The following is a 57,671-nucleotide window of genomic DNA, read 5'->3' as shown; positions in this document are numbered from 1 at the left end:
AGCGAATGGCCCCGTTGCCGTTCAACCGGAGCGGATCTCGAACCGCTCGGGCGAAATGATCAGATCATTGACGTGACCAGGCAACACGTGACCCACAGCGACCGACCGGGACGCCTTCGATGTTAATTTAACAAGCCGGACGGCGGACTCCACCGCGATGCGGATATGCACCGTGACCATTTTCGACCCGCACCGCAGCCGTTATTGCCAGATATAGGCACCCGTTGCGACAGGTACACCCGTTTGCCCTATCGACGAGCCTTCGACCGCCGCCGAAACAGCCGGGCACTCGCCGCCTGACGGCTCTCGACGGGACCGGCATCTCCTGCGGACTACGGGTTGTGGACGGGCGGGTCGTGCGACCCACCCGTCCACGGCCAGGTGGATCAACCGGTGCGCACGACATCGTCTTTGTAGTCACCGCAACGGACATAGGGAAGCGGTGGCTTCTTCCACATCATGAAGCTGCACGTCCGCCACCGGAGCGGATGCGCGGTATCGCCCAGCGGTGCGAGGGAGGTGATCGTCGTCCCGCCGCACTTGCCGTTGACACGTCCCGATTTCGATGCCCACTGGTACTCGACATACCAGGTGGGCGGACACTTCGACACGGTGATCACGAAGGAATTCGGACCGCTCGCGGGGTCTTGGTCGCCAGGGTTGTACCGGACCTGGACGAGCGGGATGTTCCGGTCGGACGTGGTCGCTCCGGCGCCGGCCGGGGCGACGAGCAGCGCCGCGAGACCGACGAGTGCCGCGAGGACTCGCGTTAATCGACTTGGTGACACCTGATTCTCCTCGGGGAGTCGGATTGCCGATGTCCGAATGCCCGGTTCGCGACGCCGTCACACCCGGCGCGGGCCGGCCCGGCTCAGCGGCCCGCAGCGGCACCCGTGCCACCGCGAACCGCTCGTTGCGCGGAGCCGAGCCCGATCGCCGAAACCGTGAACTGCTCACAATCCGTCGGTGACCCGGTGATGTGGCGTTCGACGGACCGCGGGCCGCTATGGTCTTCCCGCAGCACGATGATCGTCGACGGAGGGAGACCTGTCGTGGGGAGGACCTGGTTACTCACCGCCGGCGCGCTGGTCTGCGCGCTGCTGGGCGGCTGCGGTGCGAGCGACCGGCCGGGGTTGGACCAGGACGGCGACCTCGGGTCGATCGGGACCGCCACCGGTGAAGCCGGTGCACGAGAGGCCGCGCGCGCCTACCTGGACGCTTGGTCCTCGGGCAACAGCACGGTCGCGTGCGGCCTGCTCACGGCCGCCAAGGCCCGCGAGTTCGGCGCGAAGCTCGGTGACGGCACCTGTCCGGCCGCGTTCGCCGGCATCCGGGACCGGATGAGCGAGTCGGCGCGGAAGAGCTACGCCGACGTGCAGATCGCCGAGGTGAAGGTGAACGACCGCGCCGACGGCGGGCAGTCGGCCGTGGTGAGGTTGTCGCAGAAGCTCGACGGCCCGCTCAACGGCGACGACGACTTCTCCTGGCGGTACGAGAGCGGCCGGTGGCTGACGAAGGAAGACCCCGAAGGCTGACCCGCCCGCGACGCTGCACACGCCCGCCGTGTGGACCGCACCACCAGGTGCCCGTCAGTCGCCGGAAGCACAGGCCATGCCGGTCAAGGGAGCCACATGGTTCGTGCCCGATCGGAGGTTCCGATCGGGCACGAACCACCTGCGGTCCGCTACGACGAGCCGGCGCCTGTCCGCACCGGGCAAGAGGTCTCGGACAGCCGGGCGCTGCCCGTCATCCGCACGCGGCGCGACGGCCGGACAGCGCCCGGTCCGCCGGTCACGGCTCGAACGGCTCCAGTTCGTTGTCCGGGCCGAGGGTCTCGACCGCGCGGCGGGCGGTGACCAGCAGCGTCGGCATCTCCTCGTAGGAGTTGACGACGCTGATGTAGCTCGGCTCCTCGGTGGCCAGCTTCATGACGCCCAGCTCACGGCCGTTGATGAACACCGAACGCCGTACCCAGCCCGGGGTGGTCTGGCAACGCTCGGCGATGCGGATCACCTTCTCCTGGTACTGCTCGGTGTGCACGGCCGGCTTGCACAGTCGCGCGTCGGCACCCGTGGTCGCGGTCGCGGTGGCGGGTACCGCGACCGCGGCGGCGAAGGTCAGCGCGACCGCGGTGATCGTCTTGTACACGAGATCTCCTTCCGACAGGGGGACGGATGAGACCAGCTTCCAGCACCGCGCGGGAGGTGTGAAGATCATTCGACCACGTTCGAAAGGCTCCGCCGGTACCTGACGCGCTGACCTGCGCGCTCCCGGTCCACGAGACCGGCCTTCGACAGCCTGCCCAGGTGGTAGGACACGGTGGACGGGCTCAAGTGGTGCCGGCGCGCCAGATCCGTGGTCGTGCGCGGCACGTCGAGGTCGCCGAGCAGCGCGGCGCGGGTGTGCCCCAGGACGTCGCCGAGCGCCGGCGCGGACGCGGGCACGGCCATCGCCGGGTAGACGACGTGCACGGTGCGCACGCCCAGCGGGTCGACGCCCACGCCCGCGTGCCACGCGTAGGTCGAGGGCATCAGCACCAGACCGCGGGACTCGTGGATCGTGCCCTCGTTGCGAGACCTGATGCGCAGCCGCTGGTCCGCCCAGAGGATGTCCGGGTGCAGCCGCCGCAGCACCGTGCCCAGCCCGTCCCGGCCCGCGGCGCGCGAGCGGCGTTCGATGTCGGCGTCCAACCGGCGCTGGACGCCCGGCCACCGCCGGGCGAACCCGTGCCGCCAGTACTGCGCCAGCTCGTCGGCCACCGCAGCCGCGAAGAAGTCCTCACCCCGGTGCAGTGCGTCGAGCACCGGACGCGCCCGCGCCTCGGCACGCGGCCCCGCCCGGCGGATCCGCTCCACCCAGCCCGCCATCTCGGCGGCCACCCGCTCGGCCGGCGTGGACGCGACCGCGTGCAGCTCGCCGTGCAGGTCCGGGTCGTAGGCGGCGGGCTCCGGGTTGAGGAAGTCCGGCACGTAGCCGTGGTACTGGCTCATGAAGCACGCCATCAGCACCAGTCGCCGCCGCGCCATCGTGTCCTGCGCCGAGGCCAGCCAGCCCTCGCGGTGACGCGCGGGCCCGCGGCCTTGGTTGAGCACCGTGCCGATTTCCATCAACGGCGACAACGCGAACCGCACCGACGCCAGCGCGTCACCGCCCAGCTCCACCGTGATCACCGCGATTTCCCGTCCCGTCGTCGCGCACCAGAGATCCCGTTCCGACCGTAGTGAGTGACGGGGCGACCGGTAGGCGACCACTCGGACGAAGAAGCGGCGACGCCGGTGCGCCGAGCCCACCGCGCGGTGGACCGGACGCGGCGCCGCGGGCACGTCCGGGCGGATCCGACTCGGGTCGTGGGTCCGGGTGTGGCGCAGCCGGCTGTCGGGGCGGTGATGTGGAGGGCGGCCCGGTGGCGCACCGCGAGTTCGTCCGGGCGGATGGCCACCGCCCGGTGTTGCCCGATGGAGCGATGACCTCGCGGACGGGACGGCCGCGAGGTCATCGTGGTCAGCGGCGGTCGCCCTCGGCCGAGGGCGCTGCCGTCACTGGTAGGTGTAGACGCTGCTGTGGTTCAGCATGTCGCGCGGTGTCGTGGGCCACGGGTTCATCGCCTCGTCGATGTCCACCACGTCCACCGTCCCCGCGGCGGGCACGTAGGTGCCGCCGGGGTTGCGGGCCTGCCACTGCGACCACAGGCGGTCGACGTTGCAGTGGTGCAGCCAGAACACGGGGTCGTTGGGCGAGCCGAAGCCGGCCATCGTGCCGTTGATCCAGTTGTGCACCCTGTTGTGCAGGTTCGGGCCGCGGAAGCCCTCCAGGTAGTTCCGGAAGCTGTTGGTCGACGTGCTGTTCCACGGCGAGGTGTCGTAGGTCGTGAGCCCCAGCACCGACGTCACCTCGGCGGCCGTGGGCAGCCGCAGCCCGCCGGCGCCGATGTTGCGGCGCAGGAAGTTGGCCGAGTCGCTGCGCACGGTCAGCGTCCAGTTGCCGGTCGAGAAGGCGAACGGGCCGACGTTGACCCGCCAGTTGGTCGTGGAGGTGCCGTTGGGGCCCATGAAGTCGTTCGCCCACAACGAGGAGGTGCTGCCCGCGGTCGTCCAGTCCCAGTACGGGAGGGTGACCGACGGGTCGACGCTCTGCAGCGCCGTCTCGAACTCGATCAGGTACTTGCGGTGCCACGGCAGGAACGACGGCGACCGGTGCCCGATGCGCGTCGAGAAGTCGCTGTCCCCGTTGCCGCGGTCGATGTGCAGGCGCACGAACGGGTCGTAGCGGCCACTTGCCTTCAGCGCCAGCACGGCGTTGACGAAGCTCGACCGCTCGGCGGCGGTCAGGTTTGCCTGGTTCTTGCGGATGAGCGCCATGATGTCCCCCTCTTCGCTGACCGACTCAGTGGCCGTGGTGGGTCGGTGGCGATTCCGGCCGGAGGTCGCCGAGCGTCTCCACGGCGCGCCGAGCGGCGGAGCGGAGCGAATCGAAGGACTCGTAGTGGTTCACCGATGTCGTGTACGTGCCGTCGCCGTTGCTCATGATGTGCAGCGCGTCGCCGTCCACGGTCACCTCGCTTTGCGGGTTCGCCCCGCGGGCGACGGCCCACCCCTTGATCCGCCGCCCCTTGTACAACTCGTCGAACTCCTCCAGCACCACCGCCTGCGCGTTGCCGCCGAGCCCGATCAGACCCGCTCCCGCGGCCGCGATGACGCCGGCGCCGACCAGGCCGCCGACCAGGAATCTTCTCCGGCCGACCACCTTGTCGTCCCCGTCCTCGTGGACGTGCATGTTTGTGCCACCTGTCTGCGTAGTGAACGCGACGCGAACAATCCCCAGGGCGGGCTTCTCCCCGCCCTCGGAAGCGCCGCTGTTCCCGACATTATCAGTGGACTTTTCTGTGAAAGAGCCGCCAAATAGACGATCTAATTCGAGTAAATTGTTAAACAAGTGGCCGTGATCACCTTGTCGGTGTCCGACGGTTCCGGTAGAAGCACGCCGCCCGCATTCACCGAGTGCGAAAACCTGCCCGATGGAACAGTTTCCGCTGGTGGAGCCGCTGTCCGAGCCGGTGATCAGGTTCCGCGCGCCGACCTTCGCGACGACGTTCCGGTATACTGCCCGCACCGTTCGGCCCGGCGGGCGCCGGTGGGTTCGGAATCGCGCACATCCCGCCGGAGGGACTGTCCGAGTTCCGTGAAAAGGTCATCGGCCGCCCACTGCCCGGTAATAAGAACGAGCTGACGACGAATCCGGGTACCGGAACGTCCCGATTCCGAATACCGGAGTCCGTCGGCGCGGCGTCCGCACTACGGCCGTGCTGCCGCCAGGTCCACCAGGCCGGCGCGGTCGAGCACGTCGAGTCGCTGGTCGCCCTGCGCACCGGAGCGCGCGACCAGGCCACGCCGCTCCAGGACGCCCATCGCCTTCCTGAGCCGCTCGGTCACCAGCGAACCCTTGCCCTTGGCCGCGAAGTCCGCCTTCTCCTCGGGCGTCAGGGTCGGCGCGACCTTCTTCTTCCACACGTCCAGCAGATCGGCGCGTGCGACCGACGTCGCGTCACCGGCCAGGTCCAGGATGATCGCGGCCAGCGTGCGCCCGTGGTCGTCCTGCTGCGCCGTGTGCTGCTCGACCAGCGCCTCCAACGACGTGCGACTGGTCGCGCCGGTCGTGCCCGGCACGTCGAGCGTCGTCAGCCGCGCCCACAGCGCCCGGTCGGCCTCGGTGGGCTCGGCCCCTTCACCGAGCACGGCGGCGCGGTGGGTGTCGATCGCCGCGCCCAGGGCGATCACCAGGCTCATCAGCTCGTCGCGGACGTCGTCGCCGCGCAGTCGGCGCACCTGGGAGGCGATCAGCCGGTGCTGCTCCCGCACCAGCGCCTCGAAGTGCGCGGTCTTCTTGGTCCGCTCGCCCTCCTCGGCGAGGTCGCGGTCGTGATCGGCCCGGGAGATCTCCCCCGCCGACAACCGCGCCCGCGCGGTGTCGCGCTCGGCCTTCCGGTGCGCGCGGTCCACCGCGATCCGGTCCAGCATCCCCAGCAGCACCCGGTCGGTCTGCTCGACGTAGGCCTCGGAAGCCAGCTGCCGCCACACCTCGGGGTCACGGCTGCGCAGCGCGTTGTTGACGAACCGGTCGGCGGCATGGTCGTCATCGGGCTCGTAGGGCAGTGCCACGGTGTGTCAGTCCTTCGTCGTGCGGTCATGGGTCCGGCAGGCCATCGGGCTCCACCCTGTCGATCACGGTCACGATCAGTCGGTGGCATCCGGTAGTGCGGGGCACATGAACTGGAGTCGCCGTGCGAGCCGATCCCCCTATTGTCCCAGCCCGACGTCCAGCGCTTCGCACCAGTCCGAGACCGGGGCCTTCGGGCTGATCTGGGCGAGGGCAAACCGCTGGCGAGCGGTTTCACGTCCGCACCGGCCTGACCGCCGGCCGCGAACGGCTCGCTGAGCACGGCGGTCGAGGGCCGGCCGCAGTCCGCTTGGCCCGGCCACAAGGCCCTGAGCTGCCGCACGTTCGACGAAGGACCGGCGGCCTACACGCAACGGTCGAAGGTGCCACGCCACCAGGCCGCCCCACGGCGCGCGGAACAGCCGTCGCCCCGGCGACCCGTCGAATGAGATCCGGCCTGGCACACCGCACCGTGGCCGTCAGGGCACAAGCCCGCGCCCGACCTGATCGTCAGCCGACGGCTTGCCCGAGTCGCCGGGGGACTTGTCCGCCTCGGCCAGGCGGGCGTGGAGGCGTTCGCGGATCTGGTCCGGGGTGTAGGCGCGACGACGGCGTTCGGCGCGTGCGACCACCGCCCCGGTCGCGGCGACACCGACGAACGCGGCCAGGCCGGCGAGCTTCCACCAACGCATGTGCCTAGGCTACTGCCCGTGGCGGGTATTTCCTTGGACGAGGCCCTCGACGCGACACGCACCGGCGACGTGTGGGTGTTCCGCGGTCGCAGTGCCGCCGACCGGGCGATACAGGCGTTGACCAACAGCCCGGTCAACCACGTCGGCATGTCGGTGGTGATCGACGACCTGCCGCCGCTGATGTGGCACGCCGAGCTGGGCCGGTCGCTGCCCGACCTGTGGTCCGGCCGGCAGCAGCGCGGCGCGCAGTTGCACGACCTGCGGGAAGCCGTGCTGACCTGGGCGCGGAAGTACGGGCAGCGCGCCTGGCTGCGTCAACTCGACCACCCGGTCACCCCCGAGGCGGAGGACGCCGTCCTGCGCACGATCGCGCGGATGGACGGCACACCGTTCCCCTCCTCGGCCCGGCTGGCGTCGCGCTGGCTGCGCGGTCGCATCCCGTTGCGCAAGCGGGCGGAGGCGGCGCTGGAGACCGCGTACTGCGCCGAGGTCGTGGCGGTGACCTACCAGGCGATGGGGCTGCTGCCGTCCGACCGGAACCCGAACTGGTACGACCCCGGCCGCTTCTGGAGCGGCGACGACCTCGAACTGCTCGCGGGTGCCCGACTCGGCGACGAGATCGCGGTCGAGATCCCGGCGAGCTGACGAGGCCGGTGCGGCGCGGTCGACTCGCGGCCGGGCGAGGTGCGGCCCGGTCTCGTGCCGATGGCCCCGTCCGCTCCCCGGTCTGAGCGTGCGAACCTGGAGATTCCAGGTCACCGCTTGAGCGTCTCCCCGACGCCCCGCTATACAGGGCGCCGGGGAGGGGTCATGGCCGTGGAGTTCGACGTGCTCGGGGATCTCGTCGTGCGCGTCGGGGGCCGGGTGGTGGACCTCGGGCACGCGCGGCGGCAGTGCGTTCTGGCGGCGTTGCTCGTGGACGCGAACCGGGCGGTGTCGCTCGACCAGCCGGCCGACCGGGTCTGGGGCGAGGCGGTGCCGGAACGCGCCGGCACCACGTTGTGGAGCTACCTGTCCAGGCTGCGGCGGCTGGTGGGGCCGGTCATCGCACGCGGGCCGCTCGGCTACCGGATCGTGGTCGAACCGGGGTACCTGGACCTGCACCGGTACCGGGACGCGGTCGCGGCGGGCGAGCACGCCGAGGCGCTCGCGCTCTGGCGCGGTGCGCCGTTCGCGGGCCTGCACACCGAGTGGCTCGACCGGACGCGCGCTGGAGTCGCTGCTGCGCGGGCTCGGCGTGGCCGCCGACCGGATCCCGCGGAGCCTGACCGATCGGACCGCGTTGTTCCGCAGCGTGGTGGACGGGCAGCGGGTGCTGCTGCTGCTCGACAACGTCAAGGACAGCGAGCAGGTCCGGCCGTTGCTGCCGGGCAACGACTCCCTCGTGCTGATCACCAGCCGATCCCGGCTGCGCGGCCTGTCGGTTCGCGAGGGCGCCCGCCTCCTGACGGTGGACCTGCTGACGCCCGCCGAAGCACTCGTCCTGCTCGGCAACGTGATCGGCGCCGCGCGTAGAGGACGAGCGGGAGGCCGCGACGGAGTTGGTCGAGTTCTGTGCGCGGCTGCCGCCGGCCGTCCGACTCGCCGCCGAACAGGCCGCCCTGCACCCGGCGCGGTCGCTGCGCGCGTTGGTGGACTCGCTGCGCCGCCAACCGAGCCGGCTGGCGGCGCTGTCGCTGGACGACGACGCGGACACCGATCTCCGCGCGCTCTTCAGGTGGTCCTACGAGGCGCTGAAACCCGACGCGGCCCGGATGTTCGCGCTGCTCGGACTTTTCCCCGGCAACGCCATCAGCATCCCGACCGCAGCCGCGCTCGCCGGCGTGGACGAGACGCGGGCCAGGACGGCATTGGGCCGGCTGGTCACGGCCGGCATGGTCGGCACGCGCGACGACGACCGCTACGAGCCGCACGACCTGCTCCGCGAGTTCGCGCGGGACATCGCGCGCACCCCCGAAGAGGAACGGGCGGCACGCTCGCGCCTGGTCGGCTGGTACACCCACACCGCGGTCAACGGCCACCGCGCCCTGACCGGCTCGCCGCACAACCTGCCCGTCGACCCGCTGCCGTTGGGCGTGACCGCACCGGAGTTCGCCGACCACCGGGCGGCGATGGCCTGGTACGACAGCGAACGGGACACGCTGCTGGAGCTGGTGTTGCGGGCCGACGAGCACGGCGGGAAGCGCAGCGGCATCGTGATCGCGCAGCTGTGCTGGGCTTACTTCCACGTGCGCGGCGACTACGCGCACCTGACAGCGGCGTACGAGGCCGGCCTCGGCTACGCGGTCGAACTGGGCGACGAGTACTTGGAAGCCAAGTGCTGCAACGGGTTGATGCTGCCGTACGGCGAGCTTAAGCGGACCGAGGACGACCTCACCGCCGGCCTGCGGGCGTTGCGCATCTTCGAGAAGCTGGGTGACCGCCACGAGCAGCGGCCGCCTTGGAGATCGCCGAGGACATCGAGGCGACCGCGCGCGAGGTGACCGTGCGGATCCACCTCGGCCACCAGCTGGTCACCGCGGGAGAACCCCGTGAAGCCGCCGAAGTCTGGCGCCGTGCGCACGCGCTGGCCGTCCGCCTCCAGGACCCGGCCACCCACGAGATCGAGGCACTCCTCGAAGCCGCGCCTGCCGGCAACCGTTGAGCCGGTTGACTTCGACTACGCCCGTGCTGCGCCGCCTCGCCCCGGGCGCGCCGCCGGCCGCCCGTCTCCGATGGCTCGCGGTCAGGCAATCCCCTGCTACGAAGGGAAAACGGCACCAGCCGCGTAGGCATGTTCGGCTTCACGTTACCCGAGGCCCAACGCCTGTCGATCCACCCGCCCCTACGGCCACAGCCACCAACGAGCACGCCTGGTCGTGAACGTGCCGAACGGCATTGGCGCTAGCCTTGGCGCATGGCGAAACCCGCGCAGGTGGCACGCGGCTCGGTGAAAGAGAAGGAGCGGGCGCTCGCACCCGACTTCGCCCGCGGCCTGATGCTGCTGCTGATCGTGTTATCCAACACCGTCTTCTACCTCTGGGCGGCGCCGCAAGGACCGTCGGGATGGCATCCGCTGGAGGACTCGACGGTGGACCGCGCCGTCCAGTTCCTCATGATCGTAACCCTCGACCTGCGCGTCTACCCGTTGTTCGCTTTCCTGTTCGGCTACGGGATGATGCAGCTCTACCTGCGCCAGACCACGGCGGGCACCTCGGGGCGCGCGGCGCTGGTACTGCTGAGCAAGCGCAGTGTCGGCCTGCTCCTCTTCGGTTTCGCGCACGCCGCGCTGCTGCTCGCCGGTGACATCCTCGGCTCCTACGCGCTGGCCGGCGTGGCGCTCGGCTGGCTGTTCCTCCGCCGCACCGACCGCGTTCTCGCGGTGTGGAGCGCAATCGCGGTGGCCGTGCTGATCGCGACCACGGTCGCGCCCGCGCTGCTCGCGATCGCCGGCGGCAACCTCGGCTCGGACGAGTTCACCCCCGACCAGTCCGCCACCGCCGCGTACGCCTCCGGCCAACCGGACTTCATGGCCTCGATGTGGACCCGGCTCGGCACCTGGTCGGTCATCACGTTCGTCGGCGGACCGCTGTCCTTCGCGGGCCACGCGGCGATGCTGCTCGGTTTCGTGGCGGCGCGCCGCCGCGTGCTCGAAGAGCCGCACAACCACCTGCGCCTGCTGCGGTGGACCGCCGTGCTCGGGGTGACCATCGGCTGGCTCGGCGGGCTGCCGGCGGCGCTGGCCAACCTCGGGTACCTCGACCTGCCCGCGGAGGCGCTCTCGGACAGCGGCGTGCTGAACCAGCTCCAGGTCGGCACCGGGCTCGCCGCCGGGCTCGGCTACGTCGCGATCTTCGGCTTGCTGGCGAACCGGATGTCCGACCGCACCAAGCGGAACCCCGCGGTGGTCGCGGTGACCGCGGTCGGGAAGCGGTCGTTGTCCTGCTACCTCGCGCACTCGGTGCTGTTCTCGCCGGTGCTGGCGGCCTGGGGCCTGGGCCTCGGCGAGAAGTTGACCAGCGCGACGATGGCGTTGTTCGCGACCGCCGTCTGGCTGATCACCGTGTTCGGCGCCTATGCGCTGGAGCGCACCGGCCGCCGCGGACCGGCGGAAGTCGTCCTGCGGAACATCATGTACGGCAAGCGGAAACGCGACAAGGAAACCCGGCAGCGCTGAGCCGACCGGCGAGAACACGTGACATCCGGCTCGCGGCCGTGGATGGTCGATGCCGTCATGTCACAACCCAGCAGTCCACACCGCACGGAAACCTGGGGGATTCCAAAATGGGCCAGAAGACGAGGCGAGCCAGTCGAATACTGGCGGTCGCCGGTCTGATATCGAGCATGGTCGTGGCGGCTCCGGCCACCGCCGGTGCGATCCGCGTCGCGGTCCACCCGGTGAGCGGGCTGAACAGCCCGGTGAACCTGGTGGTCGACCGCTGGGGCGTACCGCACATCTACGCGCAGTCCTCATCGGACGCGTTCCTGGCACAGGGGTTCAACGCGGCCCGCGATCGCATGTTCCAGATCGACCTGTGGCTGCGCAAGGGACTGGGCCGGCTGGCCGAGGTCTTCGGCCCCCAGTACGTCGAGCAGGACAGGGCGTCGCGACTGTTCCTCTACCGCGGCGACATGCAGCGCGAGTGGGCGAGCTACGGCCCCGAGGCGAAGGACGCCGCGACCAGGTTCGCCGCCGGCGTCAACGCCTACGTCGACTGGCTGGAGCACAACCCGAACGCGCTGCCGGAAGAGTTCAAGCAGCTGAAGTACAAGCCGAAGCGCTGGACTCCGGAGGACGTGGTCCGGATCCGCCTGCACGCGCTGAGCTACAACCTCACCAGCGAGGTGGAGCGCGCGCGGGTCGCCTGTGTCGTGGACGTGGACCTGGACCGGCTCCGCGTCCGGCTCGAACCCGAGCACAAGACGGTGGTCCTGCGGGGTTTCGACCCCTGCACCCTGCCCGAGGACGTGCTGGGCACCTACAACCTGGCCAAGAACGGGGTCCAGTTCACCGCCGGCCGGCTGCGCGAGGTCCCGGTGAGCCCGCGGGCGAACGTCCAGGGCAGCAACAACTGGGCGATCGGTCCGTCCCGCACCACCACCGGCCGCCCGATCCTGGCCAACGACCCGCATCGCGGCATCGGGGTGCCGTCCTCGCGCTACCTCGCGCACCTCAACGCACCGGGGCTGGACGTCATCGGCGCGGGTGAGGCGTTCGCGCCCGGGATCTCCATCGGGCACAACGAAACCTCCGGCTTCGGCCTGACGGTCTTCCAGGCCGACCAGGAGGACCTGTACGTCTACGAGCTGGACCCGGCCGACCCCGGCAGGTACCGCTACGGCGGCGGCTGGGAGGACTTCACCAAGGTGACCGAGCAGGTCCCCGTCGCCGGTGGCGGCAAGCAGGCGGTCGAGCTGTCGTACACCCGGCACGGTCCGGTGATCAAGGTGGACGCCGCGCACAACCGGGCGTACGCCGTCCGCGCCGCGTGGCTGGAGCCGGGCATGTCGCCGTACTACGGCAGCATGCGCTACCTCCGGGCGAAGAGCTTCGGCGAGTTCCGGGAGGCGGTCGAACACTGGGGCGCGCCGCCGCTGAACCACGTCTACGCCGACACGAAGGGCGACATCGGCTGGGTCGTCGGCGCGCTGGTGCCGAAGCGGACGAACTTCGACGGCCTGCTGCCGGTGCCCGGCGACGGGCGCTACGAGTGGAACGGCTTCCACTCCGGCAAGGACCTCCCCCGCGATCACAACCCCGAGCGCGGGTTCGTCGCCACGGCGAACGAGTTCAACCTGCCGCCCGACTACCCGAAGGACCGGCAGCTGGGCTACGAGTGGGCCGAACCGTCGAGGCACCAGCGCATCACCGAGGTGCTCTCGGCCAAACCGAAGAGTTCGCTCGCGGACACGACGGTGCTGCAGAACGACCAGCTCACGGTGATCGCGCGGCGAATGGTCAAACTCCTCCAGCGGCTGCCGGCGGAGGACCCGGGCACCCGGATCGCGCTGGACATGCTGCGCGGCTGGGACGGTGTCGAGCACCCGGACTCGGCCGCGGCGGCGCTGTTCGAGGTGTGGCTGGCGAACCACCTCGGTCCGGGGTTCGTGTCCCAGGTGCTGCCCGAACCCGCGGCGGAGCTGGTCTACTCGCCCGACATCACGGTGCTGATGGAGGCGCTGGAGAACCCCGACGAGTGGTTCGGCCCCGACGGGGCGGAAGTCCGCGACGGGCTGCTGCTGGCCACGCTGACCGGTGCCTTCGAAGAGGTCGACTACCGGCTCGGCGGCAAACCCGCCGACTGGAAGTGGGGCAAGCTCCAGCAGACCACGTTCGACCACCCCGCGGCCGCGCTGGTGGGCGAGGAGGTGGCGAAGAAGTGGAACGTCGGGCCGTTCCCCCGCGGCGGCTCGTGGAACACCGTCGACGTGTCCGTCTCGTACGACTTCGGCAACGGGTTCACGCACCTGGGCGGTGCGTCGTTCCGCATGGCACTCGACGTCGGGAACTGGGACGCGTCGCAGGTGGTCAACACCCCGGGGCAGTCCGGTGACCCGAACAGCCCGCACTACCGCGATCTCGCGGAACTCTGGCGGACCGGGAAGTACTTCCCGCTGCTCTACAGCCGGGCCGCGGTGATGGCGAACGCGAAGCAGATCATCCTGCTGCTGCCGAAGTGATCGAGGGCGACAAGAGGGGCCGTCCCGGAGGGAAGTCCGGGACGGCCCCTTTCGCGTTGATCAGGGAGAGACGATCAGCCGGTACACGGCTTCGACCGATTCGGACACCGGCTGGGTGTGCGCCGGCACGCGGAGTTCGGGATCCACGGGTGGCTCGTACGGATCGTCCACTCCGGTCAGTGAGGTCAGCTCGCCGGCGCGCTGCCTGGCGTACAGGCCTTTCACGTCCCGGTCGGCGCACACGTCGACCGGCGTGGCGACGTACACCTCGCTGAACGGCACGTCCTGCGCCCGGTGCGCGGCCCTGACCTGGTCGCGGTCGGCGGCGTACGGCGCGATCACCGGGACCAGCACGGTGATCCCGTTGCGGGCCAGCAGACCGGCGACGCAACCGATCCGGCGCACGTTCTCCTCCCGGTCCGCGCGGCTGAAACCGAGGTCGGCGGTGAGGCTCCGGCGCATCTCGTCACCGTCGAGCACCTCCACCGGCCGCCCGTCGGCCCGCAGGCGTTCGGCCACCGCCGCGGCGATCGTCGACTTGCCCGCGCTGGGCAGCCCGGTCAGCCACACCGTCCGTCCGACCTTCATTCCGGTTCCTCCTCTGTCGTAGCAGAACCGCTGCCGCAACCGAATCGAGGCCGTGACGATCGCGGATCCGGGCCACCGGTGCACTGCCGTCACCGGTGCCCCCCGGTCGGCCGGTACCGCGAGGACTTGCGCAGCGGCCGAGGGGTCAGGCGCTGGTGTCGGTGAGCCGGCGGGCGAAGTTGCGCATCCCGTACAACAGCGGGCTCCCCGAACCGCCTTCGACGTCCACCACCCGCCCGAAGACCAGCACGTGGTCGCCGACGACCATGGTGCGGTCCACTTCGCACTCGGCCTCGGCGTACGCGTCGTCGACGAGCCAGGGCAGGCCGAGCCGCGGCGATCGACGCCAGTTCACCAGCTCGAAGCGGTCGGGATCCGGCGAAGCGAACAGCTCCGCCGCACCCTGACCGCCGTCGTGCAACAGGTTCACCACGAAGCCGGAGCGGCTGCGCAGCGCGTCCAGCGTTCCGCTGCGGGCGTCGAGGCTGACCAGCAGCGTGGGTGGGGAGAGCGTCACGCTGGTCAGCGAGTTGCAGGTCAACCCGTGCGGCCTGCCCTCGTCGTCGATCGAGGTGATGATCGTGACGCCGGTGAAGTACGCACCCATGAACTCGCGGAAGGCGCCGGGGGTGACACCGTTCCCGGTGCTGCCCCCGGCGGTCGGACCCGGGCGTTCCTGCGGAAGAAAGTCGGCACCCATCGTTCCACTCTTCTGTCCACGGTCACGCTCGTCGGCAGGACTCAGACGATGCGCACGTCCGGCACGTACAGGATCCACTTGCCGCCCCGATCCCGGAACTCCTGCTCCTTGGCCATGACCTCCTCGGCGTGGTTCCAGGCGAACAGCAGCGCGTAGTCCGGGTACGGCTGGGAGAACGCGGCGGATTCGCGCACCGGGATGTGCGCACCCGGCGTGACGCGGCCCTGCTTGGCCGGCGTCGTGTCGCAGACGAACTCGACGAGCTCCGGTCCGATGCCGCAGAGGTTCGTCACGGTCGCGCTCTTCGCGGTGGCGCCGTAGCCGACCACCCGCTTGCCCTCGCCACGCAGCTTCTCCAGCAGCGAGGTCAGGTCGTCGCGGATCTTGAGCACGCGGGCGCCGAACGCCTTCAGCGTCGCCAGGTCCGCGATCTCGCGCTCCTTCTCCTCGGCCACCAGCGCGGCGACCTCGGGGGTCGGGGTGCGCCGGCCGGCCGGGGCGAGCGAGTAGCGGACCTCGCCGCCGTGCACGCCGATGCGCTCGACGTCCACCAGCTCCAGGCCGAACCGGCTCGCCATGGCCTGGACGGACTGCGCGCTGAAGAAGAAGAAGTGCTCGTCGTAGACCTGGTCGAAGGAGGTGCGCTCGATGATGTCGCCGAGGTACGGGTCCTCGAAGACGAACACCCCGGTCGGCTTCAGCAGCGCGGTGACGCCGTTGAGGATCGACTCCATGTAGGGGATGTGGCAGAGCGTGTTGGCCGCGTAGATCACGTCGGCCCGACCTTCGTCGGCGACGATCTCCGCGGCCGTGGCCTCCTCGAAGAACGACTTGCGGACCTTGATGCCCTTGGTCGCCGCGAGGTCGGCCACGCCACCGGAGGGCTCCACGCCCAGGTGCCGGACCCCGGCCTCGGCGACCGCCTTGAGCATGATGCCGTCGTTGCAGCCCACCTCGACGATGAACGGGTCGTCGCCGGTCAGCTCGGTCGCCAGGAACCGCTTCGCCAACTGCTCGAAGTGGTTGCGCATGACCGCGGAGCCGGAGGAGTGGTACGGGTAGTCCTCGTGGAACATGCGGTCCCGCGGGACCTCCTCCATCAGCTGCACCATGGTGCAGCTCTCGCAGACCCCGGTGGCGAGCCGGAAGAAGAACTCGTCGCCGAAGTCCGCGTCCGGTCGCAGGAAGGCGTCGGACAGGGGCTGGCGCCCGAAGTCGAAGAACTCGTGGACCGTTCCGCCGCACACTCGGCACCGGGAAACGTTCGACATGGAAACTCCTGATCGATCGGACTGACAACACGAAACGGCAGGCGGTGGGGACTCCCCCGACCGGGCGGGAGGAGGACCGGGCCGGAAGTTCCTCCGGCGAAGCGCTTCCCGGGCTGCCGCGTCCCGCCGGCGGGACGCGGCACCGATCAGACCTTGACGTGCAGGGCCTGCCTCTGGATGCCCTCCAGCAAGGTGATCTGATCCAGCGTGTCCTCGTGCTGCGACCGCAGGTCGTCACCGGTGCGCACGGCCCGCACGAAGGCGTCGATCGCGTTGGCGAACTGGTGGTCCGCCTGCAGCACGAACTCCTCGCGGTGGTCCTGCCGCTCGATCCGGACCACCGGCCGGTGCGTCTCCGGGGGCGTGAAAACCCAGTCGAGCAGCAACCGGCCGGTGCTCCCGGTCAGCCGGTAGCTGTTCCGGTAGGAGTGCTCCATGCCGAACGTGAGCTGTGCGGTGACGCCGCCCGGGGTGTAGAGCAGGACCTCTCCGGACAGTACCGCACCGAATTCCCGGTGCTCCCGGAAAACCGCGCCGCCGACCCGGAGGTGCTTCCCGAGGAAGTACATCGCCACCTTGACCGGGTAACCGCCGAAGTCGAGGAACGCTCCCCCGCCGACCCCCGGCTGGTACCGGATGTCGCCCGCCGGCTTGGGCGGGAAGGTGAACGCGGCGGAGAAGCCGCGCAGCTCGCCGATGGCGCCGCTGTCCAGCATCCGCCGCACCTCGCCGTGCTGTGAGTGGTGGAGGAACATGTAGTTCTCCATCAGCACGAGACCTCGGGATCCGGCGAGGTCGATCAGCCGGCTCGACTCCTTGTGGCTGTCGGTCATCGGCTTCTCGACCAGGACGTGCTTGCCGGCCTCCAGGGCGCGCTCGGTCCACTCCGCGTGCAGCAGCAGGGGAAGCGGGTTGTAGATCGCGTCCACGTCCGCGCGGTCGATCAGCTCGCCGTACCCCTCGATCGGCACGCCGCCGAACCGGTCGGTGAACTCCTTCGCGCGCCGCCCGTCCCGGCTGGCGATCGCGACGACCTCGATGTCGGGGTTCGCGACCATCGCCGGCAGGGTCCGCCGCCAGGCGATCTCCGCGCACCCGACCACCCCTACACGTAGCCGCTGATCCGGGCTGATGTTCATCATGGGTCAGGAACTCCGCTGGTCAGAGGGGCAAGGGGATGGTGCCGGGACAAGGGTGTCGGGACGGGGATCGTCGTCACGACGGCGAAGCCGCCCTGAGTTCCGCGTAGTGCGCGAGACATTCCTCGTAGGTGGGCAGCAGCCCGGAGGACACCGCGTCCTTCAGCGAAAGACCACTCGCGTCCTTGTCCGACATGATCGGCGGGTCGGTCAGGTTCCACGGGATGCCGATGTCGGGATCCAGCGGATCGACCACGATCATGGTGCCGGGCACGTACTCCTCGGAGCACAGGTAGTTCATGCAGGCGTCGTCGGTGAGCGCCAGGAAGGCGTGGCCGAGTCCGTCGGCGAGGTAGACCGCGACACCGGACTCCTCGTCCTGGTAGGTCACCTCGTAGGCGCCGAAGGTCGGTGAGCCCACCCGCAGGTCCACCGCCACGTCCATCACCGCGCCGCGCACGCAGGTGACCAGCTTGGCCTGGCCCGGCGGGATGGTGGTGCCGTGGATGCCCCGCAGCGTGTTCTTGGCGCTCACCGAGTAGTTCGCCTGGCCGACCTCGAACGGGTAGCCGATGACCTCGGAGAGCTCGCCGGCGCGGAACGCCTCGTGGAAGCGGCCGCGCCGGTCCGGGTGGTGCTCCGGGTAGATCCGGTAGGCGTCCCGGATCGACATCGCGGTGGTTTTCATCGTCTGGGACATCTTTCCTACCAGCTCCCAAGGTTCTCGGAGGAATTCGAAGGCATCAGCCGGTCACCTTCCCGGGCAGATCCGATCCGCGCGAAGATCCGCTCCGCAACCGGTCCGCCGGACCTCCACTGCGCCCACCGGTTCCGGACGGCCCGGTCAGCACAGGCTGTGGATGCAGGCGAGCAGGCTTCGGGCCTCGACGTTGAGGTAGTGCCCGTGCCGCAGCAGGTCGATCAGCTGGCGCACGGTCATCCAGCAGAAGTTCGGCGGCACCTCGACCGGCACGTCCTCACCGACCTCGATCACCTGGTACCGGGTCAGCGCGTGGTAGAACCGCCCGCCCTCCTCGGAGAGCACGTTGTCGTAGCGCACCTCGGCCCCGCTGGACTCCAGCGCGTCGCGCACGAACTCCGGCACGTCCGACAGGTCCTCCCCCAGCAGCAAGTGCAGGGTCGGCGCCATCTCCACCATGTCCATGAGGCCGTACTCGGGGCGTGCCTGGACGAGCAGGTGCAGCACGCCATCGATCGGCCGGGCGATGAACGCGGCCCGACCCTGCCCGCGCGGGAACAGCAGCGGCTGCGTCCAGCTCTTCACCTCCCGGGTACCGGCCTCGACCGAGACCCCGATGATGCGGAAGTTCGTGCCCGCGTCGTCGGAGATCTGCATGTCATCACGCGACCAGCCGCGGACCGCGTCCAGCGGGGTCAGCCGGGCCGACCACTCGCAGCGGGTCTTCGCCTCGGTGAACCAGCTCAGGATCTCGCTCGGGGTGTGCCTAGCGTGCGCCCACGTCTCGTCGGGCTGGTACTGGTAGGAGTTGATCAGCGCGTCGCGGAACGGCTCCCCGGTGGAAGCCGCGGCCGCGTCCGGCAACGCGAACGGCATGCACGACAGGACCGTCCTGGCGTCCATGTTGACCAGGTTCTCGACGTGCGTGAGCTCGCCGATCTGGGCCAGGCTCAGCCAGCAGTAGTCCTCGTGCACCGGCACGTCCCCGGTGACCAGCACGACCATGTTCCGGTTGCGCTTGCGCCAGAACCAGGCGCCCTGCTCGGACTGGAGCACGTCCACCAGCACCTGGCCGCGACCGGCGCCGACGAAGTACTCCAGGTACCGGGTTCCGGTCCCGCGGTGCACCCGGGTGTAGTTGCTGCGGGTGGCCTGCACCGTCGGTGAGAGCTGCAGGGTGTTGATGTTGCCGGGCTCCATCTTGGCCTGCATCAGGCAGTGCAGCACGCCGTCGAACTCCTTGACGACGATGCCGAGGATGCCGATCTCCGGTTGGTTGATGATCGGCTGCGCCTTGGTCACCAGCCCGCCCTCGCGGATCTGCAAACCCTCGACGCTGAAGAAGCGCCCGCTCACGTGACCCAGGTTCCCGGTGCTCGCCTCGAAGTTCCAGTCCCGCAGGGCGGAGAACGGAACCTGGTCGACGACGAAGTGGCCGCCCGCCTGCCGGTCGGCCCACCAGTCGTGGAACTCGGCCATGGACATGAGCGAGTCGTTCGGCGTCCACGGCCGGTTGTTCAGCTCTTCGTGTGGAATGGCGAGTCGCTTCATGCTGATGAGCCCTCCCTGTTCTGCCGCGCTCGGCGATCCGCCGACCGGCGCGCCGCGACCGGACCGCTGCTGGTCAGACCTTCGCCAGCACGTCGCGCAGCGTGTCGATGACGTGTTCCTGCTCGACGTCGGAGAGCGAGGGGAACATCGGCAGCGAGAAGATCTGGTCGGCCACCTCTTCGGTGACCGGCAGCGAACCCTTGGCGTAGCCGAGGTGCGCGAACCCGGACTGGGTGTGCACGGGCCACGGGTAGCTGATGTTGAGCGCGATGTCCCTGGCCTTGAGCGCCGCGATGACCTCGTCCCGCTTCGGGTGGCGCACCACGTACACGTAGTACACGTGGTCGTTGCCCGGGGCCGTCTTCGGCGTCACGAGGTCGGTGCCGGCGAAGGCCTCCTCGTACCGCGCGGCGATCAGCCGGCGACGGGCGATGTAGTCGTCGAGCCGGGTCAGCTTGCGGCGGAGGATCTCGGCCTGCACCTCGTCGAGCCGGCTGTTGTAACCGGGCGTGGAGACGACGTGGTAGACCTTCTCCATGCCGTAGTACCGCAGGCGGCGCAGGCGTTCCTCCACCTCGGTGTCCACGGTGATGGTGGCGCCGCCGTCACCGTAGGCACCGAGCACCTTGGTCGGGTAGAAGGAGAAAGCCGCGGCCTTGCCCATCGAACCGGCGATCCGGCCGTGGTGGCGGGCACCGTGCGCCTGCGCGCAGTCCTCCAGGATCGGCAGGCCGTGCTCGGCGGCGATGGCCTCCAGCGGCGCCATGTCCACGCACTGCCCGTAGAGGTGCACCGGCAGCAGGCACCTGGTGCGGCTGGTGATGGCGGCCTCCACCTGGTCGACCCGCATCAGGTAGGTGTCGCGGTCGACGTCCACGAACACCGGCGTGGCCCCCACCGCGTCGATCGCCACCACGGTGGGCGCCGCGGTGTTCGACACCGTGATCACCTCGTCCCCGGCACCGATCCCGAGGGCGCGCAGCCCGAGCACGATGGCGTTCGTGCCGTTGTCCACGCCCACGCAGTGCGGGACACCGTGGTACGCGGCGAACTCCTCCTCGAACGCCTTGACACTCGGCCCGAGTACCAGCTTGCCCGATCGAAAGACGGAGTCGACCGCGTCGAGGATGTCGTCGCGCTCTTTCTCGTACTCCGGCAAATAGCCCCAGACGTGCAGCGTCATTAAGACAGGTCTCCTCCGGGTGGTCAGCCACTGGTGGCCGACTGGTGGACTCGCGCGAAGCATGGAGGGCAATTCGGGACGGTCGCCGCAACCGGTCCGTGAACCGTCCATCACCCCAGGCGCCCGCCGGCTGCCGAGCACAATTTCGGCGAACTCCAGGAAACCACGCCGCATCGGGTACCACAAGGCGTTCACGAGTCCCGCCAGCGGGACATCCGGCGGATCGCCGCAGGCTCGTCGACATGGACCCGGGCAGCTTCGGCTGCGTAGGCTGAGTCGGGTCGCCCGATTCGCCGGATCTGCCGCACGGGCGACCCCACAGCCCTCAGTGACGCGTTCGCCGGTAGGAGACCCGATGTTTTTGGAGATGCTCAAGTCGAAGATTCATCGCGCCACGATCACGCAGGCAAATCTGCACTACGTCGGCTCCCTCACCATCGCCGAAGACCTGATGCGGGCCGCCGAGATCAGGGCCAACCAGCGGGTCACCATCGTCAACCTGAACAATGGGAGCCGTTTCTCCACCTACGTCATCAAGGGCCCGGCAGGCAGCGGCGTCATCGGCGTGAACGGGCCGTCTTCGCGCCTGGTGCAGGTCGGGGACATGGTCATCATCATCGCCTACTGCACGGTGACCGAGGAAGAAGCGGACAAGCTGGAGCCGCGGGTGGTGTTCGTGGACCAGAAGAACGCCGTCATCGACTCCGGGCACGACGCGGCCGCGGCGGTCCCGGGTACCGACATGATTCGCGGTGACGTGGTCGCGTCCGACTGAGGAGCGATCCGGGAGAGAATTTCCCGCAGCGGGCAGAAGACCGGCTAAGCCCTTCGCGCCGGACAACGCTCGAATGACACCGGCGGACACGGCACGTGTTGATCGCAGAATTGTCTGATCGACATTCTTTCAACAGTGCCGTGTCCGCCGTCTTCGTTCCCGGAAGTGTTCACCCACCGGCCGGCGGGCCACTGACCGGTGAGTGGGTCAAACGATGTGGTTCAGCAGCTCGATGCCGTACTCGTCCCACTGCTCGCGGTAGATCGCGTAAACGTGCATGTCCCAGAGACGGCCGTGGAAGTAAAGGTGGTCCGGGAGCACCGCCTCTTCCCGGACGATCGCCGCGTTCTCGCCGGCGAAACCGAGGGCGGCGAGGTCCTCCTCGTGGGAATGGATGTACACCTTCCGCAGGCGCCAGTTGGCGAAGGCGAAGTTCACCGTCAACGCCGCCGCGTCCGCCGCGATCTCCACCGGCTGTTCGGCGTTGACGTGCACCGAGGCCAGGATGTGCCCGGCCGTTTCCTGGTCGGCCAGGCTCGTCACGCCGACCAGCTCGCCGTCGTCCCGGCGCCGCACCAGGAACTGCGCGTCGAAGCCGCCGGTGTAGTCGCGCAGGAAGACCTCCAGGGGCGGCAGGGTCTGGCGCCCGAGCCGGAACAGGACGTCGTAGACCTCGGGCCCGTCTTCGGATGTCGCCGGGGTCAGGGTGATCCGCTTGGACTCGGAGTACGGGAAGAGCACGGTTCGCCACCTCAACTTCTTGTCACAGGGCAGGAAGGACAGTTCGTCACACGCGTGCGAAGGCGTCGATCAGCTTCCCGACGGCCTCCGCCACCGCCGCCGAGCCGAGGTCCGCGCGGTCGATGCGGAGGTCCGGTCGCGCGGTGGCCAGTTCGTGCTCGGTCTCCCGACGGGCCCGGCCACCACCGGTGACGTTGAGCAGCACCTTGGCCGAACTCGGGACCAGACCGCGGATCACGGACTCCCGCAGGCAGGCGAGTGCCACCGCGGCGGCCGGTTCGATGTCGATCCCTTCGAGATCGCGGAACATCCCGGCGGCGTCCCGCGCCGACGCGGCGTCGGCCACCAGCACGTCGCCGCGGCTCTCGGTCAGGCAGTCGCGCAGACCGCCGCGCACGGCGTAGGGCGGTCGCCGGTTGGTCAGCTCGGCGGCGTAGACCCCGTCGACCACCTTCCGGTCCTCGGTGGCGGGCGGTGCCGCCCCGGGACTCCACGCGGCGCGCACCGGGCTGAAGTCCGAGTTCTGGCAGAGCATCAGCCGCGGCGTCGGGCCCGTCCGACCGGCTCGGGAGAGGCGCTGCGCGGCCTCGTGCACCGCGATGGCGCCGGCCCCGCTGCCGATCCCCTGGAAGTAGAACTCGGGCAGGCCGGACATCGCCTCGAAAGCGTTGTACAGCACGGTCGCCAAGCCGTCCCGCCTGCCGACGTTCTTGGTCCCGCCCTCCAGCTGGAGCCGGTGCTGCCGGGCGATCGACTCACCGAACACGATGGCGTCGGTGTAGTCCGCCCGGTCCAGCGCAATCAGGCAGACACACGGGTCGAGGGGCTCGGCGAACCGCAGCTTTCCCAGGCTGGTCGACGGAACCACCACCACGCAGTCGATCCGGTGCTTGGAGCACAGTTCGGCGAAAGCCGCCGCGGTGTTGCCGGCGGACGAGATCACCAGTGGTGCGCTCGACGCGGGAAGCCGGCCGAGCACGGTATACGCTTCGAGCTCTTTGAAGGTCGCGGTGCTCAGCCGCGCGTCGCGCTCCGGCCAGTACCCGTTGAACGCGATCCAGAGATCGGTCAGCCCGAGGTGCTTCCCCACGCCGGTGGTGCTCCGGTACGTGACCGTGCCGCCCGCGTCCGGAAGCGTTCGCCTGATGGGCAGCCAGTTCCGGTACCGGTACAAACCCCGCTCGGCCGACTCCGGGACCAGTGCGGTGGCGCGGTACTCCGTGCGCAGCAACGAGGTCTCGTGCTGTCCGGGGCATTCGAGCAGCAGGCCGTCATCGGCTTGGCGCCGGCCACAGGTTCGGCAGTTCAGCAGGTAGTGCTGATCCAGCGGGTGACTCACGGACATGTGATCCCTCCGGCGCTACGTACTGGCGGTGGTGACCTGTGACCTGCCGGGCCCGATCATGTAGTGCTCGATCTCGTTCCAGTACGCGCTCCACTCGTCCCGGAAGATCAGGAAGTGGTGCAGGTCGAGCAGGCGACCGCGGAAGTACCGGTGTCCCGGGAAGATTCCGATGGGTTTCTGGAACTCGTCACCGCCACCCCGCAGGTAGGCGAAGCTCGCCTCGGTGGTCCGGCAGAGGATGGTGTCGACGTTGTAGGTGGCGAAGGCGTAGTTGACGACCAGGTAGAGCGCTTCGCCGGAAACCCCGTTCCGACCCCGGTCCTTCTCCACGTACACCGCGAGCCGGATGTGCCGGGCCTGGCCCAGTTCCCGCAGCGTGGCGAATCCGATGACCTCGTCGGAGCCGTGGCGCTGGATCCGGAACATGGCCTGGAGGTTGCCGAGGAACTGCTTGCGGAACGCGCCCGGTGCGGGCAGGCTTTCCACCCCCACCCGGAGCAGGGTCTGGTAGAACCTCGGGCCGTCGTCGGCGGTCCCCGGCCGCAGTTCCACCCTGCGAGCCCTCACATGGGGATACAGCGACATAGGTCCCCTCCGTACTTGATTGTTCGAGGCGCGCGGAGACGGTCGGCGTTCGTCCCGCCGGCGGGACGCATTCGACTGCTGGACATTCCGCGGAATTCGTCGGAGGTGCCCGAACCCCCGCTGAAGTCAGATCGTACACGAGCGACATCGGGCGGGAAGCCGACCGAGTGCCGCGATGAATCACTTCGGCGGACCGGCCTCATTCGTTGTTGACCGGGGACCGGCGCGCTGCCTACTGTCGGCCCAGGTTCCGGTTGCCCACCGGTCAGGCATCTATTGGGAATGAGTCGCGCCGAAGGTGCGCTTCGCACCTGAACGGCGCGGCGAAGATCATCACCCCGATCTCACGTTCTGCACGTGTCGACGCCGTCCCGGCCGCACGAAAGAAGTGAAGGAGCTACTGAGGACATGTCGGACAACAATCTCGCCGCCAAGGTCGACCTGACACTCGTCGACGAGGTCGAGGAGATGGTGCGCAACACCGCCCAGCTGATCTGCTCCGAGCAGCCGGACGTGCCGGAGCCGCAGTCCCTGGTCGATCTCGACTCCTTCTCGATGGTCCAGATCCTGCTGGAACTGGAGAACACCACCGGGATGAAGCTGCTGGAGCGCTTCGAGAACTTCCAGGAGGGCGAGACCTTCCGCGACCTGGCCGCGTTCATCGTCCGCCTCGCCGCGGAGGACGATGCGGCGGCCGAAGCCGGCGAAGAGGGCGAGCAGCCCGAGGCCGCGGCCGAGAAGCAGGGCGCCACCCGGAACTGAGGCCCGCGCGATCGCGTCGGCAGCCGAGGTCCGCCGGCGGGAGAGCCCGGCGGCGATCTCGGCGCTGGGCCTCCCCGCCTCCCCGCGACGGCAGGGCGGTCGGCGCGATCGCCTCGCGCCGGACACCGTTGTCCCGCCGGCGAGACAACGCCTGCGGCTGTGTACGTCCACCATGGCAGCGGGGTGGTTCTCGGCGGCTCGGCCCGAGTCATTCGTGCCCGAAAAGGGGTGAATGCGGGCGGGCCTGTACGGTGATGTCGATCTTGTGTGACGGCCGGCCGTAGCGTGCCGCCGGGCGTGCCGATGTCGGGCCGGCGGGGCGAAGCCGCGTCCGCCGAGGCGGTGCGGGCCGGGTAACAGCGCGGTCGCCGGTGTCCGAGCCGGGTTCGCCGAGATCACCTCGTTGCCTCGGCTCACGAACTGATGGAGCATGAAGTCATGACCGAAGCGTCCCCTTCAGCGCCATTGGGACTTGGTTCGGAGGAGTTCGTCATCCACCCTCCCCGGCACCGGGTCGACCGCCGGTTCATCCTCTGGCGCACGCTGAACACGTTTTTCTGGGCATTGGGCGTGCTGGGCGTTCTGGTCACCCTGTACGTGCTGTTCGAGAACATCCGGACGTGGCTGCTGCCGATCACCCTGATCATCGGTGCGGTCTACCTGGTGAACCTCGCCGTCATGCCGACCTGGCGCTATCTGGTGCACCGCTGGGAAACCTCGGACGAAGCGGTCTACGTGTTGCAGGGGTGGCTCACCAGGGAATGGCGGATCATCCCGATTTCGCGCATCCAGCGAATCGACACCGAACGCGGCCCGCTGCAGCAGATGCTCGGCCTGGCCACGGTCAAGGTGGTCACCGCGTCCAGCGAGGGCGGCATCACCATCGAAGGCCTGGACGTCGAGGTCGCCGAGAAAACCGTGCGCCACCTCAACGAGATCACCCAGGCCACCCCGGGAGACGCGACGTGACCGCCGGGAACTCCACCTCGGACACGACGACCGAGCGCACCGACGCGGTCGAAGCCGTTCCCGTCGAGGTCGAGCCCGAAATCGCGCCCGGCCCCGAGAGCCACCCGGAGATCCCCTGGGAACGCCTCAGCATCCGGATGGTGTGGGTCAACCTGGTCCGGCTGATCCTCTCCATCGTCCCCGGCATGCTGGCCACCGCCGTGCTGAACACCCCGGCCGGTCCCGCGTGGCCGCTGCTCATCGCCAGCGCGGTCGGGGTCTCCGCCACCGTGCTGGCCTTCCTCCGCTTCCTCAAGACCCGGTACCGCGTCACCGACGAACGCGTCGAGCGCAAGACCGGCTGGCTGGTGCGCAAGTACCGCTACGTCCCCCGGGATCGCATCCGGAGCGTGGACAGCAGTGTGCGGCTGCGGCACCGCCTCGCCGGGGTGCGGGTGGTCCACATCGGATCCGGGGAGTCGAGGTCCTCGTTCAAGCTGGATGCGCTCTCCATCGCCACCGCCGAGGAACTCCGCCGCAAGCTGATGCCGGACGCGTCGGACGAACCGGCCCCGCGTCCCCTGCCGGTGGCCGAGGGCGAACCGGTGGCGGCGGGCGGACCGGAGGAGGCGGGCCGCGAGGCCGTCGAGCCGGAGCCCGCGCCGCAGGAGGAAGTCCTCGCCCGGTTCCGCAGACCGTGGATCCTCTACGAGATGTTCAGCGTCTGGGCCATTTTCGTGGTCGGCGGCCCGGTCTTCGGCCTCTACTGGTTCCTCCAGCCGTTCGGCGTGGACCTCCTCGACTTCATCGGCGACCTGGTCGGCTACGAGCAACGCGGGTTCTGGTGGTCGCTCGTCCTCTGCTGCGCGGTGGCCTACCCGTTCGGCTTCGTCGGCCTCGCCCTCGGCTTCGCGATGGGGAACTGGAACTTCGCGCTCGTCCGCACCGCCACGAAGGGCCGCCCGGCGCTGCTCACCCGGCGAGGGCTGCTCAGCACCCGCACGGTGTACCGCGACGAAGCGCGCATCCGCGGCATCAGCTTCAAGGAACCGCTGGTCTGGCGCTGGCTCGGCCTCACCAAGACGAGTGTCGTCACCACCGGTCTGAAGCAGGGGTCGGGCGACGACGCCGCGGCGAGCATCCTTCCCCGCGTGCGGATGCGGGAGGCCCGCGAGGTGGCCGCCAAGGTACTCGCCGGCGAACCCAGCCCGATGGAGGCACGGCTGAAGCGCCACCCACGCGGTGCGCTGACCCGACGCCTCCTCTGGGCCACCTACGGCTCGGCGATCGTCGCGGGCGTGCTGTTCTGGCTCGGCCGGACCGATGTCCTGCCGGACTGGACGTGGCTGGTCGGGGTCGGGATCTGGCCGGTGGCGCTGCTCGCCGCCGTGCTCGCGTACCTGGCGCTCGGCCACGCGCTCAGCGGCTCGTACCTGGTGGTCCGCCGAGGGGCGTTCAGCCGCACCACGGTCGCGCTCCAGGACCGCGCGGTGATCGGCTGGACCCTGCGCCAGTCGATCCTCCAGCGGATGGGCCGGCGGATGACCGTGCAGATCCCCACCTCGGCGGGAGAACGGCACTACGTGCTGCCGGACGCCGGCACCCGCCAGTCGCTCGCGTTCGTCAGAGGCTCGACCCCGGAACTCGCGGCCCGATTCATCAAAGAGGCCGGATCCGGTGGCGAGAACGTGAAGAAACGACAGTAGGCCGGTTCCACGCTTCCGGCGTGCGTCCGGCCGGGCGGCGACGGGACCGGGACGGTGATCGGCCGGGAGATCCCGCGCCGCGTCCTCCGCACGCCGCGTCCCACGTTCCGCGTCCCACGTCCCACGTTTCCCAAGCGACACGGCCGGCTGCCGGAGCTGCTCAGGAGCCTGCGCGCGGTCGCCGGAACAGGGACTCCACCGGGTCATCGGACGACTTCTCCCCGCATCGGCACCTGGACATCCCGCCGGCGGGCTTGTCGACCAACGGGTCGAATCATCACGACCCGATTCATATCCACCACACGCCGATCCGCCACATCCGGAGAAATCACGGGCATTCAGCAAGCCCGGGCAGGACAGCCGCATAACCGTGCGAGTTGCGGTAGTCTTCGAGCATAAACAAGGGCGCAGCGGTCGCCTACCAACCGGATAACCGTCGGCACGCCTGCCGCACTCAGGACGAGCGCACTGCCCGGTACGCGTGCGAACGGGTTCTCCAGCGGAACCCGGATCGCCCGTCGCGGCAGTGTTCCGGAACACCTGCTTGCCGGTCGGCAAGCCACTGACCCAGCAACTTTACTCTCAAAGAGCGGCAACCGCACTCTTTCAGGTTAATAGGTTGGGGACACAAATGCGTACCACAAAACTCACCGACAGCTTTTCTGTGAGCGAGATCGGCCTCGGCTGTAGTTCGATGTCGCACGGATACGGACCGAAGGAAAGGGACGACGACGAGTCGATCCGGGTGATCGGCCGTGCGGTCGAACTCGGGATAGACCTCTTCGACACCGCGGACGCCTACGGCCCGTTCAGCAACGAGCGGCTGCTCGGGCGGGCGCTCGCCGCCCACCGGGACCAGGTGCGGATCGCGACCAAGTGCGGTCTGGTGGCCCGGCCGGACGGCCGGTTCGGCCGCAACGGCAGACCGGACTACCTGCGGTCGGCCTGCGAGGGCTCGCTGCGCCGGCTCGGGGTCGAGGCCATCGACCTGTACCAGCTGCACCGGGTCGATCCCGCCGTGCCCCTCGCCGAGTCGTGGGGCGCGCTGAGCGACCTGGTCAGCGAGGGCAAGGTGCGCCGGCTCGGCATCTCGCACGCCACCCGCGAGGAGCTGGAGCAGGTCCACTCGATCTTCCCGATCACGGCCGTCCAGTACGAGCTGTCCGTGTGGGTCACGCACAGCCTCGACGACATCCTGCCCTGGGCGCGGAAGAACGGCGTGGGCTTCCTCGCCTTCGCGCCCATCGGCCGGGGTTACCTGTCCGGGCGGCTCGAACACGACCAGCTCGAGGCGGACGACTCCCGGAAGCGGGATCCGCGGTTCGCCTCCGACGCGATGCGCACCAACCACGCCATCGTGCAGGGTCTGCGCAAGGTGGCCGCGCGGCACGGGGCCACCCCGGCCCAGGTGGCGATCGCCTGGACGCTGACCCGGGGCGACAACGTGGTGCCGATCCCGGGCACCCGGCACCTGCGCTGGCTGGAGGAGAACGCCGCCGCCGTGGATCTCCGGCTCACCGAGGAGGATTTGCACGACATCGACAACCTGCCCGCGGCCACCGGCGAGATGATCTGGGACCGGACCCGGTTCGCCACCTCGGAGGTCCCGGAGATGACCAGGGGCTGACGCCGTCCCGCCAGCGGGACCGCGAACACCGGAGAAAACGGGGGCCGGTTTCCGCACGCGCGGTCCGGGCCGGGCAATACAATCGGGACAACGCGAATCCCGGAGGCCGCTTCCGGTAATCGCGGATAACCCGAGTGGAAACCCGACACGACCGCGAGCACGTGATTTCCCACGCCGCGAACCGGGCATTTCGTCCGCGTTGTCCGGCGTGATTCCGCGCGCCGGTGGCAGCACTCGAAAGACCTTAAGGAGAACCCGTGGGCAAATCAGCGGCGAAACAACTGATCACCGTGCTCGGCGCGTCCGGGCTACTCGGCACCGCGGTCACCCGGGTGCTGGCGGAGCGCCCGGTCCGGCTGCGGCTCGTCGGCCGCCGGCCCACCGCGGTGCCACCGGGTGCCCGGGCGGAGATCGATGCCCGCGAGGTCGACCTCACCGGGCCCGGCGCGGTGGCCGAGGCGATCGCCGGGTCCGACGTGGTGATCCACCTGGTCGCGCAGATCTCCGGTGCCAGCACCTGGCGGGTGGCCGCCACCGATCCGGTGGCCGAGCGGGTCAACGTCGGCCTGGTGCACGACATCGTCGAGGCGATCCGGCGGCAGCGGCCCGAGAAGCCGCCGCTGGTGCTGCTGGCCGGTTCGATGTCGCAGGTGGGTCGCTCCACCTCGGCCCGCATCGACGGCAGCGAGGTCGACCAGCCGCTGACCACCTACGACAAGCAGAAGATGGCCGCCGAGCGGGCGATCCTGGCGGCCGGCGAGGAGGGCGTGCTGCGCGGTGCCGCGTTGCGGCTGGCCACCCTCTACACCCAGGGCCTGGACTCCACCGACCTGGACCGCGGCGTGGTCTCGGCGATGATGCGCCGGGCGTTCACCGGCGAGCCGCTGACCATGTGGCACGACGGCACGGTCAACCGCGACCTGCTCTGCGTCGACGACGCGGCTCGCGCCTTCGTCGCCGCGCTGGACGCGGCCGAGGCGGTGGCCGGCCGCTCGTGGCTGATCGGCACCGGCGTGGCGACCAGCATCGCCGAGCTGTTCACCACGATCTCGAAGGTGGTCGCCACCACCACCGGCGAACCGCCCGTCCCGGTGGTCTCGGTGCCCCCGGCCGAGCACTCGGTGCCGACGGACCTGCTGGACTTCGTGCTCGACCCGTCCGCGTTCCAGCGGGCCACCGGCTGGGCGCCGCGGGTCGCGCTGCTCGACGGCCTGGACCGCCTGGCCACCGCCTTCGCCCGGGGTTCCGCGCGCGGTGCGAACTGAGGAAGGACGATCGTGAGGATCCTGCTCGCGCTGAATCCCGAGAAGACCATCTTCAACTACATGGTGCCGCTGATGTGGGCGGCGCGGACCGCCGGGCACGAGGTCCGGGTGGCCAGCCAGCCGGCCTTCGCCGGGGTGATCACCCAGGCCGGGCTGACCGCCGTACCGCTCGGGAGCGACCGGAACCCGTGGCGCATCACGGCCAACGACCCGGAGAAGCTCGAATCGATGCGCGTCGGCATCATGGAGCCCTACGACGCCTTCGACACGCCGGAGCACGCCACCTGGGAGTACCTCAAGCCCGGCATGGCCAAGGCGGTCGAGGGCTGGCACCGGGTGAGCAACTTCCCGATCATCGCGGACCTGGTGGCGTTCTGCCGTTCGTGGCAGCCGGACCTGATCCTCTGGGAACCGCTCTCGTTCGCCGCGGCCATCGCCGCCAAGGCGTGCGGTGCCGCCCACGCCAGGGTGCTCAACGGCATCGACGTCTACGGCGGGGTGCGGGAGATGTACCGGCGGCTCAAGGAGCAGCAGCCGCCGGAGGACCGGGCCGATCCGATCGCCGACTGGTTCGCCGGCTACGGCCGCAAGTACGGCTTCGAGTTCTCCGAGGACATGTTCACCGGGAACTTCACCATCGACCAGTTCCCGAAGAGCCTGCAGGTCGAAGCGGACCTGGACTACCGGCGGATGCGGTACGTGCCCTACGGCGGGCCGGCCGTCGTCCCGAAGTGGCTGTGGGAGAAGCCGGCGAGACCTCGCGTCGGGTTCACCATGGGGCTGAGCGCCACGGAGATCTTCTCCGGGTACAACATCCCGTTCAAAGAGGTGCTGACCTCCTTGGCGGAGCTGGACATCGAGGTGGTCGCCACGGTCTCGGAGGCCGAACAGCCCAAGCTGGGCAGGCTTCCGGACAACATCCGCCTGGTGTCCTACGTGCCCTGGCACGCCCTCGCGCCGACCTGCTCGGCGGTCGTGCACCACGCGGGCGCCGCCACCCTCGGCACCACGGCGCTGCACGCGGTCCCACAGCTCTCCCTGCACTACCACTACGACCAGCCGATCCTGGCGAAGCTGCTCGCCGGGCAGGGCGCCGGGCTGGAGATCCACACCAGCCGGGTCACCGGGGAGAACGTGCGGGACGCGGTCGGGCGCCTGCTCACCGAACCGGGCTTCCGGGAGCGCGCCGTCGCGCTGCACGACGAGATCCGCAGCTCCCCCAGCCCCAACGAACTGGTGCCCCTCCTCGAGGAACTCACCGCCAAGCACCGCACCCGCTGACCCCCGGCCAGGAAGAACGAGACGATGCGCGTCCTGCTCACCGCCAACCCGGACAAGAGCATGTTCCTGTCCCTGGTGCCGCTGGCCTGGGCGCTGCGCACCGCCGGGCACGAGGTCCGGGTGGCCGGCCAGCCGCACTTCGCCGCCACCATCACGCAGGCCGGGCTCACCGCCGTTCCCGTCGGCCGCGACCGGGACCTGTTCCGGGTGCTGCGGCACACCGGTGTGTCCGAGGAGATGCTGGAGGAGACCCGGGTCGGTCTGCCCACTCCCTACGACTGCGTGCTCCCCGGTGGCGACGACATCGGCTGGGAGGAGTTCAGGAACGCCTACGAACTCCGCGTCGTCCACTGGCACCGGCCCGACAACTTCCCGATGATCGCCGGGCTGGTGGACTTCGCCCGTTCCTGGAAACCGGACCTGGTCATCTGGGAGGCGCTCACCTACGCCGGGGCGATCGCGGCCAAGGCCTGCGGCGCCGCGCACGCGCGTCTGCTGTGGAGCATCGACGTCTTCGGCGCGACCCGTGACCTCTTCCTGCGGCGCAAGGCCGAGCAGCCCGCGGAAGCGCGGGCCGACCCGCCCAGGGAGTGGCTGGACGGCTACGCCCGCCGGTACGGCTTCGAGTTCTCCGAGGACATGGTCACCGGGCAGTTCACCATCGACCAGCTCCCCGGATCGCTGCGGATGGCAGCCGACCTGCACTACCTCCCGATGCGGTACATCCCTTACGGCGGGCCGGCCACCGTGCCGAAGTGGCTCACGACCCCACCTGAACGGCCGCGGGTCGCGCTCACCCTCGGCACCACCGCCACCGAGCGCTTCGGCGGCTACGCCGTGCGAACACAGGACATCCTCGACTCGCTGGCCGATCTCGACATCGAGGTCGTCGCCACGATCGCCGAATCGGAACAGCGGAAGCTCACGCGCGTCCCGGACAACACGCGGGTCTTCTCGTACGTGCCACTGCACGCGCTGGTGCCCACCTGCACCGCGGTGATCAACCACACCGGCCCCGGCACCTTCCTCACCACCGCCGTGCACGGTGTGCCCCAGCTCAACGTGCCGTGGGACTTCGACGAACCCGAACTGGCCCGGCGCGCGGCCGGGCAGGGCGCCACCCTGATGATCCGCGCCGACCGGGCCACCGGCCCCGCGATCCGCGCCGGACTGCTCCGGATCCTCGGAGAACCGTCGTTCCGCGAACGGGCCGCGCGGCTCCGCGACGAGATCCGCGCGCTGCCCAGCCCCAACGAGCTCGTGCCCCGACTCGAAGAGCTCACCGCCGAGTACCGGACCGACGGATGAGGCCGATGCGCGTCCTTCTCACGACATATCCGGAAAAGACCATCTTCCTGGCGATGGTCCCGCTGGCCTGGGCGCTGCGCACGGCGGGGCACGAGGTGCGGTTCGCCTGCCACCCCTCGTTCACCGACGTGGTCACCCAGGCCGGGCTGACGGCGGTGCCCGTCGGCCGCGGCCACGGCGGCTGGCGCCGGTTGGCGGACCTCGACCCCGAGGGCACCGAGGAGGGACGCGCCGGGATGCCGTCGCCGTACGACACCGCGGCGCTGGCGCCCGAGCACCACGACTACGAGACGATGAAGGCCGGCTACGACTACGTCCTCAACGCCTGGCACCGGCTCGACAACTTCCCGATCGTCGCCGGGCTGGTGGACTTCGCCCGCTCGTGGGAACCCGACCTGGTCGTCTGGGAACCCAACACCTACGCCGGGGCGATCGCGGCCAAGGCCTGCGGCGCCGCGCACGCGCGGCTGCTGTGGAGCATCGACGTCTTCGGCGTGGCCCGTCGGAACTACCTGAGGCTCCAAGCGGAACAACCGCCCGAGAACCACGGCGACCCGCTCGCCGACTGGCTGGCCGGCTACGGCCGCAAGTACGGCTTCGACTTCACCGAGGACATGATCACCGGTGAGTTCACCATCGACCAGCTGCCCGATTCGCTGCGCATGGAAGCCGACCTGCACTACCTGCCGATGCGCTACGTGCCCTACAACGGGCGGGCCGTCGCTCCCCCGTGGCTGCGGACCCGGCCCGGACGGCCGCGCGTCGCGCTCACCCTCGGCACCACCGCCACCGAGCGCTTCGGCGGCTACAGCTTCAGCACGCAGGAGACCCTCGACTCGCTGGCCGATCTCGACATCGAGGTCGTCGCCACGATCGCCGAGTCGGAACAGCGGAAGCTCGCACGCGTTCCGGACAACACGCGGCTCGTGTCCTACGTACCGCTGAACGAGCTGGTGCCGACCTGTGACGCGGTGATCAACCACGCGGGGCCCGGCACCTTCCTCACCACCGCGCTGCACGCCGTCCCGCAGCTCACCGTGCCGTGGGACTTCGACGAACCCGAACTGGCGCGCCGAGCGGGGGCGCAGGGGGCCGCGCTGGTGGTGGACGCCGAGCAGGCCACCGGACCCAACATGCGCGACGGCGTGCTCCACCTGCTGAAGGAGTCGGGTTTCCGCGAACGGGCCGTCGCGCTGCGCGACGAGATCCACGCCCTGCCCACCCCCAACGAGATCGTCTCCGCGCTCGAAGAACTCACCGCCCGCTGAACCGACCACCGAGGGACACCAGGATGCGCATCCTGTTCGCCGCCAATCCGGAAAAGGCCATCTTCCTGTACCTGGTGCCGATGGCGTGGGCCCTGCGCACGGCGGGGCACGAGGTCCGCTTCGCCAGCCAGCCCAGGTTCGCCGACACCATCACCCAGGCCGGGCTCACCGCGGTTCCCGTCGGCCGCGACCGCGACCTGCGGATGACCGACTCCGAGGAGGCGCTCCAAGCGGAGCGCCCCGGCATCCCGCCCCCCTACGACGCCTTCGACACCCCGGAGCACGCCACCTGGGAGTACCTCAAGCCGGGGATGCTCGGAGCGGCCAACCTGTGGCACCGGTACGGCAACTTCCCGATCATCCCGGACCTGGTGGAGTTCGCCCGCTCCTGGAAGCCCGACCTGGTCGTCTGGGAACCGCTCACCTTCGCCGGGGCGATCGCCGCGAAGGCCTGCGGCGCCGCCCACGCCAGGATGCTGTTCGGCATCGACGTCTTCGGCGGGGTGCGGGAGATGTACCGGAAGCTGCGCGACCGGCAGCCGCCGGAGGAGCGGGCCGACCCGGTCGCCGACTGGTTCGCCGGCTACGGCCGCAAGTACGGCTTCGAGTTCTCCGAGGACATGTTCACCGGGAACTTCACCATCGACCAGTTCCCGAAGAGCCTGCAGGTCGAAGCCGACCTCGACTACGTCCGGACGCGGTACGTGCCTTATGGCGGGCCGGCGAGCGTCCCGAAGTGGCTGTGGGAGAAGCCGGAGAAGCCCCGCGTCGCCTTCACCATGGGACTGAGCGCCACCGAGGTCTACGGCTCCTACAACGTCTCGGTGCCCGAGATCCTGGGGAAGCTCAGCGAGCTGGACATCGAGATCGTCGCCACGGTCGCCGAAGCCGAGCAGCCGAAGCTGGGCAAGGTCCCGGACAACGTGCGGATCGTCTCCTACGTGCCGTGGCACGCGCTCGCACCCACCTGCTCGGCGGTCATCCAGCACGGCGGGGCGGCCACCCTGGCCACCACCGCCCTGAACGCGGTCCCGCAGCTCTCCGTGCACTACCACTACGACCAGCCGATCCTGGGCAGGTTGCTCACCGAGCAGGGCGCCGGCCTCGACATCCACACGAGCGAGGCCACCGGGGACAAGATCCGTGACGCCGTGCGGCGCCTGCTGACCGAGCCCGGTTTCCGCGAGCGCGCCGTCGCGCTGCGCGACGAGATCGACACCTCGCCCACCCCCAACGAACTGGTGCCGCGGCTCGAAGAGCTGACCGCCAAGTTCCGCACCCGCTGATCCCGGCCGGAAAGACGAGACGATGCGCGTCCTTTTCACCTGTCACGCCGAGCGGACCCACCTCCTCATGCTGGTGCCGCTCGCGTGGGCGCTGCGCACCGCGGGCCACGAAGTGCGCGTCGCGGTGCAGCCGAAGCTCGTCGACGAGGTCACCAAGGCCGGTCTGACGGCCGTGCCGGTGGGCAGCGACCTGGATCTCTGGGCGATCCTGAACCGGGTCGGCGTCTGGCTGGGCGGCCGGACGTCGGGCTGGCCGGAGCCCTACGACGCCGCCGAGATGCGTCCCGAGGACGTCACCTGGGACCACCTCCGCGACGGCTACGCGAACCTCGCCATCCGCTGGCACAAGACGAGCAACGTGCCGATGATCCCGGACCTGGTGGCGTTCGCGAAGGCCTGGAAACCGGACCTGGTCGTCTGGGAACCGCTCACCCAGGCGGGGAGCATCGCCGCGAAGGCCTGCGGCGCCGCGCACGCCCGGCTGCTGATCGGCGCGGACGTCTACGGCATCACCCGCGACCACTACCTGCGCCTCAAACCGGAGCAACCACCGGAGGAGCAGGTCGACCCGCTGGCCGGCTGGCTCGGCAGCTACGCGCGCAAGCACGGTGGCGAGTACACCGAGGACATGGCCACCGGCCACTTCACCATCGACTCGCTGCCCCGGTCGTTGAGCGTGGGCGCGGACCTGCACAACGTGCACATGCGCCACGTGCAGTACGGCGGGCCCGCGGTGGTGCCGCGCTGGCTGTGGGACGAACCGGAGAAGCCCCGGGTGGCCATCACCATGGGGCTGACCGTCACCGAGCGGACCGGCGGCTACCCGGTCGACGTGCAGGAGGTGCTCGACGCGCTGTCCGACCTGGACATCGAGCTGATCGGCACGATCACCGACGAGCAGAAGGCCGCCCTGCCGCGGATCCCCGACAACACCCGGCTGGTGCCCTACGTCCCGCTGGGAGCGCTGCTGCCCAGCTGCTCGGTGGCCATCCACCACGCCGGGGTCGGCACCCTCGCCACCGTCGCGATGCACGGCGTGCCCCAGCTGACCCTGCCCTGGGACGTGGACCAGCCCGCGCTGTCGAACCGGCTCGTCGCACAGGGAGCCGGGCTGACCACCCACGCCACCGAGGCGACCGGCGAGAACGTCCGCGCGAGCGTCGTGCGCCTGCTGGACGAGCCCTCGTTCGCCGAGCGGGCGCGGGCGCTGCGCGAGGAGATGCTCGACCTGCCGACACCGAACCAGCTCGTCCCGCACCTGGAGGAGCTCACCGCCAAGTACCGGGCCGACGGGTGATGCCGATGCGCGTGCTGTTCGCCACCTACCCGGAGAAGACCCACCTGCTGGCGATGGTGCCGCTCGCGTGGGCGATGCGCACCGCCGGGCACGACGTCCGGGTCGCCGGCGCGCCCGGGTTCGCCGGGGAGATCACGCAGGCCGGGCTGACCGCGGTCCAGGTCGGCAGCGACCGCGGCCTGGACCGGATGCTGAAGCTGGACCAGAACTGGATCGTCACCGGCCTCGACGGGCTGCCCGTGCCCTACGACACCGCCGACTGGCGGCCGGAGGACGTCACCTGGGAGTACCTGCTGGAGGGCTACCGCCTCCAGGTCGCCCGGTGGCACCGGATGAGCAACGTCCCGCTGGTCGCGGACCTGGTGGAGTACGCCCGTTCCTGGCAGCCCGACCTGGTGGTCTGGGAACCGTCCACCTACGCCGGGGCGGTCGCCGCGGAGGCCTGCGGCGCGGCGCACGCCCGGCTGCTGTTCAGCGTGGACACCCTCGGCGTGACCCGGGACCACTTCCTGCGGCTCAAGGCCGGGCAGCCGGTGGACGAGCGCGAAGACCCGCTGGCGGAGTGGCTGGGCGGCTACGCCGAGAAGTACGGCTTCGAGTACTCCGAAGCCCTCGTCACCGGGCAGCACACGATCAACCTGATGCCGCCGTCCCTCCGGCTGGAGGCCGACCTGAGCTACCTGCCGATGCGGTACGTCCCCTACGGCGGACCGGCCGCGGTGCCCGACTGGCTCCGGGAACCGCCCGAGCGGCCGAGGGTGGCGCTCACCATGGGGCTGAGCACCGCCTCCTGGGCCGGCTACGCGGTGCGGTTCCAGGACGTCCTGGACACCCTGTCCGACCTGGACGTCGAGCTGGTGGTCACGCTGCCGGAGGACGTGCACGACCAGATCGACGAGATCCCGGACAACACCAGGCTGGTGTCCTACGTGCCGCTGCACGCGCTGGCCCCGACCTGCTCGGTGATCATCCACCACGCCGGGTTCGGCACCCTCGCCACCACCGCGCTGAACGGCGTGCCGCAGCTCATCGTGCCGTGGGACGGGGACGGCCCGGCCATGGCCAAGCGGGTGGCCGCGCAGGGCGCGGGCACCGCCGTGCACCCCGGCCAGACCAGCGCGGAGACCATCCGCGACCGGCTCGTGGCGCTGCTCGCGGAACCCCGGTACCGGCGGGCGGCCGACCGGTTGCGGGAGGAGATGGCCGCGATGCCGTCGCCGAACGACCTGGTCCGTCAGCTCGAACTCACCGTCGGCAGGAGATGAGGTCGATGCGCGTCCTGTTCGCCGCCAACCCGGAGAAGGCCCACCTGCTGGCCATGGTGCCGCTGGCCTGGGCACTGCGCACGGCCGGGCACGAGGTGCTGTTCGCGGGTCAACCCGCGTTCACCGAGACGATCACCCAGGCGGGCCTGACGGCCGTGCCGGTCGGCCGGGACATCGACCTCTGGCAGCTCATCCCCCGCCACCCCGACCTCCGCGACTGGACCTGGGATCCGGCCTACGGCCTGCCCGCTCCCTACGACGTCGCGGAGGAACCGGGGAAAGCCGACTGGGACTACCTGCACCAGGGCTACGTCGACGCGGTGAACGACTGGCACAAACCGGCGTGCTTCCCGATGATCGCGGCGCTGGTGGACTTCGCCAAGCAGTGGAAGCCCGACCTGGTGGTCTGGGAGCCGCTGGCGCTGGCCGGGCCCATCGCGGCCAAGGCGTGCGGTGCCGCGCACGCGCGGCTGCTGTGGAGCATCGACGTCTTCGGCGTCACCCGCGGACACCTGGTGCGGCTCAAGGACGGCCGCCCGGACCCGCTCGGCGACTGGATGGAGGCCTACGCCCGCAAGTACGACTTCGCGTACGGCGAGGACATGGTGACCGGGCAGTTCACCATCGACCAGCTGCCCGCTTCACTGCGCCTGGAAGCCGATCTCGACTACGTCCCGATGCAGTACATCCCCTACGGCGGGCCGGCCACCGTGCCGGACTGGCTCAAGGTCCCGGCCCGACGCCCGCGCGTCGCGCTGACCATGGGGCTCAGCCTCACCGACCACGAGGCCGGCTACTCGGTCGGCGTGCAGAACGTGCTCGACGACGTGGCCACGCTGGACATCGAACTGGTGGCCACCCTGGCCGAGGCGGAGCAGAAGAAGCTCACCCGCGTCCCGGACAACGCCCGGATCGTGTCCTACGCCCCGCTCCAGGCACTGGCCTCGACCTGTTCCGCGGTGATCAGCCACGGCGGCTTCGGCACCTTCCTCACCGCCGCCAGGCACGCGGTCCCGCAACTGGCCGCGCCGTGGGACTTCGACGGGCCCGCCTTCGCCGCGCTCGCCGCCCGGCAGGGCTCGACCCTGGCGATCCGCGCCGACCAGGCCACCGGCCCGGCCGTGCGCGAAGCCGTCCAGCGGTTGCTGGACGAACCCTCGTTCGCCCGTCGCGCCGCCGTGCTGCGCGACGAGATCAACGACATGCCCACACCCAACCAACTGGTGCCCCGGCTCGAAGAGCTGACCGCCGCGCACCGGGCCCGTTGACCGGCCAGAGAGGGGAAACCACCATGCGCGTGCTACTCACCGCCAACCCGGGGACCAGCATCTTCATGAGCATGGCGCCGCTGGGCTGGGCCCTGCGCACGGCCGGGCACGAGGTCCGCTTCGCCAGCCAGCCGTTCTTCGCCGACACCATCACCCAGGCCGGGCTCACCGCCGTGCCCGTCGGCCGGAGTTCCGACTTCTCCCGCATCCTGACCTCGATGGGCATCACCGAGGAGGCGGTGGAAGAGGCGCGTTCCGGCCTCTCCGAGCCGTACGACGTGGTCGAGGACCCGGAGAACGCCACCTGGGAAGGCGTTTTCCCGCCCTACGAGACGGAAGTCGAGCGGTACAAGTACGAGACGTTCCCGATCATCGGCGGGCTGGTGCAGTTCGCCCTCGCCTGGAAACCCGACCTGGTCGTCTGGGAACCCTTCACCTACGCCGGCCCGATCGCCGCCAAGGCCTGCGGCGCGGCCCACGCCCGGCTGCTGTGGGGTGTCGACGTCTACGGCCCCACCCGGGAGATCTTCCTGCGGCTCAAGGACGGTCAGCCGGCCGCGGCGCGGGAGGACCCGCTCGCCGACTGGCTCGGCGGCTACGGCCGCAAGCACGGCTTCGAGTTCACCGAGGACATGACCACCGGCAACTTCACCATCGACCAGCTCCCGGCCTCGCTCCAGGCGGAGACCGGACTGCCCAGCGTGCCCATGCGGTTCGTGCCCTACGGCGGCGCGGCCACCGTGCCGAAATGGCTCTGGGCGCAGCCGGAACGCCCGCGCATCGCGCTCACCCTCGGCACCACCGCCACCGAGCACTTCGCCGGGTACACCGTCGACATCCAGGACGTCCTGGACGCGCTGGCCGATCTGGACGTCGAGGTGGTGGCCACCGTCGCCGAGCACGAACAGGGCAAACTCGCCCGCGTCCCGGACAACGCCAGGCTCTTGTCCTACGTGCCGCTGCACGCGCTGGCGCCCACCTGCGCCGCGGTCATCAACCACGCGGGCGGGGGCACCCTGACCACGTTCGCCCTGCACGCCGTTCCGCAGCTGACGCTCCCCCACCACTTCGACGAGCCGATCCTCGCCCGCAAGCTGGCCGAGCAGGGCGCGGGCCTGGTGCTCGGAACGGCCGAGGCCAACGGTCGGACCATCCGCGAAGCGGTGCAGCGCCTGCTCGGCGAACCCGGTTTCCGGGAAGGCGCGGACCGGCTGCGCGCCGAACTGCTCGCCATGCCCTCGCCCAACGAAGTGGTGCCGCGGCTCGAAGAACTCACCGCCGAGTTCCGGGCCGACGGGTGAAGCCGATGCGCGTGCTGTTCACCGCGAGCCCGGAGAAGACCATCTTCCTGGCCATGGTCCCGCTGGCGTGGGCCCTGCGCACGGCCGGGCACGAGGTCCGCTTCGCCGGGTCGCCGTCCTTCACCGGCACCATCACCCAGGCCGGGCTCACCGCCGTACCGGTCGGCCGCGACCACGACCCGACGCGGCGGCTGGCCGCGGCGGGGGTGACCCCGGAGATCCTCGAAGAGACCCGCGCCGGGCTGGGCGCGCCGTGGGACGTGGTCGAGGACGCGGCCGACGCGCGGTGGGACCACCTGCTCCAGGGCTACCGGGAGGCGGTCGACTACGCCTTCAAACCGGTGAACTTCCCGCTCATCGCCGGGCTGGTGGACTTCGCCCGGTCGTGGGAACCCGATCTGGTCGTCTGGGACTCGCTCACCTACGCGGGGCCCATCGCGGCCAAGGCCTGCGGCGCGGCGCACGCCCGGCTGCTGTGGAGCGTCGACGTGTTCGGCGCGACCCGCGAGCGGTTCCTGGCGCTCAAGGCCGAACAGCCGCCTCCGCGGCGGGAGGACCCGCTCGCCGACTGGCTCGGCGGCTACGGCCGCAAGTACGGCTTCGAGTTCACCGAGGACATGACCACCGGCAACTTCACCATCGACCAGCTCCCGGCCTGCCTCCGGCTCGAAACCGGTCTGGACCTCCACCCCGTGCGGTACGTGCCCTACGGCGGCGCGGCCACCGTGCCGAAATGGCTCTGGGCGCCGCCGGAACGCCCACGCATCGCGCTGACCTTCGGCACCACGGCCACCGACCAGTTCGCCGGGTACGCGCTGGACGTCCAAGCGATCCTCGAAGCGCTGTCCGACCTGCCCGTCGAGGTGGTGGCCACCATCGCCGAAGCCGAGCAGGAAAAGCTCACCAGCGTGCCGGACAACGCCCGCCTGCTCCCCTACGTGCCGCTGCACGTGCTGGCGCCCACCTGCGCGGCGGCCATCCACCACGGCGGCTTCGGAACGCTCAACACCTTCGCCCTGCACGCGGTTCCCCAGCTCGTGCTGCCGTACCACTTCGACGAGCCGGTCTTCGCCGACCGGTACACCGCGCAGGGTGCCGGTCTGGGGATCCACGCCGGCGAGGCGACCGGCGGCAGGGTCCGCGACGCCGTGCTCCGGCTGCTCACCGAGCCCGCCTTCCGTGAGCGCGCCGTGGTCCTCCGCGACGAGATGCACGCCATGGCCAGTCCCAACGAGCTGGTGCCCCGGCTGGAGAAGGCCACCGCCCAGCACCGAGCGGAGGGGTGAGGCCGATGCGCGTGCTGTTCGCCGTCAACCCGGAGAAGAGCCTCTTCCCCTACCTGGTGCCGCTGGCCTGGGCCCTGCGGACGGCGGGGCACGAGGTCCGGGTCGCCAGCCGGCCGGGCTTCGCCGACGTGATCACCCGGGCCGGGTTGACCGCGGTGCCGGTCGGCCGCGACCAGGCGCACGACCGGCGGCTGGTGGCCGGCGGCATGACCCCGGAGGCCATGCAGGAGGCGCGGTCCGGCATGGGCCCGCCGTACGACGTGCTGGAGGACCCGTCGAAGGCCGACTGGGAATACCTCCGGGACGAGCACCTGGAAGCGGTCCGGGTGTGGCACCGCCCGGAGAACTTCCCGCTGATCGCCGGGCTGGTGGAGTTCGCCAGGGCCTGGGAACCGGACCTGGTCGTCTGGGAGCCGACCACCTACGCCGGGCCGATCGCGGCCAAGGCCTGCGGCGCCGCGCACGCGCGCTTCCTCTGGAGCGTCGACGCCTTCGGCCTCACCCGCGACCTCTTCCTCAAGCTCAAAGCGGAACAGCCGGCCGGGGAGCAGGTCGATCCGCTCGCCGACTGGTTCTCCTCCTACGGCCGCAAGTACGGCTTCGAGTTCAGCGAGGACATGACCACCGGCCACTTCACCGTCGACCAGATCCCCCCGTCCCTGCGCGATCCGGCGGACCTGCACTACGTGCCCATGCGGTACGTGCCCTACGGCGGCGCCGCCGTGGTGCCCCCGTGGCTGTGGGCGGCACCGGAGAAGCCGCGCGTCGCGCTCACCATGGGGCTGAGCGCCACCCGGGTCTTCGGCGGGTACGACGTCCCGCTGCAGGAAATTCTCGACGAACTGGGCGATCTCGACATCGAACTGGTCGCCACCATCGCCGAGTCCGAACAGCGGAAGCTCACCCGTGTTCCGGCGAACACGCGGGTGGTCTCCTACGCGCCGCTGCACGCGCTGGCCCCCACCTGCTCGGTGGTCATCCACCACGCCGGTGCCGCGACGCTGACCACCACGGCGCTGTACGCCGTGCCGCAGCTCTCCCTGCACCACCACTGGGACGGGCCGATGCTGGCACGCGGCCTCGCCGCACAGGGCGCCGGACTGGAGATCCACACCACCCGGGTGACCGGGCGAGCCGTCCGCGAAGCCGTGCTGCGCCTGTTGCACGAGCCCGGGTTCCGCGACCGGGCCGCCGACCTCCGCGACGAGCTCCGGCAACTGCCCACCCCGAACCAGCTCGTCCCCGAGATCGAGCTGCTGACCGCCAAGTACCGCGCGGTCACGCCCTGAGAAAGGAGAACACCATGCGCGTGCTTTTCGTGGCCAGCGCGGAGAAGACCATCTTCCTGTCGATGGTCCCGCTGGCCTGGGCCCTGCGCACGGCAGGCCACGAGGTCCGTGTGGCCGGCAAGCCGGCCTTCGCCGACACCATCACCCAGGCCGGGCTCACCGCGGTTCCCGTCGGGCGCGACACCGACACCGCACGGCGGACGGAGACCGAGGAACAGGTCGAACTGGCCCGCAAGGGCCTCCACCCGCCGTGGGACTGCGTGGAGGACGACGAGTTCATCCAGTGGGACCGGATGGTGCAGGGCCACGTCGAGGTCGTCGACAAGTGCCACCACCTGGAGAACTTCCCGATCATCGCGAGCCTGGTGGACTTCGCCCGGTCCTGGCAGCCGGACCTGGTCGTCTGGGATCCGCTCGCCTACGCCGGGGCGATCGCGGCCAAGGCCGTCGGCGCCGCGCACGCCAGGGTGCTGTTCGGCATCGACGTCTGGGGCGCCACCCGCGACCACTTCCTGCGGCTCAAGGCCGACCAGCCGCCGAGCCGGCGCGCGGATCCGCTCGCCGAGTGGCTCGGTGCCTACAGCGGCAAGTACGGCCTGGAGTTCAGCGAGGACATGACCACCGGGCACTTCACCATCGACCAGCTCCCGGCCAGTCTCCAGCTCGCGACCAGCCAGGAGGTCGTGCGCACCCGGTTCGTGCCCTACGGCGGCCCGGCCGTCGTGCCCAAGTGGCTGTGGACCGCGCCCGAGCGGCCCCGGGTCGCACTGACCCTCGGCACCACCGCCACGGAGTACTTCGACGGCTACACGCTGGACATCCAGGACGTCATCGACTCGGTGGCCGAGCTCGACGTCGAACTGGTGGCGACCATCGCCGAGGCCGAGCAGAAGAAGCTGAAGAACGTTCCGGACAACGTGCGCCTGGTCTCGTACGTGCCGCTGCACGCGTTGGCGCCCACCTGCTCGGCGGTGATCAACCACGCCGGCTTCGGCACGCTGAGCACCTTCGCCATGCACGGCGTACCCCAGCTCACCCTGCCCTACCACTTCGACGAACCGCTCTTCGCCCGCAAGTACGCCGAGCAGGGTGCCGGGCTCCGGATCCACGCCGTCCGGCCCACCGGCCGGAAGATCCGCCACGGCGTGCAGCGGCTGCTGAACGAACCGCGCTTCGGCGAGCGGGCCGCCGCCCTCCACGCGGAGATCCGGGAGATGCCCACGCCCAACCAGTTCGTCGCCCAGCTCGAAGAGCTGACCGCGAAGTACCGGACAGGTGGGTGACCGGGATGCGGGTGCTGTTCACCGTCAACCCCGAGAAGACCATCTTCCTGTCGATGGTCCCGCTGGCCTGGGCCCTGCGCACCGCCGGGCACGAGGTCCGCGTCGCCAGCCAGCCGCGCTTCGCCGACGTGATCACCCGGGCCGGCCTGACCGCCGTGCCGGTCGGCCGGGACAGCGATCCGTGGCGGACGCTGGTGCTCGACCCCGACCTGATCGAGGTGGCGCGGGCCGGGCTGCCGCCACCGTGGAACGTCGCCGAGGACCCGTCGAAGGCGGAGTGGGACGACCTGCTCTACTTCCACCGGGACGCGGTCGCGGACACGCACAAACCGCAGAACTTCCCGATCATCGCCGACCTGGTCTCCTTCGCCCGGCAGTGGGAACCGGACCTGGTCGTCTGGGAGCCCTTCACCTACGCCGGGGCGATCGCGGCGAAGGCCAGCGGCGCGGCGCACGCGCGCGTCCTGTGGGGACTGGACGTCTTCGCCGCCACGCGGGAGGTCTTCAAGCACCTCGAAGCGCGGCAGCCGCCGGAGAACCGGGCCGACCCGGTCGCCGAGTGGCTGGCCGGGTACGGCCGCAAGTACGGTTTCGAGTTCACCGAGGACATGACCCTCGGGCAGTTCACCGTCGAGCAGCTGCCGCCCTCGCTGAGCATCCGGGGCGACACGCACTACGTCCCCATGCGGTACGTGCCCTACGGCGGTCCCGCCGTGGTGCCGAAGTGGCTCTGGTCCGAGCCCGAGCGGCCGCGGGTCGCGCTCACCCTCGGCACCACGGCGATGGACCGGCTCGCCGGGTACGGCGCCGACCCGCAGGACATCTTCGACGCGGTCGCCGACCTCGACATCGAACTGGTGGCCACCGTCGCGGAATCGGAGCAGGAGAAGCTCACGAACGTCCCCGACAACACGCGGGTGGTGCCCTTCGTCCCGTTGCACGCGCTGGCGCCCAGCTGCTCGGCGGTCATCCACCACGCCGGTTTCGGCACGCTGAGCACCTTCAGCAGGCACGGCGTGCCCCAGCTCGCCCTGCCGTGCCACTTCGAGGGACCGCTGCTCTCGGCGCTGCTCGTCGAGCAGGGCGCCGGGCTGGCCGTGCACTCCGACGTCGCGACCGGCGAGGTGGTCCGGGAGAACCTGCTCCGCCTGCTGCGGGAGGACAGCTTCCGGGCGAACGCGGCCTCGCTCCGCGACGAGGTGCACGCCCTGCCCACGCCCAACGAGATCGTGCCGGAGATCGAGGAACTCACCGCCGAGCACCGGCCCGCGTCGCGGTGACCGCCGACGGGGACGCAGGAGGAGCAGCCGCCATGAGCCACGTCAGATTCGTCGTCCTCAGCCTCGCCAGGAGCGGGTCCTCGCACCTGATGTCGTTGCTGAACCGGTCGCCGGGCGTGCTGATGCACGACGAGATCTTCCACCCGGAGCACTGGGACAGGATCGTCGAGGACTCCGCGGAACTCCGGGCGATCCGGCCGCGGTCGCTGCGCGCCGTCGCCTTCGCGGACACGGTGCTCGCGGACTGCCCGCCGGGGAAGACTCACATCGGCTTCAAGATGTGGCGGGAACAGGCCCCGGCCGCCTGCCAGTGGTTGCTCCAGGACCCGGGGATCCACAAGATCATCCTGGAGCGGGAGAACAAGCTCGCCTCGTACTCCTCGCTGAGCAAGGCCAACTCGACCGACGTGTGGAACGTGTCCGAAAAGGACAGCCTGCAGCAGGGCTACGCGGAGCGGGCGGTCGAGGGCTTCGACGTGGCGGAGTTCCGCGACCACGTCAAGCGGCGGACGGACATCTTCCGGTACTACCGGGAAACCGCGCGGGGACCGGTGGTGGACCTCACCTACCAAGGGCTGGTCGGCGGCACCGACCACGCGCGCTGCCTGGAGTTCCTCGGCCTGAACCCGCCGGACGACCGGCCGGCGGAGTACCGGCGGCTGAACTCCGCCGACATCCTCGAGCGGTTCGCCGAGTCCGAGCGCAGCGGGGTGCTGGCCGCGCTCGCCGAGGTCGGCCACCCCGAGTGGGCCGAACCCGAGCTGTAGCCGACGGCGAAGAGGTGGCCTTCCCGTCGACGGGAAGGCCACCTCCAGGGCGCCGAGCCGGACCCCGCTACTTACCCCGGTGCGCCGTGACGATGACGGCTCCCTCGGTCTGCTCCTCGCTGTGGTGCTCGTCCCAGTCGATGCCCTCGCCCATCTCGAGGATCTCCGCCATGTCCTCGGGCAGGTCACCGTGCTCCGCCCGGTACTCCTGCAGACCCTCGAAGATCTTCGAGAACGTGTACTTGGTGTGCTCGGTGATGTCGACCATGTCGTCGAGCTCCAGCCCGGCCACCCGGCAGTAGTCCGAGTACCGCTCGGCCACCGTCGGCGGCCCGGCGCACCAGGTCGCCGCCACCACCGCGAGGATGTAGGCCTGCTCCTCGTCCTCCAGCGCCGCGCCGCGCAGCACCTCGTCGGTGAGCACCACCCGGCCACCGGGCCGCAGCACCCGGGCGACCTCCTTCAGCACCACGGCCCGGTCGGGCATGTGCCCCATCGACCCGAGCGCGAACACGGCGTCGAAGGACTCGTCCTCGAACGGCAGTGCCATGGCGTCGGCGACCTGGAAGGAGACGATGTCCGCCAGCCCGGCCGCCGCGGCCGTTTCCCCGGCCCGCGCGACGTCCTTCCGGCTGACCGAGACCCCGACGACCTCGGCGCCGGTCCGCTCGGCGAGGCGCACCGCGGGGCGGCCGATGCCGCAGCCCAGGTCCAGGACCCGCGCGCCGGCTCCGACACCGAGCTCGTCGATGACGAGATCGGTCAGCCGCGTGGTCGCCTCCTCGAACCCGGCGTCGTCGTCCGGGCCGGTCCAGTACCCGAAGTGCATGTTGCCGCGGTAGATCGCGGTGAGCACCTCGTGGTTGCGGTCGAAGTACTCGCCGACCTCGTCCGCCATCGGCGCGACGATCGGCTGCACGCTCTCGTTGAAGGCACGGGCGGTGTCCCGCAGTCCTTGGGTGCTCATCCGAAGTCCCTCCCGTGTCCCTCGTCGCCGAGCAGTTCGTCCGCGTGCCGGGACAGCAGGTCGCGGGCAGCGCGCACCTCGGCGGCCAACGGGCGGTCGGCGTCCAGCGGCGGGGAGATCTCGGCCAGTTCCGCCCAGACCCCCGGGCCCGGCGCGGGGTGACCGGTCATGGCCGCGAGTTGGGCGACGCCCAGCGCCAGGGAGCCCACGGTCAGCCAGCCGAGCTCCAGCGCCTCGGAGACCGAGTTGGCCCCGTTGAGCGCCATCGGCACGTGGTCCTGGTTCCAGCCGTTGGTGGGCAGGGTGGTCAGCGAGGCGGGGAACACCAGCTGCCGGATCCGCGAGACGAACGAGGTCGCGCTGATCTGCACCCCCGCCAGCCCGGCGCCGCGGCCGGCGCGCGGGGTGAGCATTGGCGGCAGGTCGCCGTTGGTCACCGGGCTGACCAGCAGGCCCAGCTGGCGCTCGGCGAGGTAGGCGGCCATGTGCATGGCCAGGCCGATCTGGTCGGACGCGAAACCCACCGGCATGGCGTGGAAGTTGCCACCGTGGAGCAGCTCGCCCTCGTAGGTGATCGGGTTGTCCTGGCAGCCGTCGATCTCCCGCGCGAGCAGGTCGCCCGCGCCGTCGAGCTGGTCGAGCACCGCGCCGAGGACCTGCGGCGCGCACCGGAGGCTGTACGGCTCCTGGAGCGGGCGGCTGCTGTCGCGGACCATGCCGTGCGGAAGCCCTTGCCGGATCCACTCGGCCGCGGTCAGCTGGCCGACCTGGCCGCGGGCGACGCCGTGTCCCACCTCGTAGTGCTCGGGGTTGGCGCCCAGCAGGGTCGCCAGCCGCGAGGTGAGCGCGGCGCAGGCGCGGACGAGCCGCACCGCGGACTGGTGGTTGAGCACCGCCACCGCGAGGCTCGCGCCGGTGCCGTTGACGAACGCGAGCGCTTCGCGCACCGGCCAGTCGAACGGCTCCGCGCCCAGCGCGGCGAGCGCGTCCTTCGACGGCTGGGTGGACCACCGGCCGTCGGCGTCGCGGGTCCACGCCTCGCCGAACCCGGTGAAGGTGAGCGCGGCGTGCGCCAGCGGCTGGAGGTCACCGCTCGCGCTGACCGTGCCGTGCCGCGGGATGGCCGGGGTGAACCCCTTGTTCCAGAGGTCGGCGAGCTTCTGCCAGAACACCGGCGAGACCGCCGAGTACCCCTTGCGCATGTTCTGGATGCGCAGCCAGAGGATCAGCCGCGACACCTCCGGGGCGAGCGGTGCGCCCTGGCCGGTGCCCAGGTGCGAGATGAGCGAGCCGCCCTGCTCCAGTTCGGAGTCGGCGCCGTACAGCACCAGCGGACCGAAACCCTGGGTGAGGCCGTAGATGGGCTTGTCGGCCTTGAGGTACTCCTCGATGGTCCGCGCGCTCGCGTCCATCCGGACGATGTCCTCGTCGGTGCACGAGTCGAGGCTGGCGCCCCACCCGGTGCTCCGGACGATCCGGGCCAGGTACTTCCTGCTCGTCAGCTGGCCGGCCTGACGTTCGACAACCTGCGTCACCCTGTCACAACCTCCGCGTTGTCTGTTTCTGGAGCCCGACCTTGTCGCAGTTTCCCCAGTGCGGATCGGTGGATCCGGGGCACCGCCCGAACGCTCTTCGGGCGGACGCCCAGCTGCGCGAACGCCGCTGACAGGTCTAGGTCGGACAGCTCGGTGCCGTCGTTCGGCACGATGAGGAGTTCGACGTGTTCGCCGATCATCTGATCGGAGATCGGCACGAGGGCGAGGTCGGCGCAGGCCAGCACGGCGCGCAGCGAGTACTCGGCCTCGTCGAGGTTGATCCGGCGGCCGTTCACCTTGACCAGCCGCCCGGTGCGGCCGGTCAGCCGGAAGGTCCGGTGGTCCAGCGGCCGGATCCGGTCGTCGGCCTCCCAAGTGGACAGTGGGGGCTGCCCGGGTTTGAACGCCAGACGGGGACTGGTGACCACGAGCGGCACCTCGTCGTCCTCCGTGCCGGACCCGGCGGCTGCCGGACCGGCGAAGGAGACGTCCGGGAACAGGGTCCACGCCGGGGGCGCGCCCTCCCGCCAGCACCGGGACGCGATGCCACCGGCCTCCGTGGACCCCAGCACCTCCACGATCCGCGCGCGGCCCGGGCCCGCCTCCCGCAGGAACTCCCCGGCCGTGGCCGGCAGCATGGCGCTGCCGTACAGCACGGTGACGTGCTCCAGCCCGCGCACCCAGTCCAGGTGCTGGAGCAGCAGGGTGAAGATCCACGGCGTCGCCACGACCACGACCCGGCCCCGTCCGACATCCGGCATGGCACCGAAGAAGGTCGAGCGGTACCAGGCCGGCACCCCGAGCCGGGCCGGCACGAGCACGCTCGCCAGCGCACCGTAGATGTGCGTCGGCGGGGCGAAGCACACCGCCGCCTCCGGCTCGTCCGGCGCGACCAGGTCGGCCAGCATCCCCGCTTCCAGCCAGAGGTTCTCCCTCAGCCGCCGCCAGCTCCGGCTGGGGCCGGTGCTGCCCGAGGTGTGGAAGTCGACCGTCGGCGGGGTGCCGGACCACAGCTCCGCGGCGGCCGGCCCCTCCGCGTCCCACCGCACCGACCAGGCGCTCCCGGTGACCTCGGGTGCGGCGAAGCCGAGTTCCAAGAGCCTTTCCGGGCTCAACTCCGCATAGCCCACCGGCACTCCTTTCCCGTCCGCGAACCAACCTGACAGCGCCGGGCGTCCCGCCGGCGGGATCCCGCTCCGGTCACCCCAGCGACTGTGCGATCTGCATGAGGTACTGGCCGTACTCGGAGTTCTTCATCCCCGCGCCGAGCCGGTGGCAGGCGTCGGCGTCGATGTAGCCCATGCGCAGGGCGATCTCCTCCAGGCAGGCCACGCGCACGCCTTGGCGCTTCTCGATGACCTGCACGTACTGGCTGGCGGCCAGCAGCGAGTCGTGCGTCCCCGCGTCGAACCAGGTGAACCCGCGGCCCAGCCGGAACAGGCTCGCCCGACCCTGCTTCAGATACTGCAGGTTGACGTCGGTGATCTCCAGTTCACCGCGCGCCGACGGCGCCAGGTCACGGGCTATCTCCACCGCGTCGGAATCGTAGAAGTAGAGCCCGGTGATCGCATTGTCCGAGCGCGGCCTGAGCGGTTTCTCCTCGATCGAGACGAGAACGCCCCGGGCATCGGTCTCACCGATCCCGTAACGCTCGGGATCGGAGACCGGGTATCCGAAGAGAACGCACCCGTCGAGCCGCTCGCGGGACGCGCGAAGAATACGCGGGAAGCCGGCACCGTGGTAGATGTTGTCGCCGAGGATCAGCGCGGACGGACCACCGCCGATGTGGTCGGCGCCGATCAGCAGCGCCTCGGCGATGCCGCGCGGTTCCGCCTGCTCGGCGTAGGAGATGTCGAGCCCGAGCTGCGATCCGTCGGACAGCAGGTTCCGCAGCGCGGGCAGGCTGGCCGGCGTCGAGATCACCAGGATCTCCCGGATCCCGGCCAGCATGAGCACCGACAGCGGGTAGTACACCATCGGCTTGTCGTAGATCGCCAGCAGTTGTTTCGACGTCGACTTCGTGAGCGGGTACAACCGCGTACCGCTACCCCCGGCGAGAATAATCCCCTTCATAACCCGACCCGTTCGTTGCTGCCGTGGAACACGCAGGATGACTGGTCACGATGGGTCCACAATCGAAGGAAGAACCCCAGACCATTGGTCGATGTGCTTTTACCGTACACCGGCCAGGACATTGTGGCACCGATCCCCGGACGGCGAACCGGGATCACCGGAGTGATCTCGGCGGGACAGGTTCCGGTGCCGGGCTTGGCAGTGCCGGCCGAACCCGCTCGGACCGGCGCACCGGTCCGCGCAATCACCGGGCGCGAGCAAGGAGAAGACGGATGCGGAACTGCCCGACGGGACTCGGCGAAAGCGACCTGCCGCTGAATTGTATTTCACCGTAGGCCGCGGGAAGATCGCCGGGCAACACGCCGCTCGCGCCGATGCGTCGTCCCGCCGGCGGGACGACGCACCACTCCCCCCGAGTGCGGTGCCACCGCTGCCACGGGCGTCCGCCCGAACGGCGGTTCCCTCGCCCGACCGGGCCTCCAGCCACACCAGCACCGCGATCGACGCCACCGGGTGGAGATCGGCCTATCAGTCTTCGCGAGGGAGGATCAGCGGAAATGACCATCACGTCACCTGCGCCGGCGGGCCGGCTCAACGACGTCCGTCCGATGACGGGCGAGGAGTACCTGGAATCACTGCGCGACGGCCGAGAGGTCTACATCTACGGCGAACGGGTCGAGGACGTCACCACGCACCCCGCCTTCCGCAACAGCGTGCGGTCCATCGCGCGGCTCTACGACGTGCTGCACGAGCCGGAGGCCGAAGGCGTGCTCCGCGTGCCCACCGACACCGGCAACGGCGGGTTCACCCACCCGTTCTTCAAGACCGCCCGCTCCTCGGAGGACCTGGTCGCCGCCCGCGACGCGATCGTCGGCTGGCAGCGGCTGGTGTACGGGTGGATGGGCCGCACCCCGGACTACAAGGCCGCGTTCTTCGGCACGCTCGACGCCAACGCCGAGTTCTACGGGCCGTTCGAGGACAACGCCCGGCGCTGGTACCGGGAAGCCCAGGAGCGGGTCCTCTACTTCAACCACGCGATCGTGCACCCGCCGGTCGACCGGGACCGGCCCGCCGACCGGACCGCCGACATCTGCGTGCACGTGGAGGAGGAGACCGACAACGGGCTCATCGTCTCCGGCGCCAAGGTGGTCGCGACCGGATCCGCGATGACCAACTCGAACCTCATCGCGCACTACGGCCTTCCGGTGCGGGACAAGAAGTTCGGCCTGGTCTTCACGGTCCCGATGAACTCGCCCGGGCTCAAGCTCATCTGCCGCACCTCCTACGAGCTGACGGCCGCGAAGCAGGGCACGCCCTTCGACTACCCGCTGTCGAGCCGGTTCGACGAGAACGACTCGATCATGATCTTCGACCGGGTGCTCGTGCCCTGGGAGAACGTGTTCATGTACGACGCGGGGGCGGCCAACTCCTTCGCCAACAAGTCCGGCTTCCTCAACCGCTTCACCTTCCACGGCTGCACCCGCCTGGCGGTCAAGCTGGACTTCATCGCCGGCTGCGTGATGAAGGCGGTCGAGGTCACCGGCACCACCCACTTCCGCGGCGTGCAGGCACAGGTCGGCGAGGTGCTCAACTGGCGGGACGTGTTCTGGGGGCTGTCCGACGCGATGGCCAAGTCACCGGAACCGTGGGTGGGCGGGTCGGTGCAGCCCAACCTGAACTACGGGTTGGCGTACCGCACCTTCATGGGCGTGGGCTACCCGCGCATCAAGGAGATCATCCAGCAGACGCTGGGCAGCGGGCTGATCTACCTGAACTCCTCCGCCGACGACTGGAAGAACCCCGACGTCCGCCCGTACCTCGACCGCTACCTGCGCGGCTCCCGCGACATCCAGGCGATCGACCGGGTCAAGCTGCTCAAGCTGCTGTGGGACGCGGTCGGCACCGAGTTCGCCGGACGGCACGAGCTATACGAGCGCAACTACGGCGGTGACCACGAGGGCATCCGCGTGCAGACGCTGCAGGCGTACCAGGCGAACGGCCAGGCCGCCGCGCTCAAGGGGTTCGCCGAGCAGTGCATGTCCGACTACGACCTCGACGGCTGGACGAGGCCCGACCTGCTCAACCCGGGCCAAGCCTGAAAGACGCGAAGGATGTGGTGGCCCCGGTGGGGCCGCCACATCCTTCGCGGAACTCGTCCCGTGACGCTCAGCCGGTGTTCCAGTGCTGCCTCATGCGTCCTGCGGCTGCAGTTCGAGCTCCCGCTTCGCAGCGGCGTCGAGGGCGGTCATCACCCACTGCTCGTACCGCTTGCTCGACCGGCGGGCGGCCTCGCGCCACTGCTCGATCTGCTCGTGGTCCACGCTGAGCTTGAGCAGCGCCACGCCGGCCGTCCCGGGAACCTGGCCGTTGTTCTCGGCCAGCCGGCGGTGGTTCCGCAGCTGGTTCCTGGACCAGTTGTTCTGCTCGGCGCGGTCGAGCCACCTGTCCTGCTCGTCCGGCGGCAGCGCGGCGACCTCGGCGTGGTGCTGGAAGCTCAGCTTCTCGTGCCGCCGCCACAACTCGAACCGCCGGGCCACCCAGGCGTAGTTCCGCAGGGTCTGGTATTCGAGCCCGGCCATCTCCACCGCTTGGCGGTACCGGTCGACGTAGTTGCTCTGCCCGTAGATGAGCCAGTCGCCGAGACACCACACCGAGGAGTCGGCGATCCGGGAGAGCTGCACGCCGGCCCGCTCCCAGGTGTCGAAGTTCAGCGAATCCGGAATGCGGAGCCCGACGCGCGTGGTGAGGATTCTGCTGTTCGAGGCACTGTCCACCCGCTGGCCGGGCACACCGCTCCGGGGGTGTCCGACCGACGCCCTGTCGTTCTGCCGCAACTCGTTCAGTGCCACGTCTCGCTAACCTCTCCTGCTACGTCAGATGTAGTACCGGCCGACTGTCGAAGAAGACTTTCCATCCTGTGCGATCCGGCCGGAGGAGCTCGATTGGTTGCGGGCGCGGTCGAACCGCACCCGGGATCAGCCCACGGTTCATCGGCCCATCCGGCGCACCGGATGAACACGAGAACCACTCACCGGAATACCTGCATCAGCCCGCGGCGCAGACCACCTGGCGCGTCCGGCGCGCATTCCCGCAGCGGTCCCCGGACGACCGGGTGCCGCGAGAGCCGGACACGACGAACAGGGCGGTGGTCAGGGACGAGTCCGGCGGCACGTCCAGTTGCCGCCGGTGCTGCTGCCCGCCACGTCCAGAGAATTAACCCGTAACCGCCCCTGCGAAGACGAGGAGCGGCACAGGACAGATAAATCCAACAGTCCGACGGTCATGCGCCACACGTGCCTGAACCACCCAGCGGCACCGCCGCGCACAACCCGGACACCCCAGTGCTCATCCGGCGAACCGGGTGAGGTACAAACAGAACTCGGTCCTACCAGCGCAGGCCCGACAGGTCACCGGCAGACCGGGTGACGACCTGCCTTCGCATCGAGCCAAGTGTCTGCCGCATTGTCTGCCCCCAGGCGATCCGGCATCCGTGCCCTTCACGTGTGGTCACGAGGAGAAATCTAGTCACCGCCGTGGCTGCCAGTCTTGGACAAAATCGTCGCACCGGTTCCGGTCGCGTTGTCGTCCGCACTCGCGCGCTCCTGCCGGAACTGGCTGATCGAGCGGCCGGCCAGCGCGGTGAACTCACGGCTCAGGTGTGCCTGGTCGTAGTACCCGCAAGCGGCGGCCACCTCGGCCGCCGGCCGGTCGGCGACCAGCAGCTGCAGCGCCCGCTCGAAGCGCAGCACCCGGGCGGCGGCCTTGGGGGGCAGCCCGATCTGCTCGCGGAACCGGCGCTCCAGCTGGCGCTGGCTCCACCCGGTGGCGCTGACCAGTTCCGCGATGGGGATGGTGCCGCTCGTGCGGACCAGGAGGTACCAGGCCGTCTGCACCTGGTGGGAGCACGACCTCATCGACCGCCACCGGCTCAACTCGACGTCGAGCAGGCCGAACCGCTCCGTCCAGCTCGCCGCGGCGCCGAGCTTCGCGGCCAGTCCGCCCAGCCGGTCGCACAGCAGCTCTTCCGCCGGGATCACGGTGTTCGTCAGCTTGTCCATCGACCTGCCGAGAAGAGAGAACGCCGCCCAGGGTTCGAGCACCACCTCGATGCCGTGCAGATGCCCGCTGCGCTCGACGTGGACCGCTCGTGTCCGCAGACCGGAAACACGGGAGCCCGGGGAAGCCACGGGTTCGGACCCGTCCGCCGGAGCGGTGCACCCGAACAGCACGACCATTGTCGTCACCGCGGCCGCCACTTCCAGGTGACGCTGCGGGGCAGGAAATTCTCTGCGAAACCCCAGATATCCCCGTACCCCCGGCCGGAGCCGGGCCGCCGGGGTGGCGGTCACCGACTCCCAGGTATTCGGCAGACAGCAGAAGTCCCCCATTTAAGCATCCCCCAATGCTCATCGGTAGCACGTACACCGGTGTGTGGCGCACCGCACTTGTCCGGGCCAGATAGTACACGTTCGGGCACTTGTCGGAGTCTTTCGGACAAACGGTCCCGAAGACAGGAGAACACCCTTCATCCGCTCATCCGCCTGCGTCCGCAGAGACGTTCCACTCGGAGTGTTGTCTACCCTGAGTGATCAAGACTCTCACCCATCCGGCGGATCATCGCAGGGTACGAAAGCCGCGCTTGGCGCATGATGGTCGGATCACCGGACCAGCCTGTCACTTTCCGTCACCGGGTTGGGGTGCACGTCACCCACCTGCAGTCATGTCCGCCATGAGTCGCCGAGCCAGGATGTGTTCTCGGTCATCACCGAACCACTTAGCCCGAACAGCGAAGCTGGTCCGAAGCAAACGGCCTAACGTCACCGGAAAATGTGATCGTCACGCTCGGCGACGACGTTGTCGGCGACCGCCGGCGTCCGACGACCCGGCCCGTTCCACGCGCGCCGAGGTGCATCGAACCGGTCGACGGGCCGGCACGCGGCGCAATCCGATGACGTTTTTCGGCCAGTCTGGAAATTTACTCGTCGCAGATGTTTCAAACCAACGTGAGGCGTTCGCGGTAGCCCGACCACGGATTCCGAACATGCTTGCCGCACGCTCTCGATCACTTGGCTCACGCTGGCCACTGGAGGGTTCACCGGCACTGTCCACTGGGTACCCGCCGAGCTGGTCGAGCACTACTTGGACGCCGAGCGCGGCACCGACCGGCTGGACGCGGAGCTGCGGCAGGTCACCGATCGCTGCGGGCAAAACCGTGACAACGGTTCCGAAGATGCCGCCCTGCCACGGCGAGCCTGGCCGATGACGTGGAGCCGCCTCGGAACCGGATCTCGCCGAGGCGAACGGGCTGCCCACGGGTCGTGGCGGCCAGGGCGCGCGGTGCGGATCGGAGCGAGTCACACTGCGCGCTCCAATCCGCACCGCGCTACCAGGCCGGAGCGCGCGCGCTGGTTGTTCAACACACCGCGTCGAACCTGGCCGGACCACCCGAAGGACGGTCCTGCCGTGCTCTGCGCAGAATCCGGCGGGTCTGACATACCCCGCCCGCGCACGCTTTACACGGCGGATGTTCGTCGGTTCGGGTGCAGTGGCGCCTCGACGTGGTGGCGCGCGACCCGCCGGTGCGTCCCGGGATGCGGGTCAGAGCGTCCTCGAACGCACCGGAGGAGGACTCTTCGAGCGGCACACCGGTAGTGGCTTCTGCCTGCGAAAGGTGGAAGGTTCGGTACAAGGCGGCAGCTTCGGCTGCATCGCCACCGTCTGTAAACCGAATCTGGGAGGCCGTGTGTCGACCGGTCAGGAGCAGCAAGGCCAGCAGGACGAACCGTTGCGGATACGACGCGAGCGGCGAGGCGACGTGATCGTCGTGAGTATGTCCGGCGACGTGGATGCGGCCACGGCGCCGGTAGTGCGCGAACAACTGGCCGCGGCGTTCGCCGAGGCCGCGGCGGACGGCAAAGTCCCGGTGGTGGCCGACCTGACCGCGGTCGACTTCTTCGCCTCGGCCGGTATGGCGCTGCTGGTGGAGTACCACCAGCTCGGTGTCCGTCAAGGCACTCCACTGCGTGTGGTGGCCCCCGCGCGCAGCCCGCTACGGGCGTTGCGGGCCGCCACCCTCGATCGACTGCTGCGGCTGTACCCGAGCCTTCCCGAGGCGATCGCCGACACCTCCTCCTGAGGGCGCCGGACGATTCACCGGACCGGAGCCGGCCATCCCGCTCACCCGTCACGGCTTGCGCGAGCACCCTCCGGACGCCGGTCGGCCCGCGTCCTCCTCGTCCGAGGACGAGGAGGACGCGGGACCTACCGCGCACGCGGGACCTACTGGGGACTGACCGACTGCACGTCGATCCGCCGGTCGGCCTTCGCCGCCATCGGCTGCTTCACCTCCACGGTCACGTTGTACTCGCCGACCATGTCCACGTTCGCCTGCCCCTGGTACACCCCCGGACGCCCGGCCACCTCCGCCATCACGATGGGACCCTGCCGGTGCATCATCGGCATCGCCACCATGTCGGTGTAGGCCACCACCTGCCCCTTGGTGATCGGGTCGTACGAACCGGGGGCG

52 protein-coding genes (1 of these 52 cut by a window edge) are annotated in these 57,671 nt (G+C 70.0%); 28 read left to right on the top strand and 24 right to left on the bottom strand.

Translation table 11 applies throughout. The features are described from left to right. Positions 1-386: 386 nt before the first annotated feature. On the bottom strand, positions 387-788 hold the full coding sequence (locus FHS29_RS25475) for a hypothetical protein (RefSeq protein WP_184694629.1): 402 nt from the start codon (positions 786-788) through the stop codon (positions 387-389). Positions 789-1,052: 264 nt separating this feature from the next. Between FHS29_RS25475 and FHS29_RS25470 the strand changes: the two genes are divergently transcribed. Then, entirely contained in the window at positions 1,053-1,535 is a 483-nt protein-coding gene (locus FHS29_RS25470; protein WP_184694627.1) for a hypothetical protein, read from the top strand. A 256-nt stretch (positions 1,536-1,791) separates the two neighbouring features. On the opposite strand, the gene FHS29_RS25465 is transcribed toward FHS29_RS25470, so the two are convergent. From FHS29_RS25465 to FHS29_RS25440, 6 genes are all read right to left on the bottom strand, one after another. Beyond that, complete coding sequence (locus FHS29_RS25465) at positions 1,792-2,148, bottom strand: tyrosinase family oxidase copper chaperone (RefSeq protein ID WP_184694625.1); 357 nt, start codon at positions 2,146-2,148, stop codon at positions 1,792-1,794. A gap of 65 nt (positions 2,149-2,213) precedes the next feature. Continuing rightward, the gene (locus tag FHS29_RS38290) at positions 2,214-3,170 is read right to left on the bottom strand and encodes an ArsR/SmtB family transcription factor (protein ID WP_184694623.1); all 957 of its coding nucleotides are present in this window, start codon (positions 3,168-3,170) and stop codon (positions 2,214-2,216) included. 366 nt (positions 3,171-3,536) lie between these two features. Continuing rightward, entirely contained in the window at positions 3,537-4,358 is an 822-nt protein-coding gene (locus tag FHS29_RS25455) for a tyrosinase family protein (protein WP_184694621.1), read from the bottom strand. 25 nt (positions 4,359-4,383) lie between these two features. Further along, positions 4,384-4,773 (bottom strand): tyrosinase family oxidase copper chaperone, encoded by a 390-nt coding sequence (locus tag FHS29_RS25450; RefSeq protein ID WP_184694619.1) that lies wholly within the window; start codon positions 4,771-4,773, stop codon positions 4,384-4,386. Between the two features lie 518 nt (positions 4,774-5,291). Then, positions 5,292-6,155 carry a hypothetical protein gene (locus FHS29_RS25445; RefSeq protein ID WP_184694617.1) on the bottom strand — a complete coding sequence of 288 codons (864 nt, stop codon included), beginning with the start codon at positions 6,153-6,155 and terminating at the stop codon, positions 5,292-5,294. A 477-nt stretch (positions 6,156-6,632) separates the two neighbouring features. Then, positions 6,633-6,845 (bottom strand): hypothetical protein, encoded by a 213-nt coding sequence (locus tag FHS29_RS25440; protein ID WP_184694615.1) that lies wholly within the window; start codon positions 6,843-6,845, stop codon positions 6,633-6,635. An 18-nt stretch (positions 6,846-6,863) separates the two neighbouring features. Between FHS29_RS25440 and FHS29_RS25435 the strand changes: the two genes are divergently transcribed. From FHS29_RS25435 to FHS29_RS25410, 6 genes are all read left to right on the top strand, one after another. Further along, on the top strand, positions 6,864-7,490 hold the full coding sequence (locus FHS29_RS25435; RefSeq protein WP_184694613.1) for a hypothetical protein: 627 nt from the start codon (positions 6,864-6,866) through the stop codon (positions 7,488-7,490). Positions 7,491-7,655: 165 nt separating this feature from the next. Further along, positions 7,656-8,360, top strand: coding sequence for an AfsR/SARP family transcriptional regulator (locus FHS29_RS25430; RefSeq protein ID WP_184694612.1), 705 nt, complete (start codon positions 7,656-7,658; stop codon positions 8,358-8,360). 26 nt (positions 8,361-8,386) lie between these two features. Beyond that, positions 8,387-9,328: a hypothetical protein gene (locus tag FHS29_RS25425; RefSeq protein ID WP_184694610.1), complete on the top strand. Its 942-nt coding sequence runs from the start codon at positions 8,387-8,389 to the stop codon at positions 9,326-9,328. Continuing rightward, positions 9,286-9,489 carry a hypothetical protein gene (locus FHS29_RS25420; protein WP_184694608.1) on the top strand — a complete coding sequence of 68 codons (204 nt, stop codon included), beginning with the start codon at positions 9,286-9,288 and terminating at the stop codon, positions 9,487-9,489. Before FHS29_RS25425 ends, FHS29_RS25420 begins: the two co-directional genes overlap by 43 nt. Positions 9,490-9,741: 252 nt before the next feature. After that, the gene (locus FHS29_RS25415; RefSeq protein ID WP_184694606.1) at positions 9,742-11,001 is read left to right on the top strand and encodes a DUF418 domain-containing protein; all 1,260 of its coding nucleotides are present in this window, start codon (positions 9,742-9,744) and stop codon (positions 10,999-11,001) included. A gap of 167 nt (positions 11,002-11,168) precedes the next feature. Next, positions 11,169-13,505, top strand: coding sequence for a penicillin acylase family protein (locus FHS29_RS25410; RefSeq protein ID WP_246440800.1), 2,337 nt, complete (start codon positions 11,169-11,171; stop codon positions 13,503-13,505). A 60-nt stretch (positions 13,506-13,565) separates the two neighbouring features. Here FHS29_RS25410 and cysC read toward each other — a convergent pair whose 3' ends face one another. From cysC to FHS29_RS25375, 7 genes are all read right to left on the bottom strand, one after another. Then, positions 13,566-14,093 (bottom strand): adenylyl-sulfate kinase, encoded by a 528-nt coding sequence (cysC, locus tag FHS29_RS25405; protein ID WP_184694602.1) that lies wholly within the window; start codon positions 14,091-14,093, stop codon positions 13,566-13,568. A 145-nt stretch (positions 14,094-14,238) separates the two neighbouring features. Beyond that, the gene (locus FHS29_RS25400; protein WP_184694600.1) at positions 14,239-14,793 is read right to left on the bottom strand and encodes a flavin reductase family protein; all 555 of its coding nucleotides are present in this window, start codon (positions 14,791-14,793) and stop codon (positions 14,239-14,241) included. A gap of 41 nt (positions 14,794-14,834) precedes the next feature. After that, complete coding sequence (locus FHS29_RS25395; RefSeq protein ID WP_184694598.1) at positions 14,835-16,064, bottom strand: class I SAM-dependent methyltransferase; 1,230 nt, start codon at positions 16,062-16,064, stop codon at positions 14,835-14,837. 146 nt (positions 16,065-16,210) lie between these two features. Beyond that, complete coding sequence (locus FHS29_RS25390) at positions 16,211-17,206, bottom strand: Gfo/Idh/MocA family protein (protein ID WP_184694596.1); 996 nt, start codon at positions 17,204-17,206, stop codon at positions 16,211-16,213. 73 nt (positions 17,207-17,279) lie between these two features. Continuing rightward, positions 17,280-17,891, bottom strand: a complete 612-nt coding sequence (locus FHS29_RS25385; RefSeq protein ID WP_184694857.1) for a dTDP-4-dehydrorhamnose 3,5-epimerase family protein — start codon at positions 17,889-17,891, stop codon at positions 17,280-17,282. A gap of 156 nt (positions 17,892-18,047) precedes the next feature. Further along, positions 18,048-19,454: an NDP-hexose 2,3-dehydratase family protein gene (locus FHS29_RS25380; RefSeq protein WP_184694594.1), complete on the bottom strand. Its 1,407-nt coding sequence runs from the start codon at positions 19,452-19,454 to the stop codon at positions 18,048-18,050. Positions 19,455-19,527: 73 nt separating this feature from the next. Beyond that, positions 19,528-20,637, bottom strand: coding sequence for a DegT/DnrJ/EryC1/StrS family aminotransferase (locus FHS29_RS25375; protein WP_184694593.1), 1,110 nt, complete (start codon positions 20,635-20,637; stop codon positions 19,528-19,530). 355 nt (positions 20,638-20,992) lie between these two features. Here FHS29_RS25375 and panD point away from each other — a divergent pair, with 355 nt between their 5' ends. Further along, on the top strand, positions 20,993-21,412 hold the full coding sequence (gene panD / locus FHS29_RS25370) for an aspartate 1-decarboxylase (RefSeq protein ID WP_184694855.1): 420 nt from the start codon (positions 20,993-20,995) through the stop codon (positions 21,410-21,412). A 207-nt stretch (positions 21,413-21,619) separates the two neighbouring features. Here panD and FHS29_RS25365 read toward each other — a convergent pair whose 3' ends face one another. The 3 genes from FHS29_RS25365 to FHS29_RS25355 are packed head-to-tail and all read right to left on the bottom strand — an operon-like array spanning position 21,620 to position 24,065. After that, positions 21,620-22,153: a GNAT family N-acetyltransferase gene (locus FHS29_RS25365; RefSeq protein WP_184694591.1), complete on the bottom strand. Its 534-nt coding sequence runs from the start codon at positions 22,151-22,153 to the stop codon at positions 21,620-21,622. 46 nt (positions 22,154-22,199) lie between these two features. Beyond that, complete coding sequence (locus FHS29_RS25360; RefSeq protein ID WP_184694589.1) at positions 22,200-23,498, bottom strand: cysteate synthase; 1,299 nt, start codon at positions 23,496-23,498, stop codon at positions 22,200-22,202. Between the two features lie 15 nt (positions 23,499-23,513). After that, complete coding sequence (locus FHS29_RS25355) at positions 23,514-24,065, bottom strand: GNAT family N-acetyltransferase (protein ID WP_184694587.1); 552 nt, start codon at positions 24,063-24,065, stop codon at positions 23,514-23,516. Between the two features lie 426 nt (positions 24,066-24,491). Here FHS29_RS25355 and FHS29_RS25350 point away from each other — a divergent pair, with 426 nt between their 5' ends. From FHS29_RS25350 to FHS29_RS25265, 18 genes are all read left to right on the top strand, one after another. Continuing rightward, positions 24,492-24,845 (top strand): hypothetical protein, encoded by a 354-nt coding sequence (locus tag FHS29_RS25350; RefSeq protein ID WP_184694585.1) that lies wholly within the window; start codon positions 24,492-24,494, stop codon positions 24,843-24,845. A gap of 438 nt (positions 24,846-25,283) precedes the next feature. Further along, positions 25,284-25,814: a PH domain-containing protein gene (locus FHS29_RS25345; protein WP_184694584.1), complete on the top strand. Its 531-nt coding sequence runs from the start codon at positions 25,284-25,286 to the stop codon at positions 25,812-25,814. Beyond that, the gene (locus FHS29_RS25340; RefSeq protein WP_184694581.1) at positions 25,811-27,499 is read left to right on the top strand and encodes a PH domain-containing protein; all 1,689 of its coding nucleotides are present in this window, start codon (positions 25,811-25,813) and stop codon (positions 27,497-27,499) included. Before FHS29_RS25345 ends, FHS29_RS25340 begins: the two co-directional genes overlap by 4 nt. Before the next feature lie 631 nt (positions 27,500-28,130). Continuing rightward, positions 28,131-29,126: an aldo/keto reductase gene (locus FHS29_RS25335; RefSeq protein ID WP_184694579.1), complete on the top strand. Its 996-nt coding sequence runs from the start codon at positions 28,131-28,133 to the stop codon at positions 29,124-29,126. 257 nt (positions 29,127-29,383) lie between these two features. Next, the gene (locus FHS29_RS25330; RefSeq protein ID WP_312865092.1) at positions 29,384-30,391 is read left to right on the top strand and encodes an NAD-dependent epimerase/dehydratase family protein; all 1,008 of its coding nucleotides are present in this window, start codon (positions 29,384-29,386) and stop codon (positions 30,389-30,391) included. Between the two features lie 12 nt (positions 30,392-30,403). Further along, on the top strand, positions 30,404-31,672 hold the full coding sequence (locus tag FHS29_RS25325; protein ID WP_184694577.1) for an activator-dependent family glycosyltransferase: 1,269 nt from the start codon (positions 30,404-30,406) through the stop codon (positions 31,670-31,672). A 24-nt stretch (positions 31,673-31,696) separates the two neighbouring features. Beyond that, entirely contained in the window at positions 31,697-32,980 is a 1,284-nt protein-coding gene (locus FHS29_RS25320) for an activator-dependent family glycosyltransferase (RefSeq protein WP_184694575.1), read from the top strand. A gap of 5 nt (positions 32,981-32,985) precedes the next feature. After that, positions 32,986-34,248: an activator-dependent family glycosyltransferase gene (locus FHS29_RS25315; protein ID WP_184694573.1), complete on the top strand. Its 1,263-nt coding sequence runs from the start codon at positions 32,986-32,988 to the stop codon at positions 34,246-34,248. Positions 34,249-34,271: 23 nt separating this feature from the next. Then, on the top strand, positions 34,272-35,534 hold the full coding sequence (locus FHS29_RS25310) for an activator-dependent family glycosyltransferase (RefSeq protein ID WP_184694571.1): 1,263 nt from the start codon (positions 34,272-34,274) through the stop codon (positions 35,532-35,534). 22 nt (positions 35,535-35,556) lie between these two features. Beyond that, a complete protein-coding gene (locus FHS29_RS25305) occupies positions 35,557-36,831 on the top strand; it encodes an activator-dependent family glycosyltransferase (RefSeq protein ID WP_184694569.1) in 1,275 nt (424 codons plus the stop codon). Positions 36,832-36,836: 5 nt separating this feature from the next. Then, the gene (locus FHS29_RS25300; RefSeq protein ID WP_184694567.1) at positions 36,837-38,096 is read left to right on the top strand and encodes an activator-dependent family glycosyltransferase; all 1,260 of its coding nucleotides are present in this window, start codon (positions 36,837-36,839) and stop codon (positions 38,094-38,096) included. A gap of 5 nt (positions 38,097-38,101) precedes the next feature. Beyond that, positions 38,102-39,364 carry an activator-dependent family glycosyltransferase gene (locus FHS29_RS25295; protein WP_184694565.1) on the top strand — a complete coding sequence of 421 codons (1,263 nt, stop codon included), beginning with the start codon at positions 38,102-38,104 and terminating at the stop codon, positions 39,362-39,364. A gap of 23 nt (positions 39,365-39,387) precedes the next feature. Then, on the top strand, positions 39,388-40,665 hold the full coding sequence (locus FHS29_RS25290) for an activator-dependent family glycosyltransferase (protein ID WP_184694563.1): 1,278 nt from the start codon (positions 39,388-39,390) through the stop codon (positions 40,663-40,665). Positions 40,666-40,670: 5 nt separating this feature from the next. After that, on the top strand, positions 40,671-41,951 hold the full coding sequence (locus FHS29_RS25285; protein WP_184694561.1) for an activator-dependent family glycosyltransferase: 1,281 nt from the start codon (positions 40,671-40,673) through the stop codon (positions 41,949-41,951). A 5-nt stretch (positions 41,952-41,956) separates the two neighbouring features. After that, positions 41,957-43,240 carry an activator-dependent family glycosyltransferase gene (locus FHS29_RS25280; RefSeq protein WP_184694559.1) on the top strand — a complete coding sequence of 428 codons (1,284 nt, stop codon included), beginning with the start codon at positions 41,957-41,959 and terminating at the stop codon, positions 43,238-43,240. Between the two features lie 14 nt (positions 43,241-43,254). Continuing rightward, on the top strand, positions 43,255-44,523 hold the full coding sequence (locus FHS29_RS25275) for an activator-dependent family glycosyltransferase (RefSeq protein ID WP_184694557.1): 1,269 nt from the start codon (positions 43,255-43,257) through the stop codon (positions 44,521-44,523). Between the two features lie 5 nt (positions 44,524-44,528). Further along, positions 44,529-45,803 (top strand): activator-dependent family glycosyltransferase, encoded by a 1,275-nt coding sequence (locus FHS29_RS25270; RefSeq protein ID WP_184694851.1) that lies wholly within the window; start codon positions 44,529-44,531, stop codon positions 45,801-45,803. 32 nt (positions 45,804-45,835) lie between these two features. Beyond that, positions 45,836-46,570, top strand: coding sequence for a hypothetical protein (locus FHS29_RS25265; protein ID WP_184694555.1), 735 nt, complete (start codon positions 45,836-45,838; stop codon positions 46,568-46,570). Between the two features lie 67 nt (positions 46,571-46,637). Here FHS29_RS25265 and FHS29_RS25260 read toward each other — a convergent pair whose 3' ends face one another. From FHS29_RS25260 to rfbA, 4 genes are all read right to left on the bottom strand, one after another. Beyond that, on the bottom strand, positions 46,638-47,537 hold the full coding sequence (locus tag FHS29_RS25260; RefSeq protein WP_184694553.1) for a methyltransferase domain-containing protein: 900 nt from the start codon (positions 47,535-47,537) through the stop codon (positions 46,638-46,640). Then, positions 47,534-49,072, bottom strand: coding sequence for an aromatic amino acid ammonia-lyase (locus tag FHS29_RS25255; protein ID WP_184694551.1), 1,539 nt, complete (start codon positions 49,070-49,072; stop codon positions 47,534-47,536). Before FHS29_RS25255 ends, FHS29_RS25260 begins: the two co-directional genes overlap by 4 nt. Next, complete coding sequence (locus tag FHS29_RS25250; RefSeq protein ID WP_184694549.1) at positions 49,069-50,202, bottom strand: AMP-binding protein; 1,134 nt, start codon at positions 50,200-50,202, stop codon at positions 49,069-49,071. Before FHS29_RS25250 ends, FHS29_RS25255 begins: the two co-directional genes overlap by 4 nt. Before the next feature lie 70 nt (positions 50,203-50,272). Next, on the bottom strand, positions 50,273-51,145 hold the full coding sequence (gene rfbA, locus FHS29_RS25245) for a glucose-1-phosphate thymidylyltransferase RfbA (protein ID WP_184694547.1): 873 nt from the start codon (positions 51,143-51,145) through the stop codon (positions 50,273-50,275). A 557-nt stretch (positions 51,146-51,702) separates the two neighbouring features. Here rfbA and FHS29_RS25240 point away from each other — a divergent pair. After that, complete coding sequence (locus FHS29_RS25240) at positions 51,703-53,244, top strand: 4-hydroxyphenylacetate 3-hydroxylase family protein (protein WP_184694545.1); 1,542 nt, start codon at positions 51,703-51,705, stop codon at positions 53,242-53,244. Between the two features lie 90 nt (positions 53,245-53,334). On the opposite strand, the gene FHS29_RS25235 is transcribed toward FHS29_RS25240, so the two are convergent. Both FHS29_RS25235 and FHS29_RS25230 read right to left on the bottom strand, forming a co-directional pair. Continuing rightward, entirely contained in the window at positions 53,335-53,994 is a 660-nt protein-coding gene (locus FHS29_RS25235; protein ID WP_184694543.1) for an LmbU family transcriptional regulator, read from the bottom strand. Positions 53,995-54,666: 672 nt separating this feature from the next. Then, complete coding sequence (locus FHS29_RS25230; RefSeq protein WP_246440838.1) at positions 54,667-55,380, bottom strand: helix-turn-helix domain-containing protein; 714 nt, start codon at positions 55,378-55,380, stop codon at positions 54,667-54,669. A 1,436-nt stretch (positions 55,381-56,816) separates the two neighbouring features. On the opposite strand from FHS29_RS25230, the gene FHS29_RS37805 reads away from it, so the two are divergent. Beyond that, positions 56,817-57,281: an STAS domain-containing protein gene (locus FHS29_RS37805; protein WP_184694539.1), complete on the top strand. Its 465-nt coding sequence runs from the start codon at positions 56,817-56,819 to the stop codon at positions 57,279-57,281. A gap of 143 nt (positions 57,282-57,424) precedes the next feature. On the opposite strand, the gene FHS29_RS25220 is transcribed toward FHS29_RS37805, so the two are convergent. Further along, on the bottom strand, positions 57,425-57,671 hold the 3' end of the coding sequence (locus FHS29_RS25220) for a FixH family protein (protein ID WP_184694537.1). 263 nt of this gene lie beyond the right edge of the window; only the last 247 of its 510 coding nucleotides appear in the window; the start codon falls outside the window, past its right edge; the stop codon is at positions 57,425-57,427.

It is taken from the genome of Saccharothrix tamanrassetensis (genome assembly GCF_014203665.1).
Taxonomy (GTDB): domain Bacteria; phylum Actinomycetota; class Actinomycetes; order Mycobacteriales; family Pseudonocardiaceae; genus Actinosynnema; species Actinosynnema tamanrassetense.
Note: the sequence above shows the minus strand (reverse complement) of the source record. Positions and strands in the feature narration are given on the sequence as shown.

Excerpts from the sequence above, each read along its gene's own strand:
- FHS29_RS25455 (WP_184694621.1), bottom strand. The coding sequence starts at position 4,358 with ATGGCGCTCATCCGCAAGAACCAGGCAAACCTGACCGCCGCCGAGCGG.
- FHS29_RS25450 (WP_184694619.1), bottom strand. The coding sequence starts at position 4,773 with ATGCACGTCCACGAGGACGGGGACGACAAGGTGGTCGGCCGGAGAAGA.
- FHS29_RS25440 (WP_184694615.1), bottom strand. The coding sequence starts at position 6,845 with ATGCGTTGGTGGAAGCTCGCCGGCCTGGCCGCGTTCGTCGGTGTCGCC.
- FHS29_RS25430 (WP_184694612.1), top strand. The coding sequence starts at position 7,656 with ATGGCCGTGGAGTTCGACGTGCTCGGGGATCTCGTCGTGCGCGTCGGG.
- FHS29_RS25415 (WP_184694606.1), top strand. The coding sequence starts at position 9,742 with ATGGCGAAACCCGCGCAGGTGGCACGCGGCTCGGTGAAAGAGAAGGAG.
- FHS29_RS25410 (WP_246440800.1), top strand. The coding sequence starts at position 11,169 with ATGGTCGTGGCGGCTCCGGCCACCGCCGGTGCGATCCGCGTCGCGGTC.
- cysC (WP_184694602.1), bottom strand. The coding sequence starts at position 14,093 with ATGAAGGTCGGACGGACGGTGTGGCTGACCGGGCTGCCCAGCGCGGGC.
- FHS29_RS25400 (WP_184694600.1), bottom strand. The coding sequence starts at position 14,793 with ATGGGTGCCGACTTTCTTCCGCAGGAACGCCCGGGTCCGACCGCCGGG.
- FHS29_RS25395 (WP_184694598.1), bottom strand. The coding sequence starts at position 16,064 with ATGTCGAACGTTTCCCGGTGCCGAGTGTGCGGCGGAACGGTCCACGAG.
- FHS29_RS25390 (WP_184694596.1), bottom strand. The coding sequence starts at position 17,206 with ATGATGAACATCAGCCCGGATCAGCGGCTACGTGTAGGGGTGGTCGGG.
- FHS29_RS25385 (WP_184694857.1), bottom strand. The coding sequence starts at position 17,891 with ATGAAAACCACCGCGATGTCGATCCGGGACGCCTACCGGATCTACCCG.
- FHS29_RS25380 (WP_184694594.1), bottom strand. The coding sequence starts at position 19,454 with ATGAAGCGACTCGCCATTCCACACGAAGAGCTGAACAACCGGCCGTGG.
- FHS29_RS25375 (WP_184694593.1), bottom strand. The coding sequence starts at position 20,637 with ATGACGCTGCACGTCTGGGGCTATTTGCCGGAGTACGAGAAAGAGCGC.
- panD (WP_184694855.1), top strand. The coding sequence starts at position 20,993 with ATGTTTTTGGAGATGCTCAAGTCGAAGATTCATCGCGCCACGATCACG.
- FHS29_RS25360 (WP_184694589.1), bottom strand. The coding sequence starts at position 23,498 with ATGTCCGTGAGTCACCCGCTGGATCAGCACTACCTGCTGAACTGCCGA.
- FHS29_RS25350 (WP_184694585.1), top strand. The coding sequence starts at position 24,492 with ATGTCGGACAACAATCTCGCCGCCAAGGTCGACCTGACACTCGTCGAC.
- FHS29_RS25345 (WP_184694584.1), top strand. The coding sequence starts at position 25,284 with ATGACCGAAGCGTCCCCTTCAGCGCCATTGGGACTTGGTTCGGAGGAG.
- FHS29_RS25335 (WP_184694579.1), top strand. The coding sequence starts at position 28,131 with ATGCGTACCACAAAACTCACCGACAGCTTTTCTGTGAGCGAGATCGGC.
- FHS29_RS25320 (WP_184694575.1), top strand. The coding sequence starts at position 31,697 with ATGCGCGTCCTGCTCACCGCCAACCCGGACAAGAGCATGTTCCTGTCC.
- FHS29_RS25315 (WP_184694573.1), top strand. The coding sequence starts at position 32,986 with ATGCGCGTCCTTCTCACGACATATCCGGAAAAGACCATCTTCCTGGCG.
- FHS29_RS25310 (WP_184694571.1), top strand. The coding sequence starts at position 34,272 with ATGCGCATCCTGTTCGCCGCCAATCCGGAAAAGGCCATCTTCCTGTAC.
- FHS29_RS25305 (WP_184694569.1), top strand. The coding sequence starts at position 35,557 with ATGCGCGTCCTTTTCACCTGTCACGCCGAGCGGACCCACCTCCTCATG.
- FHS29_RS25300 (WP_184694567.1), top strand. The coding sequence starts at position 36,837 with ATGCGCGTGCTGTTCGCCACCTACCCGGAGAAGACCCACCTGCTGGCG.
- FHS29_RS25295 (WP_184694565.1), top strand. The coding sequence starts at position 38,102 with ATGCGCGTCCTGTTCGCCGCCAACCCGGAGAAGGCCCACCTGCTGGCC.
- FHS29_RS25290 (WP_184694563.1), top strand. The coding sequence starts at position 39,388 with ATGCGCGTGCTACTCACCGCCAACCCGGGGACCAGCATCTTCATGAGC.
- FHS29_RS25285 (WP_184694561.1), top strand. The coding sequence starts at position 40,671 with ATGCGCGTGCTGTTCACCGCGAGCCCGGAGAAGACCATCTTCCTGGCC.
- FHS29_RS25280 (WP_184694559.1), top strand. The coding sequence starts at position 41,957 with ATGCGCGTGCTGTTCGCCGTCAACCCGGAGAAGAGCCTCTTCCCCTAC.
- FHS29_RS25275 (WP_184694557.1), top strand. The coding sequence starts at position 43,255 with ATGCGCGTGCTTTTCGTGGCCAGCGCGGAGAAGACCATCTTCCTGTCG.
- FHS29_RS25270 (WP_184694851.1), top strand. The coding sequence starts at position 44,529 with ATGCGGGTGCTGTTCACCGTCAACCCCGAGAAGACCATCTTCCTGTCG.
- FHS29_RS25265 (WP_184694555.1), top strand. The coding sequence starts at position 45,836 with ATGAGCCACGTCAGATTCGTCGTCCTCAGCCTCGCCAGGAGCGGGTCC.
- FHS29_RS25260 (WP_184694553.1), bottom strand. The coding sequence starts at position 47,537 with ATGAGCACCCAAGGACTGCGGGACACCGCCCGTGCCTTCAACGAGAGC.
- rfbA (WP_184694547.1), bottom strand. The coding sequence starts at position 51,145 with ATGAAGGGGATTATTCTCGCCGGGGGTAGCGGTACGCGGTTGTACCCG.
- FHS29_RS25240 (WP_184694545.1), top strand. The coding sequence starts at position 51,703 with ATGACCATCACGTCACCTGCGCCGGCGGGCCGGCTCAACGACGTCCGT.
- FHS29_RS25230 (WP_246440838.1), bottom strand. The coding sequence starts at position 55,380 with ATGGTCGTGCTGTTCGGGTGCACCGCTCCGGCGGACGGGTCCGAACCC.